The sequence below is a fragment of the Agathobaculum sp. genome (assembly GCF_034098985.1).
Lineage (GTDB): Bacteria > Bacillota > Clostridia > Oscillospirales > Butyricicoccaceae > Agathobaculum.
Window position 1 is genome coordinate 114,289 of sequence record NZ_JAXEOA010000030.1, and the last position, 57,671, is coordinate 171,959.

A 57,671-nucleotide genomic window follows, 5' to 3' on the forward strand; every position below is an offset into this window, starting at 1 on the left:
CCGCGTTTTCTCCATGTAAAACGCAAAAAGCATCGAAACAATTACGTTTCGATGCTTTTCTTTGGCGGAGAGTTAGGGATTTGAACCCTAGGTGCGCTCATCACGCACACACGATTTCCAATCGTGCGCCTTCGACCACTCAGCCAACTCTCCAAATTTATCGGCTCGCTCTCACAGCGGTCGATAAATATTATATCCTAGTTTACACTTTCCGTCAAGTTCTTTTTCAAATATTCCGTTTCTCATTCTCTGTTCGCAGCGTGCGGAATACCTTGCGATAGGCAGTTGGAGCATAGCCTGTATGCTTATTAAACATGGTACTGAAATGATTAGGGCTTTCAAAACCTGTTTTTTGCGCAATCTCAGCAATGTTTTCTTCCGAGGACAGCAGTAATGACTGCGCCTCCCCGATCCGGCGCCGCATGACGTACTGCATCGGTGAAAACCCACAATACTCCTTAAACAGGTGCGACGCGTAATATGGACTGATACCGGCCTGATCCGAAATTTTCTCCAGTGTCAATTCCTCATTGTAATGTGTGTCGATATAACCACGCATCTGGTTCGCCTGCGCCGACTCCGGACGGTCGGGGTCGCCCTCCTCCCAGCCAAGCTGCGTCACCATAAGCAGCAGCACGGGCAGCAAACGCGCCGCAATCTCATCGCTGTGGCGGCGCGGATCCGTCGCCTGCTCGTAGATTAAGCGGTACAGCGCTTCAAAGTCTCCAAAACGCGCCCCTGTGCGAAGCCGTGCAGACGCGCCGCGCGGAAGCAAACAGTTTTCCGGCAGCCCGGGCAGGTGCAGCCCGCCGACCCCGCAGCAGTAGATACGCTCCATGCCTCCAACTGGTGAATCGTCCTCATGCACCACGCCCGCGTTATATACGAGCAGATCACCGCGCGACGTGTGGCAGGTCTCGCCGTCAATGGTATGCACCCCATGTCCCTCGACGGTCAGCAGCACCTCGCAGATATCATTATGGCGATGCATTGTCCGCGGCTTTTCGTGGTTGGCAAAGGTCCACAGACTCACATATAGTAACCGAGGCTGCTTTTCTGACGAAAAGCAAGGCCGCTGTTCGGGATTCATCATAAAAAACGGCATGCCGTCCCTCTCTTCTTAATGACTCAGCGCAGCAGCAGCCCCGTCAGGCTGCGCAGCAAGGCGATATTTTGGAATACGGTCCGTGTGAAAAAATGCCCGCCGCATGCCCGCGGCGGGCGTTTTCCGTGTCAGTTGGTCTGGAATTGTGCGCGGGTCTCCAAATACCGGGCGATCGCTTCGACAGTCCCCTCGAAGCCGAGCACGGCGGAGTTGAGCGAAAGGTCGTAATTCCGCGCGTCTTTCCACTCTTGGCCGGTATAGCGGCGGTAGTAGGCCGCGCGGTATGCATCGACCTCGGCGATTTTCTTTTTCACTTCGCGCTCGGGCAGCGAATCCACCTTGAGCGCCTCCTGCAAGCAGAAATCGTCCGGCGCATGAACAAACACGCGGGCGACGTCCTTCCGCTCCCGCAGTACGAAATCAGCGCAGCGGCCGATCATGACGCACGGCCCCTCATCGGCAAGCTGGCGGATGATCTTGGCCTGGTACTCGAACAGGTTGTCCTCGTTGGTAAAGCCGCCCTCCTCGGGGCTTACCGGCTTGCCGCCGCGGCTCTGGTAGCGGCTGCGCAGGCGCGAGAGCAGGTCGGGCTTCAGGCGCTCGTCCGAAAAGAGCACGGCGTTGATGCCGCTGTCCTCGGACGCCATGGTGATGATCTCGCGGTTGTAGCAGGGGATGCCGAGGCGCCTCGCCAGCATCTGCCCGATGGTCTTGCCGCCCGAGCCGTATTGGCGGGCGATCGTGATAATAAACTTTTCGCTCATGACCTCTCCCCCTTATTCACCCAGATACGCCTGTTTGATCGCGTCGTCGTTCAGCAAATCGGCCGCGCGGCCTGATTTGACGACCTTTCCGGTTTCCAGCACATAGCCCCTGTCCGCGATCGAAAGCGCTTTCTTAGCGTTCTGTTCGACCAGCAGCACGGTCGTGCCCGCCTTGGAGACCTCCTCGATGATTGCGAAAATTTCCTTAACAAACAGCGGCGACAGACCCATAGAGGGTTCGTCGAGCAGCAACAGGCGGGGCTTGGACATTAGCGCGCGCCCCATGGCGAGCATCTGCTGTTCGCCGCCCGAAAGCGTGCCCGCGGCCTGGTTTTTGCGCTCTTCCAGCCGCGGGAATCGCCGGTAAACGTCCGCGAGCGACTCTGCCATCTCGCTTTTGGGGCGGGTGTACGCGCCCATCTTGAGGTTCTCATAAACGGTCAGCCCGGCGAACACGCGCCGCCCCTCGGGCACATGGCTCATACCGCAGCGCACAATCGCGTGCCCGGGCGTTTTGGTAATATCCTTGCCCTCGAACACCACCTGCCCGCTTTTGGCAGGCAGCAGACCGGTGACCGTGTGCAGCGTGGTCGTTTTGCCCGCGCCGTTCGCGCCGATCAGCGCGACCACTTCGCCCTCGCCGACCTCAAAGGAAACGTCGCGCAGCGCGTGGATCAGGCCGTAATACACATTGAGGCCCTTGACTTCTAACATTGCCATCGCTTCTGTTTCCCTCCTTTATTCGCCGAGATAGGCCGTGACGACCTCGGGGTTTTTCAGCACCTCGGCCGGCGTACCCTGTGCAAGCTCACGGCCGAAGTTCAGAACATATAGGTATTCGCAGATGCCGGACACCAGCTTCATGTCGTGCTCGATGAGCAGGATGGTCACGCCGAATTTCTTGCGCACAGTCTGGATGGTCTCCATCAGCTCGGCGGTCTCGTTCGGGTTCATGCCCGCCGCCGGCTCGTCAAGCAGCAGCAGCTTAGGTTCGGTCGCAAGCGCGCGGGCGATCTCCAGCTTGCGCTGCTTGCCGTACGGCAGGTTGGCCGCCTGATAGGAGGCCATGCCGTCCAGATCGAAGACCGACAGGATCTCGATCGCTTTTTCGTCCATCGCGCGTTCCTTTTTGCGGTAAGACCCCAGATGGAACAGGCTTTCCGCAAGCGAATAGGTGACCTGGTTATGCAGACCGACCTTGACGTTGTCCAGCACCGAGAGCTGCTGGAACAGGCGGATATTCTGGAACGTGCGCGCAACGCCCATGCGCGAAATTTCGTTCGGCTTTTTGCCGATCAGGTTTTGGCCGTCCAGACGAATGCCGCCGTCTGTCGGGCGGTATACGCCGGTCAGCATATTGAAGACGGTCGTCTTGCCCGCGCCGTTCGGGCCGATCAGGCCGACCAGACCGCCCGCTTCAATTTTCATGTTCAGTTCGTCCACGGCACGCAGGCCGCCAAACGAAATGCCCAGTTCGGTCACTTCCAGCATTGCCATATCACGCGCCCCCCTTTTCCGAACGTTCGAGTTTCTGCATCTGCCGCAGGCCGCGCTTTTCCATCATGCGCTGCTTGATACCCGAGTTGTTAAACAGCATCATCAAAATCAGCAGGATGGCGTACAGCAGCATACGGTAATCGTTAACCGCGCGCAACAGCTCGGGCAGCACGGTCAGCAGCGCCGCAGCGACGATCGAACCCCAGATGTTGCCCAGTCCGCCCAAAACGACGAATACCAGGATTAAAATCGAGGTGTTAAAATCAAATTTGGACGCGACGACGGTTGAATAGTTCATCGCAAACAGCGTGCCCGCCATGCCCGCGAACACCGCGGACACCACAAACGCGAGCAGCTTATACCGCGTCACCGAAACACCTACCGACTCAGCCGCGATGCGGTTGTCGCGCACGGCCATGATCGCACGGCCCGAACGGCTGCCGATCAGGTTCATAATGACGAACAGCGTGACCAGAATCAGCACGATACCCGAAATAAAGCTCGACATTTTCACATTGCCCGACACGCCCATCGGCCCGTTGATGAGCATTTTTCCGCCCTCGCCGAGCGTGAAGCGCTGCTCGAGCATGCTGAAATGCAGGCCGGACGCGTCCATGCCAATGTACAGAACGTTTACCAGATTGCGGATGATCTCCCCGAACGCCAACGTGACGATTGCAAGATAGTCCCCTTTGAGGCGCAAAACCGGCACGCCGACGATCACGCCCGCCAGCCCTGCGCACACGCCGCCGATCAGCATGGCGACCGCAAGGCGCAGCGGCGCAAACGGGATGGCGCCGCTGAGGCTGGTCGCCGCGACCACGCCCGAAAACGCGCCCACTGACATAAACCCGGCGTGCCCGAGCGATAATTCGCCCAGAATACCAACGGTCAGGTTGAGCGAGACCGCCATGACGATGTACGCGCAGATCGGCACGAGCTGTCCCTTAAAAGCGCTGCTTATGCCGCCGGTTGAGATCATGGCCTGCACGACGGCGAAAAACACCAGGACGATGCCATAGGAAATCAGGCTATCGCGCGTATGCTTGCTGAGAGTCCTCTTTTTCATTCTGCCCACCTCACACTTTCTCGCTTTTGCGCTTGCCCAGCAGGCCGTCCGGCTTTACCAGTAGCACGACGATCAGCACTGCGAACACGATAGCGTCCGAGAGCTGGGTAGAAATATAGGCTTTGGCAAAAATTTCGATCACGCCCAGCAAAATGCCGCCCAGCATCGCGCCCGGGATCGAACCGATGCCGCCGAACACTGCCGCGGTAAACGCCTTAATGCCAGGCATCGCGCCCGTGGTCGGCATGAGCTGCGGATAGGCCGAGCACAGCAGCACGCCCGCGATGGCTGCAAGGCCCGAGCCGATGGCGAACGTGACCGAGATGGTCGTATTGACGTTGATGCCCATGAGCTGCGCTGCACCCTTGTCCTCCGAGACCGCGCGCATGGCCGTGCCCATTTTGGTCTTGCCGGTGAACAGCGTCAGCGCGATCATAATAATGGCGCACGCCGCAACCGTCCAAATCGTGATCCACGAAACCGAAAGCTGACCGCCGAACAGCGGCACCGAGCCGCTGGCGACCGGCGTGAAGCTTTTCGGGTTGGGCGACCAGATCAGCAGCGCCGCGTTCTGCAAAAAGTAGGAAACGCCGATGGCCGTGATCAGCACGGCGAGCGAGGCCGCCTGCCGCAGCGGTTTGTACGCCAGCCGCTCGATCACCACGCCCAGCACCGTGCAGACTACAGCCGCCGCGACGATGCTCATCCACGTGGGCATCCCCCAGTACGCGGTCGCGCAGAAGGATATGTACGCGCCGACCATGATTACATCGCCGTGGGCGAAGTTCAGCATCTTGGCGATGCCGTACACCATGGTATAGCCAAGCGCTATGATCGCATACACGCTTCCCAGGCTGACGCCGCTGATCAGATAGGAAAGAAAGGTCATGCTTTACACCTCACAAATCTGTTGTTTCTCAATCCCCGCAATATGGAGTGGGGCGGAGGCTCGCGCAAAACAAGCCGTCGCCCCGCGCCATATTGAAAAAAGCGCAAAGGAGGGCCGTCTGGTTGAAAACGGCGCCTCCTTTGCCTTTATCCGTGTTGGTTTTCCGCGTGCTTTACATGGTCACGTAGGCGCCGTCCTTGATCACGACAACGATCGGGTCCTTGGATACCGCGCCTTCCGCGCTCCATGTTGCGCCGGTGCCGGTCAGGCCGTCGAACGTCATGGTGGTGAACTGCTCGATCATCAGGTCGCACAGCTCGGAAGCCGGCATATCGGGCGTGGCCTTTGCGGCCTCGAGCGCCTGCTTGTAAGCATAGACGCAGTCGTAGCCGTCGGCCGCAAACTGGTTGGGCAGCTCGCCCGCCGCCGCCTGGTACTGCTCGACAAAACTCTTAACGCGCTCGTCGTCCGAGTTGGCGTTAAACGGGGTCAGCAGCATAACGCCCTCGGCAAGGCTGGTGTCGAAGCCCTCGAGTGTCAGGATGCCGTCCATGCCGTCCACGCCGAAGAACGTGGGCTTATACCCCGCGGTGTTGCACTGCTGCAAAATAAGCGAAGCCGCGTCGTAGTACATCGGCAGGAAGAGCAGGTCCGCGCCCTTGGACTGCGCGTCCTGAATCTGCACGGAAAAGTCGGTCTTGCTCGATTCGGTGAACGTGGTCTCGCTTACCACGTCGAGGCCGAGCTCGGCGGCCTTAGCCTTGAAGGTCTCGTAGATGCCGGTCGAGTAGACGTCGTCGTTCTTGTAAATGACGGCAATCTTGGTGCCGAGCTTCTTCTCCGCAATGCTGCGCGCCGCCAGCTCGCCCTGCGCGGGATCGATGAAGCACATCTGGAACACGTTATCCTTGCCCTGGGTAACTGCCGGAGCCGAAGCGGACGGGGTCAGCGCGAAGATGCGGTCCTCAAAGTGCAGGGTCGAGGTAGCCTCGCCCGGCTTGGAGGTAACTGCGCCCAGCGAAAGCTGAAGACCCCAGTCCTTGAGCTGGTTGTAGGCGTTCTCCGCCTTTTCCGCGTCGCTCTCGTCATCCTGGTAGTTCAGTTCAAACTGGATATCGCCGCCGGCCGCGTTGATCTCCTTGACCGCGATCTCCGCGCCGGTTTTCGCCGCGTTGCCGTAAATCGCGTTGCCGCCGGTCAGCGGGCCGGTGCCGCCAATCTTGAATGCCGCGCCGGACGCCGTATTACCGCTGTCCGCGCCGCCGCCCTCGGCGCCGGGATCCTTTGCGCCGCCGTCGTTGCCGCAGCCGGCCAGCGTGGCAGCCAGCATCGCACCGGCAAGCAGCATGCTCAGTGTCTTTTTCATGATGATCTTCTCCTTTTGCGAAATAATCTCCCCGCCCCTGAAACTTGCATTTTTCTGAGGTCCCGGATTATTTTCTTATTATACTCCTGTTCCGCCATTTTTGTAGGATTTTTTTCTTCTTTTGAGCAAATTCAGGCAATCTACCGATTATCTTTTAGACAAACCCTACAATTTTGTGTGTTCTTACCGAAAACACTTGTCCGCGTTGCAAGGAATCATGCAGTCATTTGTCCACGTCTATGCAAAAAGCAGCTGTTCCTGCATAAAAGGAAAAGCTCCCCGTTCGGGGAGCCTTTTTAGCGCTCATTCCAGTTCGAACGCGCCGGTATAGAGCTGATAGTATTTGCCGTGCTCCGCGATGAGCTCAGCGTGATTGCCGCGCTCAATGATGCGGCCAAGCTCGAGCACCATGATCACGTCGGCATTCTGCACGGTACTCAGGCGGTGCGCAATGACGAACACCGTGCGTCCGTACATCAGGCCGTCCATTCCCTGCTGCACGATCGACTCTGTGCGCGTGTCGATGCTGCTCGTCGCTTCGTCGAGGATCATGACCGGCGGATCGGCCACTGCCGCGCGGGCGATAGACAATAGCTGCCGCTGCCCCTGCGAAAGACTGCCGCCGTCGCCGCCGATCTCGGTGTCGTACCCGTCGGGCAGGCGGCGGATGAAGTCGTCCGCGTTCGCAAGCGACGCGGCCGCTTCGACCTCCTCGTCAGTCGCGGACAGGTTGCCATAGCGTATATTGTCGCGGATCGTACCCGTGAACAGGTTGGTATCCTGCAAAACGATGCCGAGCGAGCGCCGCAGATCAGCCTTTTTGATTTTATTGATATTGATGCCGTCGTAACGGATCTTGCCGTCGGCCAGGTCGTAAAAGCGGTTAATCAGGTTGGTGATCGTTGTTTTGCCCGCGCCCGTTGCGCCGACAAACGCAACCTTCTGGCCGGGCTCGGCGTACAGCGTGATATCATGCAGCACGATTTTATCAGGGTTGTAGCCGAAGTCGACGTCGTAAAAGCGCACGTCGCCGCGCACCTTTTCATAGGTGACCGTACCGTCCTCATGCGGATGCTTCCACGCCCAGACGTTGGTCTTCTCCGGCGTTTCATATAGGCTGCCGTCGGCATTCACGCGGGCGTTGACCAACGTGACGTAACCGTCGTCCACCTCCGGTTCCTCATCCATCAGCTCGAAGATGCGCTCCGCGCCCGCCAGCGCCATGACGATCGAGTTTACCTGCTGCGAGATCTGGCTGACCGGCTGGGTGAATGTCTTGGTGAGTTGGAGAAATGAGGCGATCACGCCGAGCGTGATGCCGCCCGAAACGCCGGTCAGCGCCAGCGTACCGCCGACCACGGCAACCAGCACATATAAAAGGTTGCCGATGTTCATCATGATCGGCATGAGGATGTTGGCGAAGGTGTTCGCCTTGGTCGCATTCTGGCGCAGCTCCTCATTGAGCACGTCGAACTGCTCCTTGCATTTCTCCTCGCGGCAGAACACCTTGACGACTTTCTGCCCGCCGATCATTTCTTCAATATAGCCGTTGACCTTGCCGAGCGACTTCTGCTGTTCCAAAAAGAATTTAGCGGAATTGCCGCCGATCTTACCAGTCACCCGCAGCATGACCAACACGCCCACGAGGACGAACAGCGTCAGCCACACGTTGGTGAACAGCATGGCGGCAAGCACTGCGATGATCGTGATGGCCGAAGAAAACATCTGCGGCACCGATTGGCTGAGCATCTGCTGCAGGGTATCGGTATCATTGGTGTAATGGCTCATCACGTCGCCGTGCGTGTTGGTATCAAAATAGCGGATGGGCAGCGTCTGCATATGCGCGAACATCTGGTCGCGGATGGTCTTCAAAACGCCCTGCGAGATCGAAACCATCAGGCGGTTATACAAGAACGTCGACAAAATGCCGACCACATAGACACATGCCATCATGCCAAGCGCTTTTAGCAGGCCGCTGAACACCGGGCTCGCCTGTCCAAGCAGCGGCGTGATATAATCGTCGATCAGCACGCGCAGGAACATCGAGCCGCCGACGTTTGCCAGCGCGGAAAGCACGATGCAGACCAGCACGGCGAAGAATTTTGCGCTGTATCCTGTTTTAATATAAGAAAGAATGCGCGAAAGCGTCTTTTTCGGGCTTTTCGCTTTCCTGCCTCCGGCCATCCGGCCGCGGCGGCCTCCCATGGGTCCCGGCATTATTCCTCGCCTCCTTTCTGCTGCTGGCGATATACTTCCTGATAAATGGTGTTTGAAGCGAGAAGCTCGTCATGCGTGCCGACCGCGTTAATCTGACCATTGTCCATCACGATGATCTGGTCTGCGTCCTGCACGGACGACACGCGCTGCGCGATGATGATTTTGGTTGTGTCCGGAATCTCCTCCGCGAACGCTTTCCGGATCAGCGCGTCGGTCTTGGTGTCAACCGCCGAGGTCGAGTCGTCCAGAATCAGTATTTTAGGCTTTTTCAGCAGCGCGCGGGCGATGCACAGGCGCTGCTTCTGGCCGCCGGACACATTGGTGCCGCCCTGCTCGATATGCGTGTCGTACCCATCGGGCATCTGGGAGATGAACTCGTCGGCCTGCGCCAGTTTGCACACACGGCGAAGCTCCTCGTCCGAAGCGCTCTCATCGCCCCAGCGCAGGTTTTCTTTGATGGTGCCTGAAAACAGTACGTTCTTTTGCAGCACCATTGCAACCTCGCTGCGCAGCGTATCCAGGTGATAGGCGCGCACGTCAACGCCGCCCACCTTGACGCTGCCCTCGGTCACGTCGTATAGGCGTGGGATAAGCTGCACAAGTGATGATTTCGCCGAGCCGGTGCCGCCCAGTATGCCGACCGTCTGCCCGGCCTTGATATCCAGATTGACATCGCGCAGTGCAAACTTTTTATGGTCTCCCTTATAGCTGAAGCTGACGCGTTCAAACGACACATCGCCGTTCTTGACCTCATAGACCGGCTTCTCCGGATCGTGCAGGTCGCTCTCTTCGGTGAGCAGTTCGCTGATGCGCTGCGCGGACGCGCGGCTCATCGTGATCATTACGAAAACCATCGCGACCATCATCAGGCTCATAAGGATCTGCATAACATAGGAAAACAGACTGGTCAGTTCGCCGGTCGTCATGCTGCCGCCGACGATCAGGCGCGCGCCGAACCACGAAATCAGCAGGATGCACGCATACATGCACAGCTGCATGAGCGGCATGGCGCAGGCCATGGTTTTCTGCGCCTTGGAAAATTCCTTATAGAGCAGGCCGGAAACACCCTTGAACTTTTCCGTTTCATGCTCTTCGCGCACATACGCCTTGACCACGCGGATGCCGCTCAGGTTTTCCTGCACGACCGTGTTCATGCGGTCGTAGGTTTTGAACACGCGGGCGAACACGGGGCTGACGATCTTCATTAAAATTCCGAGGCCGATTGCCAGCACGGGCAGCACGCCCAGAAACACCCACGCAACCTGCCCGTTGATGCGGAACGCCATCACGAGCGAGAACACCAGCATGACCGGGCAGCGCACCGCGATACGCGTGATCATCTGAAAAGAATTTTGGACGTTGGTCACATCAGTCGTCAAGCGGGTAACGATCGAGCCTGTGGAAAATTTATCGATATTAGAAAACGAAAAATCCTGCACCTTATAATACATATCATGCCGCAGGTTCCGCGCAAAACCCGCCGAGGCGCGCGACGCATAGGTACCCGCCAGCGCGCCGAACACCAGCGCGAGCATGGCGCAGCCGACCAGGATCAGGCCATATTTCCAGATCTCACCGAGATCGCCCCCGTCGATGCCGCGGTCGATCAGCAGGGCCATCACCGTTGGGATGACGACCTCCATCACGACCTCCAAAATCACGAAAAACGGGGTGAGCAGCGCGTCCTTCTTGAACTCGCGCACTCGTTTCGCCAGTTGTTTGATCATATTCTGTCTCCTCCGAAGTCTTGCGTTGGTATCGTTCCAGATTCTCCCGAATCTTGCCGCACACGGCAAACCATGTGGCTATCTCCGCTTCGCTCACGCCTTCCCGCATAAGCGCCTCGGTTTTTTCAAGCCCCTTGTGTATTTCCGCGTTCAGTGCGCGCGCTTTTTCGGTCAGCACAAGGCGCTTGAGCCGCGCGTCGTGCGCTGTCTGCTCGCGGTAAAGCAACCCGTGCTGCTCCATGAGCTGCAAGATGCCGGTCGCGGTCGAGCGGCGCATGGCAAACTGTGTTTCGATATCGCGCTGAAACCGGTCTCCCTGCCCCTCGCTCTGGATCAGATAGTGCAGCACCATGCTCTGCATGCCCGTGATGCAATCGACATCCGAGCCGGCCATCATGCAGGCCATCTGCCGTTTGAGCAGATTGTTGAGCATGCCCAGTTCCGCACCGATTCGATTTTTCACAATCTGTTAGCCTCCTTACTGTTAGTATGCTAACATAGTATACGCCTTTTCCCGGTTTTGTCAATCGTTTTCACAAAATGTTCACAGACGCGCGAAATTATCAATGCTTCGACCGGAATTGCCAATTGTTTTATCGTTCCCTCCGCGCTATAATAAATGCGTGCTCGTGCACAGCATGGTTTTACAGACAATACTCTTTCCTATTCCAAAAGGCGCGGACCGGTTTATCCGGTCCGCGCCTTTTTCTCTTGATTATATGGATATCCCATCCCATTGGTATCTGGTCAAATCGACCCGACCGTCAAGCGTAAAGACAATTCCGTCTGCCTCCAGCATGGCGCGCTGCATATCTGACCCGCCAAATGCAAAGGCTTTAGAGGTACGCCCTTCGCGGTCGACCACCCGGTAACACGGAATCCCCTCCGGGTCTGGATTGACGTGCAGCGCATAGCCCACCACGCGCGACCAACGCGGGTTTCCGGCAAGCGCGGCGACCTGCCCATAGGTAGCTACCAAGCCGCGCGGAATACGCCGGACGACCCCATATATCTTCTGGTAAGAGTTTTCCATTTTTATGCTCCTTACACTGTTCGATTTTATTATACATGTCAAAATGCCGATTTCCAAGCCTTTTCGACAGGAAAAAAACGTCTATTTTTACACGTTAAATTGTTGCACGCCTGTGTATAATGCTATATAATAATAGGGCACCTTTTATCGGTATGTAAGTATTTCCGCACTTTTTCTTGCGTATCGCAAGAGAAAGCCGTAGAAACGCAAGGAGGAAAATAAACCATGGCATTGACCAACAGCTATCTCAAGCGCATCTATGAGACCGTAGAAAAGCGCAACCCGAACGAGCCCGAGTTCCAGCAGGCCGTTTTCGAGGTTCTCGAGAGCCTACAGCCGGTGATCGAGCAGCGCCCCGAGCTGGAGTCCTGCGGCATTATGGAGCGTCTCGTCGAGCCTGAGCGTATGATCACATTCCGTGTCCCGTGGGTCGACGACAACGGCAAGATCCAGGTCAACCGCGGCTACCGCGTGCAGTTTAACTCGGCCATCGGCCCCTATAAGGGTGGATTGCGTTTCCATCCGTCCGTCTGCGCGTCTGTCGTCAAATTCCTCGGCTTCGAGCAGTGCTTTAAAAACAGCCTAACCGGACTGCCTATGGGCGGCGGCAAGGGCGGCGCGGACTTTGACCCCAAGGGCAAATCCGATCACGAGGTCATGCGTTTCTGTCAGTCGTTCATCACCGAGCTGTCCAAGCATATCGGCCAGTTCACCGATGTTCCGGCCGGCGATATCGGCGTTGGCGGCCGCGAGGTCGGCTATATGTACGGCCAGTACAAGCGCCTGCAAAACGAGTTCACCGGCGTATTGACCGGCAAGGGACTGACGTTCGGCGGCTCGCTCGCCCGCACCGAGGCAACCGGCTACGGCTTGTGCTATTATATGAAAGAAATGCTCGCATATAAGGGCACCTCATTTGAGGGTAAAACAGTCGCGGTCTCGGGCAGCGGCAACGTTGCGATCTACGCCTGCGAAAAGGCCACACAGCTCGGCGCCAAGGTTGTCACCATGTCGGATTCCTCCGGCTTCATTTTCGATCCCAACGGCATCCAGCTCGATATCGTCAAGGATATCAAGGAAGTCAAGCGCGGCCGCATCAAGGAATACGCCGACCGCGTGCCGGGCAGCACATTTACCGCGGGTGAAAAGCCGTGGAGTGTCAAGTGCGACATCGCGCTTCCCTGCGCGACCCAGAACGAACTGGACGAGGCCGCCGCGAAGACGCTGATCGCAAACGGCTGCAAATTTGTCGCCGAGGGCGCGAACATGCCCTCCACGCCGGAAGCGGTCATCGCGTTCCAGCAGGGCGGCGTATTCTTCGGTCCTGCCAAGGCCGCAAACGCCGGCGGCGTCGCCACCTCTGGTCTTGAAATGAGCCAGAACTCGCTGCGCCTCTCCTGGACGTTCGAGGAGGTTGACGAGCGCTTGCACGGCATTATGAAGAACATCTTCAAGTGCTGCATCGATTCGGCCGAGCAGTTCGGCCACAAGGACGATCTCGTGATGGGCGCCAATATCGGCGGCTTCAACAAAATCGCCGACGCGATGATGGCGCAGGGCATCGTTTGATTTAAAATAGCAACCCAAAGCAAAGGCAGGCGCCCCAATGGGCAACCCTGATAAAGAAGTATTGAAAGTCGGCGTGCAACCGCATGATACGAAAGTGTCATGCGGTTGTTTTTTTTGGCGTATTCTGGCGACAGGTCGATTTCCCCGATTTTGTAATAATGATCATCGATACGCTGGACGCGGTGGCCGCTGGATTTGTCAGGTGCATGGACAATGGCTTTTCCACCAGTTCCCGGAGCATGACCGGCGCAAGCAGCGTTTAGTTCCGCCGCAATCATCCCGATAATCGCAAAATACATCTCACGGCGGAACGCATTTTCCGTTTTTTGCAGTTTCGGGTAAGAAAAAGCGGGGCGGTATCTCTACCGCCCCGCCGTGGGTCGTTTGTCTTGACATGTATCTTTTTGCGCTGCGCCCGTTTAGTTCGCAGCAGGGGAGACAAACCGTTGGAGCATGGCCGCCGCCTCCGCTCTGGTAGCGTGGCCGGTGGGGTCGAGGACGCCGCCGCCCTTGCCGTTTATCAGGCCCGCGCCGCAGGCCCACTGGAGGGCGGGGATGGCCCACTCTCCGGCCTCGCCGATGTCGGTGTAGGATAGGATGTTGGTATTTTCGCCCACGCTCACGTCCATGCCCTTATACTGCGCGTAGCGCCAGAGGATTGCCGCCAGCTCCTGCCGGGTGATGGGGTCATTGGGGCCGAAATTGCCGTTTCCGTAGCCCTTGACGATCCCCTGCTCCGCCGCCCAGAGTACGGCGTCATAGCAGTAACTGCCCGCCGCAACGTCCGCAAAGGCCATCTCCGCCTTGCTTTCCGGCTCGTTCTCCAATCGGTGCAGGATGGTGACGATCATGCCGCGGCTGGTGTCCGCGCCGGGGCTGAATTTGTCGCCGGCCGTACCCACCATCAGGCCGTTTTCGTAGACGTACTTCACGCTGTTGTAGTACCACGCGCCGTCCGCCACGTCCGTAAACGGATTCCAATGGCCCTCGGGGCGGAAACTGGCGGCGATGGTGTGGTTTTTCGTCACCTGTTCAAAGGTGTAGGTTTCCACTGCGCCCACGCTCTTGCCGTCCACCAGCACGTCGGCGATCTCGTAGCCCTTGTTGGGGGTGATGGTGAAGGTCTTGCCGCCGTTCCGGCTGACCCGCACCGCGCCGCTGGGGTCGAGTTTGCCGCCCTCGCCCGCCGTGGCGGTCAGGGTGTAATAGGTGGTCGAGCCGCCTGTGGAGGGCGCGGCGGGGGTGACGTAGGCCACGGCGTAGGTGGAGAATTTGCTGGCGAAGATGTGGATGCGGTTTTTCGCCGTGTCGAGCCGATAGGTGCCGTCGTCCCCGCTGTCATCTTGGGTCAGGGCTTTCGCCTGCCCGTCATGGACGCGGTAGATGGTAACATTCTTCTTGCCCGCCAGGTCGTAGGGCACCACCACTTCCAGCACCTTATCGCCGGTGTCGTTGATGGCGGTCGGTTCGTTGGTGTCCACCTTCTTCAGCAGGGACAGGTCGAGGTACAGCCCCACGGTCTGGCCGTCGGCCGCGCCGTCGATCTTGTCCTTGTCCTCGCTGTTCGTCTCCGGCTGCACCACGAGGGTAACCACCACCGTGCCGCCGTCCAGCTGCGCCTCGGCCACGGCCTCCACGCCGCCGGCCACCACGGGCGGGGCGCCGTTCGTGACTTCCACCACGCTGCTCTTATTGTCGGCGGGCAGCGCGATATTCTGTTCCGTGGCGTCAGCGTCTACCAGTTCCACCAGAATGGTCTTGGTCTTGCCGTCCTTTGCGGCGGCCACGTTGTAAAGGCCCGCCGCGATGCCCGCGAAGCTGTATTCGCCGTGGCTGTCCGTGGTGACGGTGCGCAGGGTGTTCGCGCCCTGCCGGAGGGTCACGGTGGCGCTCGGAACAGGCTTGTTGCTGTCGCCCTTGTCCGTCACCGTGCCGGAGATGCCGTAGAGCTTCTCCGGCTGGGCGGTTTCGGCCGCCACGCGGAGGGTGGCGTTCTGGCCCAGCTTGTCACCGGCCAGCCCTGTGGTGATTGGATTGCCGTCCGCACCGAAATAGGCGTGGTTGGGGGCCAGCAGCTCCTCCGCCGTGCCATCTAATTTGTACACCGCGTAGGCGTTCTCCCCGTCGCCGGTGAAGGTGCCGCCGGAGAGCTGGATATTGCCATACTCGTATTGGAGGCCGTATTCGCCGCCGATGAACGTGCCGCCGGTGACGGTCAGTTGGCCGCCGTATACGCACAGGCCGGATGTGTCGCCGGTAAACGTGCCGCCCTTGACCGTACAGATTCCCGCTACTGACATGCCATACTCGCCTGCGAAGGTTCCGCTTTCGATGACGGCGGAGGCTTGTTCCGCAAGGAATAGTTCGAGGCCGTCGCCGTATGCGCCGCTGCCCGTGCCGCCGGTGCAGGTGAGGCCGGAGAGGTCGCCCTTGACAGTTCCGAACAGTTTCAATCCGGCGCCGTTTTCACTGCTCCCCGCGCCGCCTTGGAACACGCCGCCGGTGACGGAGGATTCTGCGGAATTATTCGTGCGACAACCGTTTCCGCCGCTGCCCGTGCCACTGCCGCCCACAAACCGGCCCGCCGTCACGGTCAGCTTGCCGGCCACATAGCTGCCGGTGCCGCATTGCGCGCTGCCGTTGCCGCCTTGCAGGGTGGCGTTGGGGTTGGTGACGGTGAGACTGCCCCGCGTGGAAACGCCGTCGCCGCCGTCATTCGTGTTGCTCGTGTTCGCGTCGCCGCCTTGGACGAGGATGGCCCCCGTGCCGGAGATGGTGACGGTGGTATTCGCCTCGCCTGTGACGCCAATTGCGCCCTCGCCCGTGCCGTCGTCCGCCGCCGCGCCGTTGCCGCCACGGAGGGTGAAGGGCTTGTTGCCGTTGAGGGTCAGGGAGCCGCTTTCCACTTTGATGGCGGGGGTCGGGAGGTTGTCAACGTCGCCGTCCCGGCCGATTATCGAGCCGCCGCCTGTGCCGCTGGCGTCGGTGACGGTGAGCTTGGCATCGCCGTTCACGATGACGGGCGGCTGGGTGGAGATTGCTCCCGCCGTCAGGGTGTTGCCCAGCAGGTCGAGGGTGTAGCCGGTGCCGCCTTCAAAGGTCAAGGCTTGGGTCAGCTCGATATTCTGATTGAGCTTTATGGTAAGCTCCCCGGGGTTGCCGCTGACATTCGCCTTGTTCCCCAGCATGGCTGCGGCCTGCGCTTTCGTGGTCTGGGCCGTGATGGTGCCGCCGATGGACGGGCGCAGCTTGATGGCGTTTGTGTCAAAATACGCGCCCACTCCCGCCGCGCCGTTGCCGACGAGCTTGATGCTCGCAAGGTCTGCCTCTATCGCTTCGGTGGCGATGGGGCTATCCGTCAAGCTGTAGCCCTCGGGCAGTTTCACGCAGACGCTGCCCGTCAAATCCTCGCCGATGATGAAGCTCGCCACGCCCTTTGTGACAACTTCCGTGCCGCCGTTGATGGCGACACCAAGGTTCATGTCGGGGTTGCCGATTTGGGCCGCGCCGCCCACGGTGAGGGAGGAACCCCCGCCCACGGTGGCAGTGGCGTTGCTCGTTTCGTCGGCGGAGGGGTTACCGCCGCCGTAGACATAGCCGGTGACCTTGCCGCCGGTGATTGAGACCTTCGCTGCGCCGGTCACGTTGGCGGTGGCGGTTACGGAACCGATGATGCTGGAGGCGTAGGCGTCGCCGCCGCCGTAGATGTAACTGACCTCGGCCAAGTCGCTGACGGTGATCTGGGCACCGGCCACATTGGCGGTGGCGTTTTGGACACTGCTGCCGGCGTTAGCGTAGCCGCCGCCGTAGAGCCAGCTCACCTTGCCGCCGGTGACGGTGACGCTGACTTCGCCGGTAACGCTGCCGTTGTAGCCGCCGCCATAGGGGCGGATCACCTTGCCGCCGGAGATGGAAATGCTTGTATTGCCGCCGACATCGGCCGAATCGCCGCCGCCGTAGAGCCAGCCTACCTCGCCGCCGGTGACGGTGACGCTTGTGTTGCCGGTAACTGTGCCGTCCTGAAGTTGGCCGCCGCCGTAGACCGTGCCCACATCGGCCGAGCCGCTTATGGTGACAGCGGTGCCGCTCACGGTCTCACCGTAGCCGCCGCCGTAGACCGCGCCGATGACCTCGCCGCCGGTGACGGAGACGGTGGGACTGCCGGTAACCACGGCATATTTGCCGCCGCCGTAGAGCATGTTCACCGTGCCGCCGGTGACGGTGACGGTGGGACTGCCGGTGACGGTTCCATTGGTGTTGTAGCCGCCGCCGTAAATGGATCTCACATTGCCGCCTGTCATGGTGATCTTGGGGTCGGCGGTGATGGCGGTATTGTTGCCGCCGTAGATGGAGTAGTTGGACAGGTCGTAGCCCTCGGCGGTGGGGGCAACGTCGCCGATTTTCAGGTATTCGGTATCGCCGATTTCGCCGTCGTTATTGATATCATAGAGAACATTGGTGCAATTTGCCCCGGTGCCCGCCACGATTTTGATTTCTCCGCCGTTGGCAAAGATGTTTTGGCGCGAGACATCCACCGTGGGTGCGGGGGCGGGGGCGGGAATGGCCCGCACCTTGATTGCGCCGCTTTCAAAAAAGGCTTCGTTGCCCGCCGCGCCTTCGCCGACCAGTTTGATTTTCGCGAGGTCGGCCTCCACCGCGCCGGTGGCGATGGTGGGGGTGTTCGCCACGTCGTAGCCGTAGGGCAGAACGACATAGACACTGTCCGCTGCGCCGGTTAAGTTCGGGCTGATGGCGAAGCTCGCCACGCCGCTGCCGCCGTTGATGATGATGCCGGAATCCTGAGGAACACCATCGCTGTCAAGGATGGATTGGCCGATCTTCACGCTGCCGCCCACGGTGATGCGCGCCGCGCCGCCGGTCTTGCCTCGAATGCTGCGGTCCACCGTTCCGCCGGTGACGGTGATGGCGACGCTGCCGCTTACCGTTCCGCTGCCGCCAGTGACGTCTAAACCCACATCGGCGGTCCCGCTCACGGTGACGGAGACATCGCCGGTCACCGTGGTGCTGCCACGGCTGTCGCCGCAAACGGAGCCCATTACCGTGCCGCCGGTGATGGTGACGCAGATGTTGCCGTTTACCGTGTCTCCGTTTCCGTCGCCGCCGCCGCAGACGTTGAACATCAGTGTGCCGCCGGTGACGGTGACCTTGGTGCCGCCGGTGGCGGCCCCGGACCCCGCGCCGCCGCCGCAGACGTCGCCGGTCACCTCGCCGTCGGCGACGGTCACCTCGGCCGTGCCGGTCACCTCGCTGTTGTTGCCGCCGCCGTAGAGGTAGTTCACCTTGCCGCCGGTCATGGTGATTTTGGTGTCACCGGTGAGGGTGGCCGTTCCGCCGCCGTAGACGGTGTAGCCCGACAGGTCGGAGTTGTCCGCCGGTGCGCCTTGGATGCCCAAGCCGGCGAGGGACTTGTCCGTGTCCACGTCGATCACGCCGTCTCTGTCCACATCCACGTAGACGGTGGTGCTTGTTTCGCTGCTGCCGTCAATAATCAGCGCCACGCCGTTGGCGTAGATATTATTGCCATCCACCGTGGGGGCGGGGGCGGCCCCCCGCACCTTGATGCTGTTATCTTCAAAATAGGCTTCCTTGCCCAGCGCGCCCGTGCCGGACAGCGTAATCTGGTCAAGGTCGCCCGCCACCGCGCCGGTGGCGATGGTGCCGGAGGTGTAACCCTCGGGCAGCCGCACCCAGACGCTGGCGTTTGACGACAAATCCGGGGCGATGGCAAAACTGTCCACGCCGTTTGTGACGTTTTCCGTGCCGCCGTTGATGCTCACGCCTATGCCACTGACGCTGCCGATTTCGGCAGCTCCGCCCACGGTGACGGCGGAACCCTCGCCCACTGTACCGTCGCGGAAGCCGCCGCCGTTGATGCACTCCACCCCGCCGCCGGTGACGGACACGGTGGCCGCATGGGTCACCGCCGCACCTAAGCCGCCGCCGTAGAGCATCATTACCGTGCCGCCGTCAACGGTGACGGACGCGCTGTCCACCGCCCCATCGCCACCGCCGCCGTAGAGCATGTTCACCGTGCCGCCGGTGACGGACACAGCGGCCGCGCCGGTTACCTCCCCGCTGCTGCCGCCGCCGTAGAGTTCTTCCACAGAGCCGCCGTCAACGGTGACGGATGCGCTGCCCACCGCCGCGCGGTTGCCGCCGCCGTAGAGACCGCTCACCGCGCCGCCCCGCATGGTGATTTTGGTGCCGCCGGTGAGGTCGGAGATGCCGCCGCCGTAGACGGTGTGAGACGATAGGTCGTTACCGACTTCGTTATCGACCATGGCGCCGTCCCCGTCGGGGTCGAAAATGGTGTCGCCGCTGTCAACCGCTCCGTCGTCATTATTGTCGATGTAAATGACGGTTTTGCTCGTGTCCGTGCTGCCCGCCGCCAAAACCAGCGGCACGCCGTTGGCGTAGATATTATAGCCATCCACCGTGGGGGTGGGAGTGCCGCCGCCCGTGGCCAGCGCCGCCGTGGGCAGCAGGCTCAAGAGCATACACAGGGACAAAAGCAGGGAAAGCCCCCGCCGCAGGCCCGTTCGTCTTTTCGGTTCGTTCATATTCCAGTCCTCCTTTTTATGGTTCAAACAGCCGTTTCGGCCTATATTTTTTTGGGTATAGGCAGATACCCGCCTCCAGCGCCACCTTCTTAATAGATGGTTTCGTTGGCAGAAAGAAGATTTGACGGCAAATGGGACATTTGCCGTCAAGAGGGGGTCACCCCCTCTTGAATTTCCCTGCCGGCGCTTTGTTTCCACCGGCGTTTGTCCTCATACATCCGGGCGTCGGCGTCGGCGATGAAGGCGTCGAGCGTGGGGTAGCCGTTCTCCCACCGGGCGCAGCCCGCGCTGATGGACAGGTTGTATGGGGCTGTGCCGCGCCCGGAAAAAAGCGACATCTCCCTTCGGATATGTTCAATGAGCGCGGGCACGTCGGAGGGGATTTCCCGCTCCGCCACTAGGATGAACTCGTCCCCGCCGTATCGAGCCAGAAAGTCCTCGCGCCCACAGATCCGGCGAAGCAGCTCCGCCGTCTGGCGCAGGGCGTGGTCGCCCACCTGATGGCCGAAGCTGTCGTTGATCTGCTTGAAGCCGTTGACATCCATCAGCACCACGTAGAGCCCCTGCCCGCCGTCCCGCCGCCGGGTCTTCCCCTCCAGATATGGCATGAGCTGCCAGCGGTTAAAAAGGCCGGTCAGCGCGTCGGTGGTGATCTCCGCGTTTTGCAGGTTGATGAAGATAATGAGCATGGAGATCACTGTGCTGGCCCACACCACGCTCACCTCCGGGGTGGCCATCTGGAGCGCCCCGCCGATCAGCGGCGGCACGGGGAACAGCAGCAGCGAGCGGTAGAAACGGCTGTCCGCGCCGCCGCCCTTCTTCGCCTGCCGCATGGAAAAGAGCACCTCGAAAACCGAGTAGAACACCGGCAGGTAGGAGAGCACCATGGACAGAGGAAACAGCGGCCCCCGCGTGTAGCTGTTGTCCGCCGAGAGGGAAAAGAGCACCGGGCGGAAGACGCTCGCAATGACGAGTATCAGGTGCGCCGCGAAGGGGAGACAATATAGGGGAAGCCGCCTATATAGGCACTCCCGCTCCACGCCCAGCTTCGTTTCGCAGTAGACGAGATAGACAAGGCCCATCACCGGGTTCATGGCGTAGTAACCGACGGTGGCGGCCATGCCCAACGCGGGCGCGCCGGGGAAAACCTGCCCGTCCAGCAGGCAGGTGGCGCTGTCCAGCAGCAGGGTGACAAGGTTCGAGAGCAGCAGCCACTTGAATATCCGCTGGTCCGTCAGGAAGCGGTTCCCCTGCCGCCGCCGCAGACCCCGCAGCATGACGCACAGCAGGATCATCGCGAACAGGTTCACTTGAATGTAAATCAAACGGTGAAACATAGGCGGCGCCTCCTTTCCTCCAGTTCTCCCGCCGCGTCAAATCTTAACGCTGGGGTACTCGCATACGCCCACTTCCAGCGCTTTTTTCCGGTCCAGATGAAAGTCGGCGTACCGGCAATTCCAGCACTCCCGGAACGCGGCCATCATCACCGTGGTGCGGGGCTGCCAGCGGGGGCAGACCTGCTCGGGCAAAATATTCTGCCCCACGGGCGGGGCGTCCAGTTCGGGGGGCTTGCCCCGTATCGTTGTCATAGTCTCAAGCATGACATTCCTCACTCCTCCTTTTCCTCTGGGGTTTCATGCTGCCCGGTTTGACTTGCGGCGACCTTTTCTCTATAATATTGACAAAAGCAAATTAACGTATCGCTCAACTACATTATAGGAATTTGAATTGCCATTTGGTAGACCTATGACGGAATTTGCGTCTCCCATCACGTTTTTTGCAGATTTCCGCCGTTGACAGACCCGAAAAGGAGGGAACGCCATGCTGCAAATCGCCATCTGCGACGATGAGGTAGCCGAATTGGAACACACCCGCAAGCTGACGGCGGCCTACTTCGCCCGCCACCCCGAGGTGGACGCCCATATCCGGCACTTTCAATCGTCCTACGACCTGATGGAGTGTATCAAGGACCGAGGGCGCTTCGACCTCTACCTGCTGGACTGTATCATGCCGGTGATGGACGGGATTGGGCTGGGTCGGTTTATCCGGGAGACGGACCCGAACGCCGTCCTCGTCTATCTCACCAGCTCGAAAGACTTTGCCGCCAGCTCCTACCGGGTCAAGGCGCTGGATTATCTCTTGAAGCCCGTGTCGGCGGGGGAGCTGGAGCCGGTGCTGGCGGAAGCGGTGCGCCGGATGAAGCGGGAAGCGGCCCAGGCCCTGCCCGTGCGGACGAGGGACGGCGTGGCGGCGGTGCCGCCCAGCACGCTCATGTACGTGGAAGCGATGAAGCGGGTCTACTCCTACCACATGGCGGACGGGCGGGTGGTGGAGAGCGTCATGCTGCGGGAGAACTTTGATACCGTCCTCGCGCCCCTGCTCTCGGACGGGCGGTTTTACCGGGCGGCGGCGTCCTTTCTCGTCAATCTGCTCTACACCGTCAAAATCTCGGCAGAGGGCTTTCTCATGCGGGACGGCCGCACGGTCCCCCTCTCCCGGGGCAGCTACGCGCAGGCGCAGGGGGTCTATGTGGATTTCCTGCTGAAGCATGGGCGCGGGTGATGCAAAAAAATACTGCTGCAATGGAAAGGAGACGGAACACATGAGCGAAACGCTGCAAGTCCTGCTGCGCACATTGGTCGCTTGCGTCTGCCCGGTGGGGCTGCTGTTCGTCATGTCGGGGTTCAAATGCAGGCAGAAAACTGTGTGGATGGTGTTTGCCGGGATCGTGCTCTTCAGCACGGCAGCCTGCTCCGCACTGTTTTTCACGGTGGGGCTGGAACGTATGCGCCAGGTGTACTTTTTGATCCTGCTGACCCCCAGCCTGTTATTTCTGCTGTTCGCCACGACGGACAGGCCCTCGCAGATTTTCTTTAACTCCTTCACAGCGGTGAACGTTTTTTACCTCACCTCCATCCTCTCCCATTTCGCCCTGGGCGCAAAGGATGAACCGATTTGGGCGGACGCCTTGATCCGGCTAGGGATTTTTGCCGTCATTCTCTTTCTGTTCGCCCGGTATCTGCGGGACGCTTATCAATTTATCGCGGCCAACATGAAGCGGGGGTGGCGGGTCATGGCCGTTCTGCCGTTCCTCTTTTTCGGGCTGGTCATGTTTTTGGGGCTGTACCCACACACGCGCACGGATAATCTGGTGGGAGTCGTGTTCCTCTATGGAATCCTCTGCGTGGTGTACTACGTCATTTACTGGGTATTTCACAACACCTATCATCTGCTGAAAACGATGGGCGAAAACGACACCCTGAAAAGCCAGGTGCTGGCGTTCCAGAATCAAGCGGAATTACTCAAAAGCTCGGAAAAGAAGCTGGGGACGCTGCGCCATGATATGCGGCACTACTTCTCCAATATCGCCGCCCTGCTCCAAAACGGGGAGACCGAGGAAGCATTGCACTTCTTGGGCAAGTTCGACGAGGTTGCGGCGGGGACGAAGCTGGCCCACTACTGCGAAAACGCCACGCTGAACATCATTCTTTCATTCTACATCGAAAAGGCGGAGCGGGCGGGGATCAAGGTGAACGCCAATCTGGATATTCCCGAAACGCTGCCGGTGGACACCATCGCCCTGTCCACGGTGTTTGCCAACGCCATTGAAAACGCCATCACAGCCTGCGGGAAAATTCCCGAGGGCCGGGAGCGGCGCATTGAGCTGACGTGCTTTAGTTCGCCCCACTTTGTTCTGGAAGTTGCCAACACCTGCGAAGGAAACGTGGTATTCGGGCCGGACGGCCTGCCCGTATCGGACCGACCGGGCCACGGGATCGGGACGCGGAGTATTGCCGCCTTCGCCCGCGAAAACGGGGCCGTGTGCGACTGTCAGGCCGGAGACGGCCTGTTCCGGCTGAGGATACTGATTCAGTAGTGAAAACGTCGGTCGGGTGTACAGCCCTAATCGGACTTAAGGGATGGGTCAGCTCGTGCAGGCGCTTGTGCTTTTTCGTCAGATAGAGGACGCTGGTCAGCGGTGGGATGGCTTCGTTTGTTTCCATCAGGCGATCTACCAGCCGGGTCTTGTCGTAAGCGTCCGGCTCATGCTCCCAGAGGTGGCGGGAGAAATAGATCGCCCCGCGCCTGAAAAGTCAAGCGCGGGGCGATTGAAAATGTGTCTCACGACGGGATTTATTTTGAGCCGCTTGGGTAGGCGGACAGGCCGTAGCCGTAAATCTCGTGGTAGCCCACGGGATAGCTGTTCTGGCGCACCTGATCGCCGTGGTTTCCCTCAATGGTGTAGACGCACTCATTGGCGCACCAGGAGACAAAGCAGGCGCACCATTCCTCCCGTTAAGAAAAGCCGTATTCGGCGGCCATATCCTCCGCTGTCTTGGGCGTAATGGTGATATGCAGGATACGCTCTGCCCAGCCGGGGGCATCCTCCCCATCGCCGGGGTGGTGGATAGTCTCGGCGGAGGACGTGATGACGGTGGAGGGGGCGACGGCCCCCTCCGCCTTTTCCTCATCGGAAAAGAAGATACCGAACGGCGGCGACACCACGGAAGCCACCACAGAATGACCACGCACAGGGCCACCATCAGCACGGTCCCGCCCGCGAACGCGGTTTTGCGGTGACTACCAATAAATTTGTGGTTTTTGGTCTTGGTCTTTATCAGTAGCTATCTAAAGGGCGCCTGCCTTTTTGCCGTTTACCGGGCTTCCTCGATGTGTCCGGACTGGATCTGGTAGACCACCATCCCGGTAATGCCGGTGCTTGGGTTCCTGCTGTAATCGTACGGCTGCACAATCCCATCGATTCGGCCGCAGCGCAGAAGCGTGCCCAGCGGCGGGTCGCCCTCCCGCTGCGCACGGAGCATCTGCTCCAGAATCAGCGCCTGATCGGCGCCGTAGTAGCTTTCTGCAAACAGCGGTTCTTCCCCAAAATAGGCGGTGTATTCCCGGATAAACTGCTGCTGCCGCCGCGTGAGCACCTCCGCATTGTGGCGCGGGTCGGTATACTGCGCGGCAAAGCGCAGGCCGGTGGCCTGACCCGCGTTGATGCCGAGCGATTCATAGCCCGCCAGAAAGGACGGCCCCAGAATCGCGCCCGTGTAGCCCGCGTGCCGCAGGCCGGAGATCATGCGCGGCACTTCGGCCGTATCGCCCCAGACCAGCACGCCGTCCGCCTGCTGGGCGACGATGCTGTCAAGCGCCGCCGTGATGCCGCCGTCCTGATCGGTATAGGCGTACAAGTTGCTTTCCAGATGCGTGCACAGCCATCCCAGCAGTTCGCCCCAGGCTGCCGTACCATCTGGCAGCAGGATCGCGAGCGACTCCATGCCCGTCTCCCCGGCATAGGACAGCAGCGCCGCCACCTCGTCGTCCCGCCCGGCCGTTGTCCGAATAGCCTGCGCGGGCGTGCCCGTGGTCAGCACCGGTATTTCCCGCCCGTCCGCAAGCAGCGCCGCCTGACCGACGTTGGTCAGCACGCCGCAATACTGCTCCTGCGCGAGCCGGGCGGCAGTCTTCCGCAGAGAGGGCAGCGAACCGTCTGTTTCAAACAGGCGCATCTCCAGCCCGTCCGCCTGCGACAGCATGAGTTCCGCTCCGTTTGCAAACGCCGCCGCGCGCAGCGGATCGCCGCCCGGCGCGACCACGACCGCAACCCGCTGCACCGGCCCGGCGCAGGTTTTCGCCGCAAGCAGGATCAGTATAGTCGCCGCCAGCAGGCAGGCAGCGGCGCGCAGACGGCCCGCGCGCCCGGCCGTCACGGGTTTTCCGCGCCGCCGCTGTGCGCCGCGCGGTACTCAGATGGGGACATGCCGATATGCCGCTTAAAGATCGTGCTGAAATAGGTCGGATTTTCATAGCCGCATTGGTAGCTGACCTCATAGGAGCGGTGGTCTCCCGCGCCGAGCAGCCGTTTCGCGTGATCGAGCCGCACCCCGGTCAGGTAGCTGATAAAGGACTGCCCCTCGTTTTGCTTAAAAAGCGCGCTGAAATAGTTGGGCGACATGCCGACCGCGCCGGCAACCTCGTCGAGCGTCAAGCCGGACTCGGAGAAATGCCCCTCGATGTACAGCTTGGCGCGCTCGACCACCGTCTTGCTCGCGTCGTGGCTGTCGTCCAGAAAATCGCAGATCTCCGCGATGAACTCGTAAAGCTGGTTCATCATGCCGCTGAGTGTCTGGCACGCGAGAATGCGCTTGTACGCGCCGGTCGAATCCTCCATGATCTCCTGAAGCGGGCAGTGGATATCGGCCAGCAGCTTCATGATCTCGCCGTAGACAAAGCTGACCATCATGCGGGTATATAAAAACGAGTTGTGCCGCGTTTTCCGGATATCCTGCTCGATGGCGTCAAATTCCCGGCGGATAGCCTCTTTGTCAAAGGTCGCTATCGTGCGCACCACGCGGCCCACGTCGAACGTATCGGGCAGCCCCGCCGCCTCCTGTTTGTCGGCCTCAGGCTCGACATCCTGATTGACTCCTACGAGAAACGCGCGCTCCAATGTCTGCATTGCCATGTCATAAGCTTCGGGACAGCGGTCGATGGACGGGAACACGGCGGAAACCGCGGTCGTATAATCATGCCCGGTGATCGACATGCGCAGCCTGCGGATATAGGAGCGCGCGGCAAAGGCGACGTCCGCCTCCGCTTTGCCGTAAAACAGCAGCAGGTACCGCCCGTTGCTCTCCTCAATGACCTGCATCCCGCTTTCGTCGGCCTGCTCGAGCATGACCGCCTCCAGTTCCTGCGTCAACCGGAATATTTCTTCTTCCGGCATGCCGCCGGTGAGATGGTCGAACCGGTCGAGCTGCAACAGCCCGCACAGGCAGAACGCGCTTTCCGCAAGCGTCTGCGGCAGTTCCTCCAAAAACCGCCGGCTGCTGATGCGGCGGCGCACATAGCGCAGGATCTTGCCGTGCAGCGCGAGCTGGCTATCCTCCTGGATGCGGCGGCGCAGCTCCTCGACCTCGTTTTCCCGGTGAAACTGGGCGTCCAGCTCGTCCTTAATGCCGCGCAGCGTGCGGCACATCGCGGGAACGTCGACCGGCTTCATCACATAATCGGATACGCCGAGCTTGACTGCGGTCTGCGCGTATTCAAACTCGCTGTAGCCCGACAGGATGACGACGCGCGTTTGCAGCCCGCTGCCGCGTATCCTGCGGATCAGCTCGATGCCGTCCAGATACGGCATGCGGATATCGGTGAGCACGATTTCGGGACGGCACCGCTCGATGAGCGTCCACGCCTCGGCGCCGTTTGCCGCCTGTCCGGCGAGCGAAAGGCCAAGCGTATCCCACGGGATAGCCTTGCACAGTCCCACACGGATGATCTGTTCATCGTCTGCTACCACTACCTGATACATCGGTCATTCCTCCAAAAAACGGTTGATGCGGATGGTGATCGACGTGCCGATCCCCTCTTCGCTTTGTATACGGAAGCTGAACCTGCCGCGCGTCAGCGCCCGGATGCGGTCGTAAACGTTGAGCATGCCGAAGCTCTCAGCGCGCTTGCCGCCCGTCCGCTCGAGCGCGTTTTGCAGCGCGCGGAGCTTGTCCGGCGGCATGCCCACGCCGTTGTCCAGAATTTCAAACAGCACGCCGTCCTCCACGCCCAGCACGTTGACGAACAGCATGCATTTGTGCTGGCAGGTTTTAATGCCGTGGTACAGCGCGTTTTCGACCAGCGGCTGCAAAATCAGCTTGGGCACCGCGCACGACTCGACCGCCGGATCGACATACAGCATATAATCGAACTGCTGGGCATAGCGCATCTTCTGGATGGTCAGGTAGCTGCGCACGTGCCGCGCCTCCTCGGCGACCGTGATGATATCGCGCCCACGGCTGAGACCGGTGCGGAAAAAGGTGGTCAGCGCCTGCACCATTTCAACGACAGACTGGTTTTTGCCGTCGCGCGACAGCCATGCGATCGAGTCGAGCGTGTTATATAGGAAATGCGGGTTGATCTGCGCCTGCATCGCCTTAAATTCCGCCATGCGGAGCTGTTCCTGCTCCTCCTTGACCGCTTCCATCAGGCTGCCGATGCGCTCGGACATGCTCTGCATGTTTTTGGATAGCTCGCCGATCTCGTCATCCCGCACGGCTTCGAGCGGCTCGCCGAAGCGGCCGTCCCGCACCGAGCGGACATAGGCGATCATCTCGCGGATGGGGCGCAGCTCATAATCGCGAAGCCGCCCCGAAACCGCGATGTTGCACAGCAGCGCAAACCCCGCAATGAGCAAAATGCTCATCAGGATCAGCTTGCCGTTCTGCCGCAGAAAGCTTTTGGGCACCACGCCCGCGATCACCCAGTTGCTGCCCGGCATGCGCTGGAACAGCAGGATGTCCCGCTTGTTGTCCACCACGCGCAGGTCGGTGCCGATCGCCGTGCGGCCGGATACTTCAAGCGTCGAGCGCACGGCCTCGCTTTCCCCATCGACCACCGCGCTCATCAGCTCGTTCTGCGCGTTGAGGAGCAGCACGCTGCCCTCGCGCCCGATGTTGACGTCGAGCATCGAGCGCAGCGTGTCCTGCCGCACTTCGACCAGCACCGCGCCGTTCGGCCGCCCGGTCGCGGCGTCATTGAGCGCCGCGGCGACTGCCAGCACGCCTCCATCCCGGTTGTCGAGCACGAGCGAACCGTGCTCCGAGACGAACCACTCGTCATACGTGCGGTTTTTGATGCGCTCGTAGTCCTCATCCGACAATAGCGGCTCGTTCCGCAGGGGATAATAGCGTGATTTTGCCCGCACGCCGCTGTCCGTGCGCACATAAATCGCCTCGATGTCGGTGCGGAACTCATTGATCGCGCGAAGGCGGTCCTCGATCGTCTGCACCGCCTGTTCGGAGGAAAAAGCGGCGTTTTGCTGCGTTGCCTGCTCGATAAACTTGTCGTTATCCACCAGGCGCGAGATATAGACCATATCGGTCAGTAGGCTGTCCATATCGCCGGACACTTTTTCGACGATCTGCGTGCTCGATTGCAGCGCCATATCGCTGATATGCGCCACTGAGATCGCGTAAACGGAAAAACCTACCAGAGTCAGCGGCACGGCCATCAGCAGCGTGAAGTATAAAAACAGACGGTTGCCCAGCGAATGCAAAAACATACCCTTGATCTTTTCCTTCATACTTCCACCTGCCCGCATCCTGTTTGGGTTTTATTATCGCATGATGTGTGATCTTCCGTCAATGTCAATAAGCGGAAGCCCTGCAGACTGGCACGTCGGCAGGGCTTCCGCTCCGTAGAGAGAAGAGAAAAAAATTTATTTGACCGCCTTGAGGAACATGCGCTGATAGGTCAGCACGCCCGAGGCGCTCGCGAAACGCGAAAGGTAGCTGGGCGGCGCGGTGACGACCACGCGGTGGATCATATCCTCAAACTCGGGTTCCATCAGCATTTTGTCGATGTGGGGATAGATCAGCTCGCCGCCCATTGAGCAGATGATCAGGCGGCTCGTCGGCAGGTTGGAATTTCGCAGCACGCGCAGCGCGTGGCGGGTGGCATCCAGGCCGTCCGCGCCCTCTTCGTTCAGCGCGTTGCGGTAGGTGAGCGTCCAGCGTGCCTTGTCCACCACCTTGCCAAGCGGCCCCGCCGCCTCGGCGGGCGACAGCATATCCTCGGCTGTCATCAGCTCACGCATCTTTTCTGCAAGCGCGATATCGCCCGTGGCTTCGTAATCGGCCATCAAGCCGCGCAGGGCGTAGGTGACGTTGAAGCGCTGCTTGATAAAGGTATTGATGAAATAGGGCTTGGCCTGCAAAGCGAGCGCGATCTGGTGCGGCTCGAACATCAGGGTGAAGTTGGTGCGATAGCCTTTCTGCCACAGATGGTACGCCAGATTGTGCCCATAGAAATTGGTTTCTACCGTGCCGTCCTCAAAGCCCTTCTGGAAGCTGCCGCCGACCAGCGCGGGCGCGTCCTCCTTGGCGAGCGGCCCGGTGTGCGGCACTTTGACAACCAGGCGGTACGGCGTCAAAATCTCCTCAAAGCGGGCGATCTCCTCGAGGATCTCGCTTTCGGAGGCAAACGGGTTATCAACCTCGACGCTGATATCCACGCCCGGCCCGAGGATCTTACAAAGCTCCTCCATGACCTCGTATCGATCCTTAAACTTATTTCCCACATTGGCCTTGGGGTTATTGATGAAGCTGTCGTAAATGATTGCGGGGTTGCAGGTCAGGTTGGCGATAAAGTCCTTGATGGGCGCAACCTCGTAGGGGTTCGCGCTGTCCGCCGAATACAGCACCCGCGTCGGGCGTTTCACGCCGTTTTCGCCATAAGAAATATCGCGCGTGAGATCGACCTGCGCCGAGCCGTCCGCGCCGTAGCGGAACTCCGGCCGGAAACCCGCGGGCAGTACGCCCTCCGGCACCTTGAACGTGTCGATAACCTTGGAAAACTCATCCGTCACGCCGAGCGCGGACACGCTCCCGGTCAGCAGCGAAACGTCCCCCGCCGGCACCTCGAGCTGGCGGATGCGCTTCCACGCGTCCTCGCCGAGTCCGCTTTGCATCTGCAGCTTGCCCGCTGCGTGCAGCGCGTCCAATGTCACTTTCATGTCTTTCACAGAAATCATACTGTTCTCTCCTTTTGCCGGTTTCTCCGTGTTTCTATACTTTGATGATACCGGATGTCCCGCGCTGTCTCAATTCAAATTGTTTTCACTTTTTCACGAATCCGTTTCACATTTTAACGTTTCTGATCGCGGATGGTCGACAGGATGACCGCCACGACGATGATCGCGCCTTTAAGCATGAGCTGCGGGTAGTTGGGCACGTTCATCAGGTCGAGGATGTTGTTGATAATGCCCAAAATGAACACGCCGATGACCACGCCGGACACATTGCCCGAGCCGCCCGAAAAGCTCACGCCGCCGATGACCACCGAGGCGATCGCATCCATGTCGAGCCCCTCGCCGCTGTTCGGCGCGCCCACGCCGAGGCGGGCGGTCAGCAGGATGCCGCCGAGCGCGCAGCAGAACGCCGAGAACGCGTAAGGGAACACCTTCCATTTGGCGACGTTGATGCCGCTGAGCTTTACCGCCTCTTCATTGCCGCCGAGCGAATATAGGATGCGGCCGACCACGGTAAAGCGCATCAGCAGAAACGTTACGGCGATCATCAGCAGCCAGACAAGGCAGATGACCGGCACCGGGCCGAGCGTTCCCGAGCCCAACCAGAACATGAAGTCCGCGCCCGGCGTCGCTTTCCACGAGATCGGCACGGCCTGCGTGTACCAGTAGGCCACGCCGCGCGCGAAGCTCATCATGCCGAGTGTGACGATAAAGGGCGCGATGCGCAGACGCGCCACGATCAGGCCGTTAAAGCAGCCGATCAGCGTGCAGATCAGCATGGTCGCCAAAATGGCGATGCCAACCGGCAGATTCTGCATGAAGCCCGCCACCAGCACGCCTGACACCGCGACGACCGAGCCAACGCCCAGATCGATGCCGCCTGTCAGGATGACGACGAACATACCCATGGCGACGACCATGTTGAGCGCGACCTGCACCACTAGGTTGGACGCGTTCGGTTTGGACAGGAACACCGGCGAAATGCAGGACGCGATCACGATCATCAGCAGCAAAACGACGAGCGGGATGGCCTGTTCCTTAAAATATCTCTTGACGCCCTGAAAAGCCGTATTCTTCTTTGGCGCCGCCTGCACTGTTTTTTCACTCATGCCGTTTCACTCCTATACATCAGACTGAGGATATGCTCGCTGTCCTCCAAATGGTCCTTGACCTCGCCGACGATGCGGCCGCCGCGCATGACGAGCAGGCGGCTGCAAATGCCCTGCACCTCTTCAATTTCGGACGAAATGACCAGAATGGACATGCCCGCCTTACGCAGGTTTTCGAGCAGCGCATAGATCTCGGATTTTGCGCCCACATCGATGCCCTGCGTCGGCTCATCAAATATCAAAATTTCCGGATGCGCGGCGATCGCCTTGGCAACCACCACCTTTTGCTGGTTGCCGCCCGACAGCGTATTCACCGGGCTTTCGATCGTGTCCGCCTTGATGCGCAGCTCTTCGCGGAGCGTCTCGATATAGTCCCGCTCCTGCTGCCCGCGGATAATGCCGCCCCTCGCCATGCGGCCGAAATTTGACAGTGTCACGTTTTCGCGGATTGAACGGATGAGCACAAGCGCTTCGCCCTTGCGGTCCTCAGGCGCAAGAAACATGCCGTGCCGGACCGCGTCGACCGGCGAGCGCATTTTGACCGGCTTGCCGCCGACCTCGATCACACCGCTTTTCAGCTTATCGAGCCCATACAGCGCGCGCACCATCTCAGTGCGGCCGCTGCCAACCAGCCCGGCCACGCCCAAGATCTCGCCCTTGTGCAGCTGGAAGGAGATATCGGAGACCTTGTCGGTCGTCACGCCCTTGGCTTCGAGCACAACCTCGTCGGAGCGCTCAAGCGTCTTTTCGGGGAACATCGCGTCCACCCGCCGCCCCAGCATATGTACGATCAGGTCGGCCTTGGTCAGATGCACGTTGTCCAGAACGGTGATCATCGCGCCGTCACGCATGACCGCGATGCGGTCGCACAAACGGAACAGCTCCTCCAGCCGGTGCGAAATATAAATCATCGTGGTGCCCTTTTTCTTCAGTACCTCGATCAGGTGGAACAGGATGGTGACCTCCTGGTCGCTCAGCACGGCGGTCGGCTCGTCCAGAATGAGCAGCTTGGGCTCGCGCTGCAGCACCTTGGCAACCGCGACCAACTGCCGGTTGGCGACGTTGAGCGTCCCCACCTTGGCGCGCGCGTCGATCGGGATGCCGTATTCGGAGAGCAGCGCCTCCGTGCGGGCGAAAAGCTGTCCCCATTTGACTACGCCGTTCATGAGCTTCTCACCCAGATAAATGTTTTCGGCCACGGTCAGATCGGGCACCAGCTCAGCCTGCTGGTACACCTGCGCGATGCCCAGCCTTTTGGCCGTGATCGTGTCGCGGTAGTCCTCCTTCCGGCCCTCGAACCAGACCTCGCCGCTGTCCTTCGCGTAAGCGCCGGTCAGTATTTTCATCAGCGTGGATTTGCCCGCGCCGTTTTCACCGGCCAGCGCGATCATTTCACCCTCGCGGATGGACAGCGACACCTCTTTGAGCGCGTGCACCGCGCCAAACCGTTTGTCAATGTTTTTCAGTTCCAATATCGGCTTCATAGGCGTTTATCCTTTCTGTTTTCTCCCCGGATGCCGGGAGCACCCTGCCGGGAAACCCGGCAAGGTGCTCCAAAACAGGTGTTTCACGGGATCAGAAACCTTCAAATCCTTCACAGTTTTCCGGGGTGAGCAGCTCGGGCTGCATAGCCATCAGTTTGGAAGCAGGTACCTGCGAGGGGTCGTTGAGCAGGTTGACGATGGTGCGCGCAGCGACCTCGCCGACTACGATCGGGCTGTTGACGCCGAGCGCCTTGATCGAGCCGCCGGCCTGCATGATCTCGACCGCGGCCTTGGAGCCGTCAACCGCGCCCATGATGACGCTGTCATCACGGCCCTGCCGCTTGGCGGCGGCGTAAGCGCCGACAACATGCGCGTCACAGGTGCCGATAATGCATTTCAGGTTCGGGTTTGCGACCAGCATGTTTTCCGCGGTCTCCATGCCGGACTGTTCGGAATAATCGCCCGCATATAGGAAGGATACTTCCTTGAGGCGACCCTCGGTGTCGACCGCGGCGATCGCGTCGCGCGCGCCCTTGTTGCGGTTGGAGGCAATATAGTTGCCCTCGGTGCCGCCGATGATGCCGAACTCTACTTCGCCCTCATTGTTCGCGAGCATCTGCTTGGCCAGCTCCTCGCCAACCAGATAGCCGAGCTGGTACGCGTCGGTGATGCAGGCGGACAGGTACTGCGCGCCCTCATCAGGCGGCAGGTCGACCGAGATGACCGGGATGCCCGCGTCGAACGCCTTGTTCAGCGCGATGTTGACGGCTTCTTGCGGGTCGGCCGGGTTAACGATGATCGCGTCCACGCCCTGCGCAATAAAGTTTTCAATCTGGGAGACCTGCTTGGTCGCGTCGCTCTCGCAGTCGGCCAGCAGCGCCTTGCCGCCCATGGCTTCGACCTCCGCCTTGCAGGTGTCGGCCAGTGATTTAAAGAAGCCGGTGTTCACATTCAGCATCGCAAGGCCGATGGTGTATTCCTTATTCGCCTTGGGCTGGGGCAGCGCGTTGATATCGATGTAGGTCTGGTCGGTCGGGATGCTTTTATAGATCGCGCCGAGGTCCATGTCTGTGGACGCACCCGCGTCCGGCTGTTGGGCGTCGCCGCCCTGTGGCTGCTGCTGTCCGCTGTCGCCGCAGCCCGCGAGCATCGCGGTCATCAAAGCGCCCGCCGTCAATGCGGCAAAGAACCGTTTCATGCTGTTTTTCATAATGCTATCCTCCACTCTTTCCATTTCTGCGTTTTTCTCATACGATGATCGCCGTCGGGCGGATCGGGGAGCCGGAACCGTTTTTGATCTTGAGCGGCAGCGCGGCGAAATAGCACCGCGTCGGCAGCTGATCGAGGTTATGCAGCATCTCCATAATGAAGATCTCGTTCGGCAGCCAGTAGTTCTGGTGCCCAAAGGACTTCATCTCGTAGCCGTCCTGCACCGGCGTGTCGCAGGCGATGGTGTCCGAACCCACTGCTCTCACCTTGCGGTCGGCAAAGAGTTTTACCGCGTCTTCATCAAACCCGGGTTCGTTCGTCGCATAGTATTTCCACTCTTTGTCGAGTTTCCAATACTGCTGCCAGCCAAAGTTCAAAAGGACGATATCGCCCTCTGCCGCGCGGTCTCCCATCTGTTCCTCGATCTGCAAAATCTGCGCCGCCGTGATGCGCTGGCCGGGCTTCGCGTCCAGCGTCCGGAGGTCGTAAACAATAGCCGGCGCGAACAGCATGTTCACCGGATACGTGTCGACCGTGCGGTCCATCATGGAAGAAATGATGTGCGCCGGCACATCGACGTGCGCGCCCGAGTGCTCGCCAAGCACCAGGGTCTGGCAATAATAATGGTCGTGCTCGTGCGTGACCGTTGGGTCGACGATCACCGGCGGATGCGTCGGCCACTTGGGCATATTGTGCTCGATCGTCGGGGACAGGTCGATAAACCGCGCCTCCGCGAGCAGCCGGGTGAGCTGCCCCAAGCGTTCCTCCATAAAAAATCCTCCTTTGCGGGTAATACGCTTCTCTTGAAGTGTCTCCATTGTACCAACCGCGCAGGAGGATGCAAATTAAATTTTCTATCGCGCCATTTAAGATTTCTACGATTGCCCGTTTTCCTGTTTGCGGTATTCGGAGGGGGAAACGCCCACGTAGCGTTTAAAAATGGTACTGAAATAGGTGGAGTTGTCATAGCCGCACATATAGGCCACCTCGTAGGAGCGGTAGTCCCCCGAGCGGAGCAGGCGCTGGGCGTGGGTCAGGCGGGTTTCGGTCAGGTAGCCGACGAACGACTGGTTTGCGTTCTGCTTGAACAGCGCGCTCAAATAGGTCGGCGAAATGCCGACCGCTGCGGCCACCAGATCGAGCGAAAGCTTGGAATTTCCATAGTGCTCCCCGATATAGACCTTGGCCCGCTCGACCGCGTCCTGATTGCCTCCCGCGTTTTCCTCCAGAAAATCGCACACCAGATCGAGCACGCGCATCAGCTCCCGCATCATGCTGTCGAGCGACTGGCAGGCCATCAGCCGCCGGTATGCGGCCATGGGTTCGGGCAAAATGCTCTGCACCGGGCAGCGCATCTCACCCAAAAGCCTGATGGTTTCGCCATATACAAAGCTGACCAGCATGCTGGTATACAGATAGGAATTGTGCGAGGTTTTGCGGATGTTTTCCGCGATCCCGGTCAGCGCGTGATGGATCTCCTCCTTGTGGAAGCCGGACAGCGTCTGGATGATGTTCCGCATATCGATCCCCTCGGGCAGCGGCGAGGCGAACGCCTGCCCCAGCGCCTCTCCCGCTTGAATGTCCTGCCCGGTGCCGAGCAGGAACACCCGGTCCATACAGCGGCGCGTTTCCTCATACGCCTGCCGGCACAGCGCAACGCCGCCCCGCAGGATCGAGGAGGCGATCGTCGTATAGGCGGCCTGCACGCCCGCCGCACGCAGGCGGCGGACATAGGAGCGGATATGGAAGCGCAGCTCTTCCTCCAGCTCGCTGACGAACAGGACAAAATAACGCCCGTTGTCGTTTTCCACGATGCGCATATCCTCGTTGCTCTGCGCAATCAGCGCGGTTTCCAGCTCCTGTGTGAACGCGAAAATCGTCTCCTCGTCCATGTCGCCGGTCAGGCGGTCAAAATCGTCCATCTGCACGAGCACGCCCGCGCAGAACGGCGCGCCCCGCCAGCGGGAGGGCAGGTTTTCCGCCAGCTCGCCCACGCTCGCGCGCCCCGCGAGGAAGCGCCCCAGCAGGCGCTGCTGCTGCAAGACCCGTTCTTCCTGCACCTGCTGCTGTAATTGGTCGATCTCATCCTGCCGGCTGCGCTCCGTATCCAGCTCCTGCCGCAGGCGGGTAAGCACGCCGCACAGCGGCGGCAGCTCGACCGGCTTGAGCAGATAATCGCTGACGCCGAGCTGCAAAGCCGTGCGCGCATAAGTAAACTCGCCGTGCCCGGTCAGGATCAGCAGCTTGCAGTCCGGGTTCTGCTCGCGCAGGGCGCGGATGAGGTCCAGCCCGTCCATGCGCGGCATACGGATATCGGTGATGACGATGTCCGGCTGCTCTTTCTTCGCCAGCGCGAGCGCTTGCACGCCGTCCTCCGCCACCGCGGCCAGCGTAAGCCCGAGCGTGTCCCACGGCACCGCGCGCCGCACGCCCTCCCGGATAATCTCTTCATCATCTGCCAGCAGAACTCGGTACATCGCTCATCCCTCCCAATGTTTTTGGCAGCCGCAGCCGGACCGAGGTGCCGAACCCCGGCTCGCTGACCACCGAAATGCCGTATTCCCCGCCCGCCAGAATGTGGATGCGGTCGTTCACATTGCACATGCCGTAGCTCTCCGCGCGGATGTCCCCGCAATGCGCCAGCGCTTTGCCAAGCGCCTGAAGCTTGCTCTCGGACATGCCCACGCCGTCGTCCCGCACCTCCATCACCAGATCGCCGCCCTCCGAAAGGACGTTTACGAACAGCCTGCATTTGCGCGCGGCCGGCTTAATGCCGTGGTACAGCGCGTTTTCCACGATCGGCTGAAGCAGCAGCTTAGGCACCATGCAGCCGCGCACGCCGCCGTCCAGATATACCGAATAGTCAAAGATCTTGCTGTACCGGATTTTCTGGATGGTCAGATAGCTCTGCACATGCTGCACCTCGTTTTCAACCGGGATCAGATCGTCCCCGCGGCTCAGGCCGATGCGGAAAAAGCTGGTCAGCGCGGCGACCATCTCGCTTGCCCGGTCGTTTTCCCCCGCCCAGATCAGCCAGTTCAGGGAATCGAGCGTATTATAGAGGAAATGCGGGTTAATTTGCGCCTGCAGCGCCTTATATTCGGCCCATCGCAGCCGCTCCTGCTCCTGCTGCACGGTCACGAGCAGGTTTTGGATGTGTCCGGTCATATTTTTCATGCTGACCGCGAGCGCGCCGACCTCATCCTCCCGCACAATATCCAGCCCGGCGGAGAAATCCCCGGTCTCCACCTTTTTCACATACTGCATCATCGCCTTGATCGGCCGCAGTTCATAGGCGCGCAGCCAGCGCGACACCGCGATATTGATGAGAAACGCGAACAGGCCGATCCACAAAACGGTTTGCAGGATGTGCCGGCTGTCCTCGCGCAGAAAGTCCTTGTAGACCAGCCCCGCCACCGTCCACCCGCTCGCGGGCAGGCGGCTACACAGCACAAAAAAGTCCTTTTTATCGCGTACCTCAAGCTTGCTGCCGATCACTTCCCCCTGCACGAGTTCTGTCACAAGCGACTGCTGCTCGCTGTCTTCCGTGAGCGCGGAGAGCACGCCGCCGTCCCGCCCGAGCAGGAACACATTGCTGTTTTCGCCCAGATCGACCCGCATCATGCGCTTGATGGCCGCGAGCTTAATCTCGACCACGATAACGCCGCACGGCTGCCCGGTCTGCGGATGGCTGATGGAGGAGACCGCGCTCAAAACGCCGTCTCCCATGTTGTCCACAATCATCGAGCCGTCCGGGCAGTTGACCCACTGGGTCGCCGCGTGGTTTCGCGCCAGCTGGTACAGCTCCTCCGACATGCCCGAGGTTTCACGCACCGAATAGTAGCGCGATTTGGCGGTCACGCCGTTATCCAGCACCAGATAGGCGCCGCTCGTCATATCGTAGTACGCGCCGAGCCGCTTGAGCTGCATGCCAAGCGCTGTTTGAAGCTGCTCCCGCTCCTCTTCGTTCGACGGCTGGCGCATCAGGCACTCCCGCACCGCGGAATCCGCCGCGATCATTGAGGAAAGATCGTCCGCGTCCGCGATCATCTGGTCCAGGTCGAGCGAGACATTGTTCATGATCTGCGTGGACAAACGCAGCGCGCCGCTGCTCATGCGTGTGTCGGACACATGGTAGATCACCCAGCCGGCGGCCGCCAGCGGGATCATCATAAGCAGCGTGAAATAGAGCAGCAGCCTTCGCCCCAGCGAGTGCCGGAAAAAGCACCGAAGTCGTCCCATGTAGGCCTCCCATCTAAAACGACACAAGACCGGACCGCAAGAACGCGGTTCGGTCTGTAGTCTTTTCTTGCTTTATTATTCTTCGCCCAGGTACATTTTCCGCACCTTATCGTTGCCGAGCAAAGCCTCGCCCGTGCCCGTCAGCGTAATTTTTCCGGTCTCCATCACATAGCCGCGGTCGGCCACCGCAAGCGCCATGCTCGCGTTCTGCTCAACGAGCAGGATGGTCGAGCCCATCTGCTGCAAACGCGGGATGATGTTGAAGATCTCGTCGATAAAGATCGGCGCGAGGCCGAGCGACGGCTCATCCAAAATAAGCAGCTTGGGGTTTGAGATCATCGCCCGCACCATGACCAGCATCTGCTGTTCGCCGCCGGACAGCGTGCCCGCCGTCTGCCAGACGCGCTCCTTGAGGCGCGGGAATATCTCAAACAGCCCCTCTATCTCGCCCGGGATATTCTGCTTGTCTTTGCGCAGGAACGCGCCCATCTGGATATTCTCCATCACAGTAAGCTTGGGGAACACATGGCGGGATTCCAGCACCTGTGCAATGCCCCGTTTGGCGACCTTGTGAGAGGGAAAGCCGTAGATGCTCTCATCCTCAAAGGTAATGCTGCCGCCGCAGGGCTTCAATATGCCCGAGATGCAGCGCAGGAGCGTCGTTTTGCCCGCGCCGTTCGCGCCGATCAGCGCGACGACCTCGTTTTCATGCACCTCCAGGCTCACGCCTTTCAGCGACTGGATCGCGCCGTATTTATGCTCAAGATCCTTGACGATCAGCGTGCTTTGCACGTTCGACACCTCCCTTGCCCAGATAGGCCTCGATGACCTGTTCGTTTTTCTGAATATCCGCCGGCAGGCCCTCGGCGATCTTGGAGCCGTGGTCGAGCACGGTGATCTGGTCGGACAGGCTCATGGCGAGCTTCATGTCGTGCTCGATCATCAGGATCGTGATGCCCTGCCCGCTGATCGCGCGGATAATGCGGATGAGATTGTCCTTTTCCACCGAGTTCATGCCCGCCGACGCTTCGTCCAGCATCATCAGCTTGGGGCGGCTCGCAAGCCCGCGCACGATCTCGAGCAGGCGCTGCTCTCCGTAGGGCAGGTTGCAGGCAAGCTCGCCCGCGCGGTTTGTCAGGCCGACAAAGTCCAGAAGCTCATAGGCACGCTCAACCATCGCCTGTTCCTCAGCGCGCTCGGCCTTGGTCCGCAGGATGGCCGAGGCGATGCCGGACTTGGTGCGGCAATGCTGGCCGACAATGACGTTTTCCAGCACGTTCATTGTGGAAAACAGGCTGATGTGCTGAAAGGTGCGCGCGATGCCGAGCTGGTTGATCTCATATTTTTCGTTGCCGTTGATCTTCTGCCCCTCGAGATAAACGTTGCCGGCAGTCGGCTGGTAGACGCCTGAAATAACGTTGAAGCAGGTGGTCTTTCCAGAACCGTTTGGGCCGAGCAGCCCGTGGATCTCGCCCTTTTCCACGCTCATATCCAGCTCATTGATCGCTTTCAGGCCGCCGAACTGCATGGTCACATTTTGAACTTTGAGTAATTCCATGTCATTTCGCCTCCTGTTTTCCGGCACGGCCCGGCAGCTTGTTGAGCAGATGGTAGTATTTGTTCCGCAGCGTGCCCGCGATGCCGTTCGGCATAAAGAACAGCACGAAGATGATAAGCGCGCCGTAAATCAGCATTTGATAGGTTCCAAACTGCTGCAAAAATTCGGTCACGACGATGATGAGCAGCGAGCCGATCAGCGGGCCGCAGAATGTGCCCATGCCGCCAACCAAAATCATCACAAGGAACATGCTTGACTGGTCAGCCGAGAACGACTCCGGGCTGATGAAGCGCACCAGATGCGCGTACAGCGCGCCGCCGACGCCCGCATAAAACGCCGCGATAGTGAACGCCATGGATTTATAGCGCGAAAGCTTCATGCCGAACGCCTCGCTCGCGTCCGGATTGCACTTGATCGCCTGCATCGCGCGTCCGACGCGCGAATCGACAATGCGGTGCTTGATGACCAGAAAAAGCAGCACGAGTGCAAGCACAAAATATAGGTACGCCGCCTTGCTTGTCAGCTGGAAGCCGAACAGGCTCACCGGCGGAATACCGCCGATACCGTTCGCACCGCCCGTCAGCTTTGTCGGGCCGTTGAGCGCGAGCAGGCGGACGATTTCGCCGAAGCCAATCGTGACGATCGCAAGAAAATGGTGCACCAGTTTGGAGCAGGGAATGGCAAGCACATAGCCGACAATGGCCGCAATGGTTGCCGCAAACAGCATGGCGAGCACCACGGGCACGCCCGCCTTGCTCAAAATAGCGCTGAAATACGCGCCGATGGCGTAAAAGCCCGCCTGCCCGAGCGAGATCTGTCCGGAATAGCCGAACAGGATGTCGAACCCGGTGTTTACGATCATGTAAATGCCCAGCGTGCAGATGATGAGGTGGATATAGGTCGATTCGCGGAACAGGATGGGATACAGCACGGTCACCGCGACCAGCACGAGCGCAATCAGCCGCTGCACCTTGGTCTTGGACAGGGTCTTCATAATCTGATTCATTCGATTCCCCTCCCCCTTAATCCGCTTTTACTTTGAGAATGCCGTGCGGCATCACAAAGAGGACGACGATCAGCACGCCGAACGAGATGATATCCTTAAACGAGGATGAAAGATAGCCCGCGGCCATTGTTTCGACCACGCCAAAAATTAGGCCGCCGATGATCGCGCCGTACATGTTGCCATAGCCGCCGAGCACTGCCGCGGCAAACCCCTTGGTGGACAGGATGGCGCCCATCTTGGGATATACGCCGTAGATCGGGGCAAGCAGGATGCCCGCCACCGCTGAGAGCGCAGCCGCGAGCGCCCACGCCATGCCGACAGTCAGAGGCACGTTGATGCCGACAACGCCCGCTGCCATCGGGTCCTGCGCGGCGGCGCGCAGGCTGGTGCCCAGCTTGGTGCGGCTCATGAACAGGTGCAGCAGCACCATGCACGCGAGCGTCACCACAACAATGGCGATCTGCTGCGGCGAAATGGATACCGGCCCCATCTTGATCGGGTTTTCCCCAAACGAGGAGGGGAAATTTTTCACATCCGAGCCCCACAGGATCATGGCAAAATTCTTGAGGAAGATGGACAGGCCGATCGTGGCTAAAACGATGTGGATCTGCTGGCTACCGCGCCGCAAAAGCGGGCTGATCATGCTGCGTTCGAGCAGCATCCCGAAAGTGAACATAAAGCCGATGGCGATCAGCACGGCCAGCAGAAACGGGATGCCGAGGCCGACGTAGATCGTGAAAGCGACATAGGCGCCGAGCATGAAGATCTCGCCCTGCACGAAGCTCATCAGGCCGGACGCGCTGTAAATCAGGCTGTATCCCAGGCCGATCAGCGCGTAGATGCAGCCAACGGCGATGCCGCCAACGAGTAACTGCAAAAACATAGCACTTCTCCTTTGTTTTGTTTGAAACAGCCGGTCCGGATTGGCGGGCCGGCTGTTTGTACCGCATGGTAGTTTCGGATTTATTCGGCTTCGATGTACTTGCCGTCCTGGATCTGGAAGATACGCATGGACTCGATGCCCTCGCCGTTCTTGCCCTTGTAGGAGAACGTACCCGCGAGGCCTACATAGCCGTCAATATCGTTATATGCCTGCCGCAGCTCGGGGCCGTGGTCAGCGCCCGAGGCCTCCATGGCTTCCGCGATCATCATGACACCGTCATATGCGCGGAACGCGTTGTCAGACGCAGGAGCCGAGCCGAACTCTTCCATATAAGCTTCGAGGAACTTCTTCATGTTGTCGTCCTCTGCGTCTTCCGGATTCTCATAAACCAGATACTGCGCCGCGAAACGCACGCCGTTGGTCGCCGCGCCCGCGTTTTCAAGGATCTCGGGCAGCGTGTAGCTCTCCGAGCCGAGGATCGGGCCGTCAAACCCGGACTGGCGGAGCTGCTTGGTGACCGCGCCGAGGTCATCGCCCAGGCACCAGATGAATACCGCGTCCGGGGCTGCCGCGTTGATCTTGGCAAACTGTCCGGTAAAGTCGCGGTCGCCGTTGGTCATGGTCTCGCTCGCGACAAACTCGATGTCATACGGCTCGCATTCGGCCTTGAAGCCGTCCGATCCCGAGGTGCCGTATTCGTCGTTGCTGGTGAACAGCGCAATCTTTTTGTAGCCCTGGTCGGCCGCATATTTGGCGAGCTGCTTTGCCGATACGGTCGAGTTGGAGATTGAGCGGAACAAATAGGTATAGCCCTGCTCGAGCCAGGCCGGCGAGGTGCCGCCCGCGACGCAGATCGTCTGCGCTTCCTCGATTACCGGGCCCGCAGCCTGCACGTTCGCGCTATGTAAGGAGCCGAAGATCGCGTTTACCTTATCCACCTGCACCAGCTTGGTCGCCGCCTTGACTGCCTCCTCCGGCGAGGATTTATCGTCATAGGATACGATCTCGAGCTGGCGGCCGAGCACGCCGCCGCCCGCGTTGAGCTCATCCACCGCGATCTGCACGCCGTTGAGCGCCGCTTGTCCGGCCTGCGCGGTGCCGCCGGTCAGCGGGCCGAAATAGCCGATCTTGATCGCCTCGCCGTCCGAGGAGGACGCGCCGGGCTCTCCGGCGGGCGCGTTTCCGGAGCCGTCACCGCCTCCGCAGCCTGCGAGCAGGCTTGCCAGCATCGTACCGCACAGGAACCAGCTGAGTTTTCGTTTCATAATGATTCTCCTTTTCTCTTTTCGTTTAGGGCCTCGCTTTTATTGTCTGTATCATACCGCGGCGCAGAAAATCTCTGAATCAAATATCTTATAATTACCTTTCGCTTTTCTATAAAATCATAAAAATACCGTTTTTACATCGTCCGCCTTTTTGTCCAAATGAATTCAGCCGCCGGAACAGAACGTCCGGCGGCTGAACCCTATATAAGAGAAGAGAAGAGAGGTTTTCAGAATCAGTCGTCAAAGGTCAGAATGACCTTGAGCGCTATTTTCTCCCGCACCAGCCGGAGGACTTCGTCCAAATCGTTATAGGAGACCACATGCGAATAAAAATCCTTTGGATCGACCTTGCCGCTTTCGATCAGCGCGATCGTTTCATCCATAATGGCGTATTCGCCGTAAGGGAAGTTTAGCATATGGAGCGAGGTGTTGCATTGCAGCCGCGAGGTGTCGATCATCAGGTCGTTGGTTCTCAGCACGCCGAGCGAGCACACCTTGCCGCCCGGTTTCAGCCGGCCGCTGCCCTCATACAGAATGCTGGTAAAGCCGACCGCGTCCATAACCAGATCGAACTTCCGCCCGGCGAGCACCTCATCGACGTTTTCAGCGGCGAAGTTGATGGTTTGATCGACCTTTGCCACACGCTTTGCCTGCTCGAGCCGATCGGGCACGCTGTCGATCTGCACGACCGTGTCCGCGCCGCGCAGCTTGCAGAACATGGCGAGCGCAATGCCCATCGGCCCTGCGCCGTAGATCAGGATATCCATACCCGGCGCCGCGCCGAAATTCTTGGCCGCGCTGTGGCACTCGGCCAGCGAAAGGAGCACGCCCGCGTCGACAAAGCTGATGCTGTCCGGGAATTTATGCTGTTTCGGGAAAGGGATATCGGCTTCCGCGAAGCCGTCCTCGAGCATGGCCTCGCGGTCGCACACCAGACCGAACTGCGCCATCGAGCCATGCGTTTTGGAATAGCCGTTGCCCACATCCGGATGCAGGTTTGGATGGATGAACCGCTCGCCCACCTTGATATGGCGCACCTTTTTGCCGACCGCGACAACCTCGCCCGCGCCCTCGTGCCCCAGTACGGTCGGATAGCCGCCAAAGCCGTTTTCCAGCGTGCCGCCGATGATCTGCGAATCCGTGCCGCTGCAAAAGCCGCAGGCGTGCACGCGGATGAGCGCCTCATAATCGCCGGGCACGGGCTTCGGCACATTGTCTACCACGCGCACATCGCCCGCCGCCAGAACGGCGACCGCTTTCATCAGTTCCATCACGAAATCCTCCTCGTTTATTTTCTGTTTTCACTTTACCATGCGCGCCGTACCGCAGCAATTGCAACTTGCTTCACAATTCAAACAAAACCTTTCACATTTTTACGAAGCGGAAAACGCGCCGGGAAACGGAAAACCGTTTCCCGGCGCGCAGCTTTTTCAACATAAGGGCAAAATATTTTCCGGGGCGACGGAGAGCGTCAGCGTTTCCCGCGCGGGCAGTGCGGCGTAGGCGGCTTTGTCCAGCATCCAGCACAGCGGCTGCGCCGCGCCTTCCGGGCGCACGAACACCAGCACATCGAACGGGCTTTCGATGACCTGCTCGATTTGGCAACGAAATGCGTTTTCCCCTCCGCCCCGGTGCAGGAAATGTGCCCGGATGCCGACCGCCGACAGCGCATCCGGCAGTTCCCCTTTTGCCCGCAGCGTCAGGTTCCATTCGGGGACGGACAAGCGTCCATCCTCCGTTTTGCAGGCCTGCGCAATGTTTTTGCAGCCGGTCAGCAGCGCGGCTGCACGTGTTTTCGGGCTGCGGAACAGCTCCCACTTCTCTCCGAACGCGTCGATGCATCCGTGGTCGTAGACCGCGATGCGGTCGCACAGGCGGTATATCTCATCGCGGCTGTGCGAGACCAACAGCGCCGGCCCGTCAAACTGCTCGATCACGCGCAGCACCTCGCGTTCGGTCTGCCAGCGCAGGAAGCTGTCGAGCGCGGAAAAGGGTTCGTCCAGCAGCAAAATGCGCGGGTCGGACACTAAAATTCGCGCGAGCGCCACGCGCTGCTGCTGCCCGCCAGAAAGCTGGTGCGGGCGGCGGCAATCCAGTCCGTTCAGCTGCAACAGCCCTATAGTCTCCCCGAGCCGCTCCCGCTGCGTCCGTTGGTCCAGTCCGCTGCGCCGCAAGCCGGCGAGGATGTTCTGTTCGACCGTCATATTGGGGAACAGCGCGTAGTTTTGGAACAGCAGCCCGACGCGCCGTTTCTGCGGCGGCAGGTCGATCTTTTTTTCCGAATCGAACAGAGTCTCCCCATCGAGCACAATCCTGCCGCGATCGGGCCTTACCACGCCTGCAATGCACCGCAGCGTCATGCTCTTGCCGCAGCCCGAAGCGCCCAACAAGCCGACTGTTTCGCGTTTCTCCGTTTCAAAGGAAACGTTGAGCTGAAAGCTGCCGAAATCCTTTTGAATATCTACCAAAAGCCCCATGTGCCTCACTCCTCCGCGCGCCGCGCCGGACGGTCGCGCTGCTCCAGCAGGTTGACAGCCAGCAGCACGGCCGCCGAAATCGCCAGATTGACCAGAACCCAGCGAAGCGCCAGCGCCTCGTTGTCCGTGCGCCAAAGCTGATAGACCGTGGTAGAGATGGTGGCGGTCTTGCCCGGCGTGTAGCCCGCGATCATGCTGGTCGCGCCGTATTCGCCCAGCGCGCGCGCAAACGCGAGCACCGTACCGGCCAAAATGCCCTGCCGGCAGGCGGGCATGGTCACGCGCCAAAAAATGTAGCGGTCGGATAGCCCCAGCGTCTGCGCCGAGTATCGCAGCGTCTGGTCGAAAGATTCAAACGCGCCGCGCGCCGTGCGGTACATCAGCGGAAACGCGACGACCGCCGCCGCGAAAATACCGCCGACCCACGTCATCGGCACCTTTAGGCCGAACGTGTCCAGCAGCCACATGCCGAACGGCCGCTTGACGCCGAATATGCATAAAAGGAAATAGCCCACCACCGTCGGCGGCAGCACGAGCGGCAGTGTCAGCACCACATCGAGCGCGCCTTTGATAAGCCGCGGCAGCTTGGCGACATACCACGCCGCGAAAATGCCGCTGAAAAAAACGAGCGCCGTTGAAATCAGCGCGATGCGCAGCGAATTAAAAAGCGGATACCAATCCACGTACCGCGCCCCCTTTCCCCTTTAAGCCGGTTTGGCAAAACCGGCCGCTTCAAAAATTTTCATGCTGTCGTCCGTTTGCAGATATGCAAGAAATGCCCCCGCCTCTTCGGGATGCGCCGTATCCTTGGTCACCGCCGCGGGATAGACCACCTGCCGGCACATGTCCGGCGTGGCCTCATCGACCACGGCCAGCCCCGCGGAATAAGCGTCCGTCGCATAGACGATGCCGCAGTCGACCGCGCCCTCGGCCACCTGCGTCGTGACCTCCTTGACATTCGAGCCATAGGTGATCTTGTTTTCGCTCTTGAGCGTTTCCAGCAGGCCGAGGCCGGTCAAAATCTCCTCGGAATACTGTCCGACCGGAACATCGTCGTTGCCCAGCGCGATCAGGCCGCACTTCTCACCGATATCGGCAAAGGAGCCGATGCCCGCCGGATTGCCCTCGGGCACGACAAGCGCCACCTTGTTTTCCAGCAGGTCGACACGCGTCGATGGATCGATAAAATCCAGTTTGTCTGGATTTGCTTCCGCATCCTTGGAAGCGTCAAGCTGATCCATCTGCTTTTGGGCCGCCGAAATGAAAAGGTCGCACGCCGCTCCCTCCTCGATCTGCGTTTTGAGCGTGCCGGAGGAGTCAAAGTTGAATATCAGCGTCACCCCGGGCGCAGCGGTTTTATATTGCTCCGCGATCTCAGTCAGCGTCTCGGTCAGCGAAGCCGCCGCGAACACGGTCAGCGAGGCCGGAGCCGTTTCTTCCTGCGAAACAGTTTTAGGCGCACAGCCCGCAAGCATTGCAGCCGGCAGCACGGCCGCAAACAGCGCACACAGCATTCGTTTGCCTATGAGTCTCATAATGTCTTCCTCCTGCCGCTTCGTTGTTCTGATGAAAGGATAACGCATTCCCGGAAAAGGGGCTTCTTTCAGCCCCTTTTTCTATGCCGCTATGCCTGCGGCAGGTTCCAGTTGAAATACTGCCAATACGGCTCGGCGGCACGCGCCTTGAAATCTGCCTTGGCCGCGTCGTCCCACGCATAGGTTCCCTGCCCGGTCTTTTGGCCGAGATCGCCGCGCGCGACGCGCTCCCGCACAAACGCGGGCGCTTCTTTTGCGTCGCTCAGGTCGCGCAGCAGATAATCCTCAATGTTCTGCACCATATCAAGCCCCGCCGCGTCCTGATGCTCAAACAGGCCGACCGAGGTATAGCGCGGCATAAAGCTGTACATAAGCGCCTTGTCGATGTCGCGCGGGTCGGCAAGCCCCTGTTCGACCATATAGATGGCCTCGCGCAGCAGCGCGTGCTGCAGGCGGTTGGCGATAAAGCCGGGCGCGCTTTTTTTCATCACGCACACCTTGCGCCCACAGCTTTCAAGGATATCATAGGCTGCCTGCGCCGCCGCGTCGTCCGTGCACGCACACTTGACCATCTCAACAAACGGCACCAGATGCGGCGGGTTGAACGGATGCGCGACCACCAGCTTGCCCGGTTCGCGCTTTAGGCCCTCGCACAGCGTTTCGGGCGCCATGGCAGAGGTGGTCGACGCGATGACGCGGAATTTCTCGCAGTGCTTTTCTATCTGCTCGTAAATTGCGAATTTAACCGCCTTATCCTCGAGCGCACATTCAAAAATTGCATCCACGTCCTTGAGGTCGTCATAGGAAAGCGTGAAATGCAGGTTTTTTTCGCAGGCCTCGGCCTGCGCGTCAGTCATCAGCCCGCGGCTCTTGAGCACGGCGTACATGTCGTCATAGCTGCGCTTGCCGCGTTCGGCGGAGGATGTTTTTGTGGCGAGCACGGTCGTGTGGTAGCCGTTGCCCGTGAACAACGCGGCCAGGCTCATGCCCATCATGCCTGTGCCGATCACGGCAATTTTTTGTTTTTCAGTGGTCATTCGTCAGGAATCCCCTTTCGTCTTATCATCTGTTTTTGGAATTTTCCAGCATGATTAGGAGCAACTGCTCCAAATGATCCTGCACCGCCAATTCCAGCCCCTGCGTATCCCGCTCTCGCAGGCGCTCGAAGATCTTCCGGTGCCGGCTTGCCAAAAAGCCGATATCGCACTGCGTCAGCGCGGTGCCAACAAACAGCCACGATTTAATATTGCACTGTTCCCAGAGCTTGCACAGCAGATCGTTGCCGGAAGAGGCGATGATTTTATCGTGAAACAGCGCGTCCATCTGCACATACCGCTCGTTGTCGGCCTGTGCGCCCGCGCGCTCCATCTCCTGCATGATCTTCTCGATCTCATCGAGCTGCTCCGCGGTGATATGGCCGCACGCCTGCTGCGCGCCCAGCTTTTCCAACGCGCCACGCACCCTATAAAAATTTTGCATGTCCTGCATGGTGATCTGCTTGACATAGGTGCCGAGATACGGCTTCTGCTCGACAAGGCCGCTGAACTCCAGCTCCCGAATAGCTTCGCGCACCGGCGCCTGCGACACGCCGAGCAGCTGCGCCAATTTGGTTTCCACGATCCGGTCACCCGGCTTGAGTTCGCCCAGCAGGATTGCCTGCCGGATATAGCGGCTGACCTCCTGGTGCAGCAGCCTCCGCTTGGGCAGCTTCCTCGCTTCCGTTTCCATCTGTCTCCCCCTTTGTTGTCTCAATGCCGAAATACTGCATGAACAGCCGGTCGGCCTCGCCGGCGAGCGCTGTCTCGAACGCTTGGTAGCGCGCGGTCAGGTCGAGGCCGCGCGCGGTGACCTCACTGCCGCCGCCGTCCACCCCGCCGACCTTGCGTTCCAGCAGCGGAAAGCCCAGCTCGCCCTCCGCGATCTTGATAATGCGCCACGCCTTGCTGTACGCCATGCCCATTTCATGCGCGGCGACGTTGAGCGAATGGCTTTCATCAACGCGCAGCAGCAGCTCCGCGATACCCGGGCCGAAAAAGGTCTGGCTCGCCCGCAGGCGAAGCTTGAGCGAATAGCGCACGTCTTCCGCCGCGCCTTTCATAAGCGTTCGCCCCCTTTTACATCTGCGCGGCGCATTCGCCCGCCCTGCCCCGCAGGATATCGACGCCGTGCGGCAGCGCGGGCAGCAGGACATCCAGGCATTCGCGCACCGCTTTCGGGCTGCCCGGCAGGTTGACGATCAGCGTTTTCCCCCGCGTTACCGCAACGCCGCGCGAAAGCATACCCCGCGGCGTGACGCGCAGGCTTTCCGCCCGCATGGCTTCAGCCATGCCGGGCACCTGCCGTTCGGCAATATCGAGCGTGGCCTCGGGCGTCACGTCGCGCGGGGAAAGGCCGGTGCCGCCCGTCGTCAGGATCAGGTCGGCGGCATCCGTGTCCGCCAGCTCCCGCAATACCCCGGCGATCTGCGCCCGCTCGTCCGGCATGACGCCTGTCCAGACGATCTCAGCCAGTTCACCTAGCGTTTCCACAATGGCGGGGCCGCTTTTGTCCTCGCGCAGGCCGCGGCTTCCCTGATCGCTCACCGTCAGCACGGCTGTGCGGATCTTCATATGCCCGCCTCCTCCCGCGTGACCACGCGGATGGAGTCGCCCGCGCGCACCGTGCCTTCGGTGAGCACTTTGACGAAGATGCCCTCGGTCGGCATGATGCACATGCCGACCTTTTGATAGATCTCACAGTGCTGGTGGCACTTTTTCCCGATCTGCGTCACCTCGGTCAGGCACGGGCCGATCTGAAGAAGCGTTCCGACCGGAAGCGTGTGCAGCTCGATGCCCTCGGTCGTCAAATTTTCGGCGAACTTGCCCGGTGTCAGCCCGGGCACGCCGAGCGCGGTCATTTTATCAATGCTTTCCTGCGAGAGCAGGCTGATCTGGCGGTGCCAGTTGCCCGCGTGCGAGTCGCCGACGATGCCGTGGTCGACGCGAAACTCGCCCTCGGGCACCGGGTGCTTGATCGTGCCCTTTTTCTCACTGATGTTGACTGCCGTAACGGTTGCCATATTGCGTCACCCTCCTATCCGGTTCATCGCGCGCAGCGAATGAAACAGCGTTTCAAAATGATGCCCCCGCGGCTTTTTCCAAACTGCCTCGCGGATGGTCTCGAAAAGCATTTCGTCCGAACGTTCCAGCGCTGGGCGCAGGTCGGTCTCGGCGTTATCGCCCAGGCACATGCGCAGATGCCCGTCGCTCGTCAGCCGCACGCGGTTGCACACGCCGCAGAATTTATGCGATACCGGGCTGATAAAGCCGACCCGTCCGCGAAAGCCTTCGCCCGCGAAGTCCTCGCTCGGCTGGCAGGGACTGCGCGGCGCGACCGGCCGCAGCTCCGGATACGCTTCCAGCACCTCGGCGCTCGGGATGCGGCGCGTACCGTCCTCGCCCAGCCGGCCGATCGGCATGAGCTCGATAAAGCGCACATCGATGGGGTATTCCTTGGCAAGACGGATAAAATCCCCGATCTCGCTGTCGTTCTCACCGCGCACGAGCACGGTGTTCACCTTGATCAGTCCCATGCCGCAGGCGAGCGCCGCGTCGATGCCGCCGAGTACGTCGCCCAGATGGCCGCCGCGGGTCATCTTGCTGTACCGCTCCTTGCAGAGCGAATCAAGGCTGATATTGAGCCGCCCGAGCCCTGCGCACCGCAGATCCGCCACGCGGTTTTCCAGCCCCTGCGCGTTGGTTGTCATGCACAGGTCGGCCACCTCGGGGTGGCGCGCGATATCCGCGACGATCTGCTCCAAATCGCTTCGCACGAGCGGCTCGCCGCCCGTCACGCGCACCTTGCGCACGCCGAGTGCGACCATCTGCTCTACGATACGAGAAATCTCCTTTGCCGAAAGCTCGTTTTCCGCCGTGAAGCAGTCGTTCCCTTCGCGGCAGTAGATGCAGCGCAGGTTGCACCGCTCGGTCACAGAAAGGCGCAGATAATCGATCTCGCGCCCAAATTGGTCGAGCACCGCTCTCCCTCCTTTCCTCAGCCCTTGCCGAACCCGCAGTTCGGATAGGTGCAAGTCTCACAATTCCGGCACAGGCCGCCATGGCTCAGCTTTTTCACGTCTTTCCGGGTCACATGCTCGCCCGCGAGCAGCCGCGGCACGATCAGGTCGAACACGCTCACCTGATGGTACATCACACAGCCCGGCAGGCCGACCACCGGGATCTCGCCCAGATAACCGAGCAGAAACATCGCCCCCGGCAGGATGGGCGCGCCGTAGGTCTCGATCTGCACGCCCGCGCGGCGGATGCCCGCCGGTGTGCGGTCGTCCGGGTCGACCGACATGCCGCCCGTCACCGCGATTAGGTCGGCTCCCTCGGCAGCCAACTTGCCGATGCAGTCCGCGATCATCTGGTCGTCGTCATCCGCAAACAGCTGCTCGAACACGGTGCTGCCCAGCGCGGCGAACTTGCCGCGCAGAATACCGCCGAATTTATCCTCGATCAGATGATGATAGATCTCACTGCCCGTCGTCACCAGTCCGATCCGGCACGCCCGCAACGACTTTACCGAAACAAACGGCCCGACCGCTTCCGCGCGCCGCACAGTCTGCTCCTTGACGTACAGCGGGATGACCCGCGTGCCAGCCAGCTTTTCGCCCGCCCGCACCACGATGTTTTCGTGGAGCGCCGCAAACATGACTTCGTCGTCGTCAATGAGCGTTTCCAGCTTGGAAACATCGATCTTCAATAAGCCTCCGCAGGCCGCGTGCAGCTCGACCTTGCCCTCGCCCTTTGGCACGAGCGCGATATTTTCGCCCGCCGCTGCTTTTGCGATCCGCGCTGCCGCGTCGTCCTCGTGCACATCGTCCGCGCCGAGTTCGAGCACAAATAAGTGCTGTTTGCCCATCGAGCGCAGCACCGGGATATCCTGCTGCTCGATGATATGCCCTTTTTTAAACCGGCTGCCCTTAAATTGCCCCGGGATGATCTGCGTCAGGTCGTGCGCGAGCACCGAGCCGACCGCATCTTCCACCAATACTGTTTTCATCATTTCACCTCGCCAATCCGGTCGAGCACGCTCTGCGCGGCCCGTTTGCGCCTTTCTATCGCCGCGCGCGCCGCCGGGTCTGGTCCGCATTTGGAAAACGCGCGCGAAAAACGTTCAGAAAGCGTCGCTTTCCGGTCTCCGATCACCAGTTTATCCGCCAGGTACAGCAGCGTAGTCTCGGATACCGTACCCCACAGCGCGTCCGGCAGCTCCATATGCGCCGCCGTGATCTCGGCCATGCGGTGGTATCCCAAGCCGAGCAGCGCCTGCGCGATGCGCGCCGCGTGCTGCGGCTTTGTCCGCGCCGCGTCGTGTACGAGCGCGGCGGCGGCGAGCAGCCGCCCGTCCACACCCGCGCATGCTGAGACTCGAGCTAGCTCCAACGCCTTTTCCGCGACCGCGCGGCAGTGCGCGCGGATCGCGTCCGTTGAGCCAAAGCGCCGGTGAAGCGCTTCGATCTCGCCGTCCGTCGGCGCGCTGCCCGCCCGAAAAGCAAGCAGCCTCTCATAATCTTCTTTCGTGTCCGCGTCGAGCAGGCAGCCCGGATCGTCCACCGCGCACGTCTCCAGCCGCAAAAGCCGCAGCGCGCCTTTCAGCCCGCCGGTTCCGTCGTACGCCAGCACGGCGGCCGCCGCCTTGGAGGAAAGCAGCAGCGGGTGCCCATGCGCGCCGCCCATGCCGGGGCGTACAGCGTCCGCTCCCGTGTGTTCCCGCGCCTTTTGCAGCGCATCCAGCGTTTCCGGGTGGAACATCGGGATGTCCGCCGGCAGGACAAGTGTTGCTTCGCAGTCCCCCAGCGCGCGCAGGCCGATCTTTGCAGAATCCAGCATCTGCGTCTGCTCGTAGGCCGCGTTATGTGCAAACCGCACGGGCAGTCCCACAAGCGCACGCTCAACATCCCGCGCGCGGCTCCCGGTGACAACCACAACGCGCTCCGCGCCGCCCTCGATGAGCCGCCGCACCGTGCTTTCCATCAGCGTGCCTTCGCCGAGCGGCAGCAGCGGCTTAAACGCGCCCATGCGGCTCGACAGCCCGGCCGCCAGCACCACCGCCCCGGTCATGCTTCGGCGTTGCGGAACGCCACGATCTCGGCCGCGATGGACACCGCGATCTCCTCCGGCGTCTGCGCGCCAATCGGCAGGCCGATGGGGCTGTGTACGCGCGAAAGCTGCTTGGGGTCGAGCCCATCGGCTACCATCTTTTCATACATCAAATCGCGCTTGCGCTTGGAACCGATCATGCCGATGTAACCGGCCTGCGTCCCCAGCGCCCAGAGAAGCGCCTCGCGGTCGCCCAGATGCCCGCGCGTGACAATGACCACCATGTCCCGCGCGCCAAGCTGCATGGGCGGGATGTGCCCGTAATCCGGCACGACCATCCGCTCATCCTCCGGGAAACGCTCGGGCGAGCAGTATTCTTCGCGGTCCTCCACGACCGTGACCGGGATCTCCAGCAGCCCCGCGAGGCGCGAGAGCTGCCGCGCGATATGGCCGCCGCCGAAAATGACCATGCGGCCGTCGTCGATCTCGCGCAGCTCGTCCTGCGGCTCGGCCGTGCCGTCGTAAAACCGGACGGACAGCACGCCTTTACCGCCGCAGATCATATCCGACTCGGCCGCGTCCGCCGAGGACAGATCGAACGGCATTTCGCCGCCCCGCCGCTCGCGGATCGCCATTTGGGCGCGCTCGATGGCCTTTGCCTCGAGCACGCCGCCGCCGACCGAACCCTCGATGCTGCCATCCTCACGCACCAGCATGGACGCGCCCTGATGGCGCGGCATCGAACCCGTGCCCTCCCGGATGGAGACCAGCGCGAACGGCTGCCCCGCAGCGCACAGCGCGCGGATCGCCTGTTTGAGTCTTTTCATCTTGCTTCACTCCTGCCGTTTGACGGCAAATACCGTATCGGAAAAGGCTTCCGCGTCCCTTCCGGGCGCGATACGCACTTTTGTATTCTCATTCAGCGCGCATTTCGCCGCTTGGTACAGCTCGCGGTCGGCAAAGACCAGCCGGCCGGCCGTATTGGCAAAATGCGCGAAAGTCCGTGTGTCAATCGGGCTGAGCTCGGTGACGGAAAGCACCGCGGTCGACACGCCGCACACGCCGCAGACCTTGGCCGCGGCAAGCGCCGCGTCTGCGTCCGCCGGGCGGACGGCAAGCGCCACATCCACCCCTTTGTTCAGCACCTTCGTTGTTCCCTCAAAAGATAACGCTTCTAGCATAATCTGCTCCTTTGCAGTTTTGGGAAAATGCTTTCCCGCCGCGCCGCAAGCGGCGGGAAAGCCTTGGTATCACTTGGTGTTCGTCAGATATTTGTAGCAGCGGATGACGTTGGTGCGCTGGATGTATTCCATCATCTCGTCCTGTCCGATGTCGACCGGGAAACGGTCGGCAAAGCTGATGTTTTTGACGCAGGTGTCCACGTCCCAGCCGCGGGCGATGCCCTTGCCCACCGCGTCGATCCATTCATAGATGAACGAACGCTGCTTGGCGACATACGACTTGTCGACCACCGGGCCGTGTCCGGGCACAAAGTAGTCCACATCGAGCGTTTCGAGGAAGTCCAGCGTTTTGAGCAGCGCGGCGATGTCGGCCGAGTGGAGCCAGGTCTGGCACTCGGAAAACAGCGTGTCGCCCACGAACGCCACGCGTTCTTTCGGCACATGCACGCAGAGCTGCGAGGTCGAGTGGCCGGGCGTATAGTAAAGCTCAAACACTGTGTCGCCGAGGTTCAGCGTCATATGCTCGCGGAACGTGATCTGCGGCCGGTTGACGATGAAATCCTCACGTTTGGGCATGAGCGGGAGCGCGGCCTTATCCTGCCGTTCGAGCACGTCGACGCTGTAATCATAGCAGTCGCTGATATCGCCCGCGACAGTCCAGAATATCTCGTTGAGCTTTTCATGGCCGATGACCAGGCTCTCCCCGGCAAACCAGTGGTTGCCGAAGATATGGTCGATATGGCCCTCGGTGTTGATCAGATATTTGATCGGGCCGCGCTTTTTGGCGAACTCGCGCATTTCCAGCAGCGTGGACAGCCACTGTGCGGTGTCGATGAACACCGAGCCCTCGCTCGTGAACACGATCGACGGGTTGCAGCCGCGGATCTTGGTTTCGGTGTATACGTTAGGGGTCAGCATTTCCATATTGCAAATCCTCATTTCCGGTCAGGTATTTCCGTTCGGAGGGGCATTTTGAGAAGAGAAAGAAATGGAAGGAGAGAGGTGAGATAGATTGCGCGCCCCTCCCGAACCGGAAAGCAGTATTTAGTTCGCCTGCGCGCGGGAAAGCGCTTCTTCAAGCGCGTGGCGGATCCAGACGCGCACCATTTCCAATCGGTATTCCTTGGTGGCGCGGGGATCGGAGATCGGCGTAGCCTTGGCGGCGCACGCCTCAGCGGCCTCGCGGATGAGCGCTTCGTCCGGCTTTTTGCCCACAAGCAGCGCTTCGGCCTCGCGGCAGCGCAGCGGCGTCGGGGCGACAGAGGCCAGCGTCAGCCGCGCCTCGGCTACCGTGCCGTCGTCCTTGAGCGTCAGCCGCGCGCCCGCGCCGACGATCGAAATATCCGAGTCACCCCGGATGGCGTATTTTTTGTAGGAAGCGCCCGTGTGTGCCCCCGGTTTGGCGATCTCGAACCGGACGACCATTTCGGCCTCGCCCAGATCGGTCTTGCCCGGGCCCTTGAAGAAGTCGCACAGCGGCATTTCGCGCGTGCCGTCCGCGCCGGCGATGACAACCGCCGCGTCGTGCAGCAGCAGGCCGTGTATCGCGTCCGCCGAGGGCGAAGCGTTGCAGGCGTTGCCGCCGATGGTCGCCATATTGCGCACCTGCATGGACGAGACGTGCCCGCACGCTTCCTTGACGACCTTATACTCCGCCTCGAGCGCGGGGGACAGCGAGATCTCCCTGAGGTTTGCCAGCGCGCCCAGCGTCAGACCCTTGTCGGAAACGGTGATCTCGTCCAGCCCTTTTACGTCCATCAGGCCGATGACCGCCTTGGGCTGCCACATTTTCATCTTGATGCGCGGCACCACGTCGGTGCCGCCCGCGAGCAGGCGCGCGTCCTTGCCGTATTCCTTCAAAAGGCTCTGGCATTCCTCGACGCTTTTCGGCTGGAAGTATTTTTCAAACCGCATGCTCATCGTACTTCCCTCCATTCAGAGGCGTAATCGCCGTAGTCGCCATCGCGCACGGCCTCGATCGCCTCGACGATTTTTTTATAGCCCGTGCAGCGGCACAGGTTGCCGTGCAGCCCCTCGCGGATGTCGTCCTCAGTTGCGTTCGGGTTTTCGTCGAGGATGGCCTTGGCGGTCAGGATCATGCCGGGCGTACAGTAGCCGCACTGCACGGCGAAATGGTCGATAAACGCCTGCTGCAAGGGGTGCAGGCCGTTTTCGCCCTCCAGCCCTTCAATGGTCGTTACTTCGTGTCCCGCCGCCTGCGGAATAAACATGGTGCAGCTCTTGACCGCCTTGCCGTCCAGCAGCACGGTGCACACGCCGCAGTTGGAATCATCGCAGCCGCGCTTGGTGCCGGTCAGGTTCAGCTCGTCGCGCAGCACTTCCAGCAGCGTCATCGACGGATGGGCGTATACCACGCGCTTTCTGCCGTTGACCGAGAGCTCAAACCGCATTTTTTCTTCAAACATTACTGGTTCGCCTCCTTAGCCTTCTTCTCCTTGATCAGCGCAAGGATGCGCTCCGCCGTCATCGGGTAGCCTGTGACGCGCACGCCGACCGCCTGATAAATGGCCTCTGCGATCGCCGGGCCGACCGGGATCGTGATCGATTCGGCCATGCCCTTGGCGCCGAACGGGCCGTCCGGCAGCGGATCGGGATTGATAAAGGCATAAACGTCGTCGTTCTTCGGCATATCAAGCACGCCGGGCAGACGGTAATCGCTGAAATTACAGTTGGCGATCTCGCCGTTTTCGTTATAGAGGTGCTCCTCCATGGTCGAGAAGCCGATCGCCATATGCACGCCGCCCTCGATCTGGCCTTCGACCAGCTTGGGGTTGATCGGATTGCCGGTGTCTGCGGAGGAGGCGATTTTCAGCACCTTGACCTGCCCGGTTTCCTCATTGACCGCCACTTCAACGCCCGCCGCCGAATACTGGAACCAGTTCCAGACGCGGTCGGACAGGCCGTTTTTATCCCACTGGTGGATGGGAGCCGGGCAGTACAAGCCATGGCCCTTGACGGGCGAACCCTTTTGCAGGCCCCAGTTGCCCTGCGTGAACATGCCGACCGGCACGAACAGCGAGGGGATGTCGACTTCCTGCACATAGCTGCCCTTGAGGAACGCCTTTTTGCCCTGGATCTCCACCTTGGAAACGTGCAGGCCGAAATGGCGCGCGATCTCTTCCTTGAGCTTATCGATGCAGTCGTGGCAGGCGGCGAGTACCGCGTTGCCGGTGTTGTAGGTCGTGCGGGAGGAGGCGGAATAGTTGTCATACGGGGTGATGGCGGTGTCGCCCTTGGTCGTCTTGACGTCGGTGATCGGCACGCCGAACTCGT

The 57,671-nt window shown here is 60.4% G+C and carries 51 protein-coding genes and 1 tRNA gene (1 of these 52 running past the window's edge); 3 read left to right on the forward strand and 49 right to left on the reverse strand.

Annotated features, from left to right (window positions below):
- Positions 1–62 precede the first annotated feature (62 nt).
- From SO058_RS10755 to SO058_RS10810, 12 genes are all read right to left on the reverse strand, one after another.
- Positions 63–153 (reverse strand) — tRNA-Ser (locus SO058_RS10755).
- Positions 154–226: 73 nt separating this feature from the next.
- Entirely contained in the window at positions 227–1,105 is an 879-nt protein-coding gene (locus SO058_RS10760; RefSeq protein WP_320843000.1) for a helix-turn-helix transcriptional regulator, read from the reverse strand.
- A 128-nt stretch (positions 1,106–1,233) separates the two neighbouring features.
- A complete protein-coding gene (locus tag SO058_RS10765) occupies positions 1,234–1,869 on the reverse strand; it encodes a cytidylate kinase-like family protein (RefSeq protein WP_320843001.1) in 636 nt (211 codons plus the stop codon).
- A 12-nt stretch (positions 1,870–1,881) separates the two neighbouring features.
- On the reverse strand, positions 1,882–2,589 hold the full coding sequence (locus tag SO058_RS10770) for an ABC transporter ATP-binding protein (RefSeq protein ID WP_320843002.1): 708 nt from the start codon (positions 2,587–2,589) through the stop codon (positions 1,882–1,884).
- Positions 2,590–2,607: 18 nt separating this feature from the next.
- Positions 2,608–3,366, reverse strand: a complete 759-nt coding sequence (locus SO058_RS10775; RefSeq protein ID WP_320843003.1) for an ABC transporter ATP-binding protein — start codon at positions 3,364–3,366, stop codon at positions 2,608–2,610.
- Between the two features lies 1 nt (position 3,367).
- Complete coding sequence (locus tag SO058_RS10780) at positions 3,368–4,435, reverse strand: branched-chain amino acid ABC transporter permease (RefSeq protein ID WP_320843004.1); 1,068 nt, start codon at positions 4,433–4,435, stop codon at positions 3,368–3,370.
- A 10-nt stretch (positions 4,436–4,445) separates the two neighbouring features.
- The gene (locus SO058_RS10785; protein WP_320843005.1) at positions 4,446–5,324 is read right to left on the reverse strand and encodes a branched-chain amino acid ABC transporter permease; all 879 of its coding nucleotides are present in this window, start codon (positions 5,322–5,324) and stop codon (positions 4,446–4,448) included.
- Between the two features lie 172 nt (positions 5,325–5,496).
- Positions 5,497–6,690: an ABC transporter substrate-binding protein gene (locus tag SO058_RS10790; RefSeq protein ID WP_320843006.1), complete on the reverse strand. Its 1,194-nt coding sequence runs from the start codon at positions 6,688–6,690 to the stop codon at positions 5,497–5,499.
- 303 nt (positions 6,691–6,993) lie between these two features.
- Positions 6,994–8,907, reverse strand: a complete 1,914-nt coding sequence (locus tag SO058_RS10795; protein ID WP_442872246.1) for an ABC transporter ATP-binding protein — start codon at positions 8,905–8,907, stop codon at positions 6,994–6,996.
- Positions 8,907–10,586: an ABC transporter ATP-binding protein gene (locus SO058_RS10800; protein WP_320843062.1), complete on the reverse strand. Its 1,680-nt coding sequence runs from the start codon at positions 10,584–10,586 to the stop codon at positions 8,907–8,909. The genes SO058_RS10795 and SO058_RS10800 overlap by 1 nt, the downstream gene beginning before the upstream one ends.
- The gene (locus SO058_RS10805; protein ID WP_320843007.1) at positions 10,480–11,097 is read right to left on the reverse strand and encodes a MarR family winged helix-turn-helix transcriptional regulator; all 618 of its coding nucleotides are present in this window, start codon (positions 11,095–11,097) and stop codon (positions 10,480–10,482) included. The genes SO058_RS10800 and SO058_RS10805 overlap by 107 nt, the downstream gene beginning before the upstream one ends.
- A gap of 252 nt (positions 11,098–11,349) precedes the next feature.
- Positions 11,350–11,667, reverse strand: coding sequence for an MGMT family protein (locus SO058_RS10810; RefSeq protein WP_320843008.1), 318 nt, complete (start codon positions 11,665–11,667; stop codon positions 11,350–11,352).
- Between the two features lie 225 nt (positions 11,668–11,892).
- Between SO058_RS10810 and gdhA the strand changes: the two genes are divergently transcribed.
- The gene (gene gdhA, locus SO058_RS10815) at positions 11,893–13,236 is read left to right on the forward strand and encodes an NADP-specific glutamate dehydrogenase (protein ID WP_320843009.1); all 1,344 of its coding nucleotides are present in this window, start codon (positions 11,893–11,895) and stop codon (positions 13,234–13,236) included.
- A 419-nt stretch (positions 13,237–13,655) separates the two neighbouring features.
- Here gdhA and SO058_RS10820 read toward each other — a convergent pair whose 3' ends face one another.
- The 3 genes from SO058_RS10820 to SO058_RS10830 all read right to left on the reverse strand — a co-directional run bounded on the left by SO058_RS10820 (position 13,656) and on the right by SO058_RS10830 (position 21,418).
- Positions 13,656–19,817, reverse strand: a complete 6,162-nt coding sequence (locus tag SO058_RS10820; protein WP_320843010.1) for an S-layer homology domain-containing protein — start codon at positions 19,815–19,817, stop codon at positions 13,656–13,658.
- A 146-nt stretch (positions 19,818–19,963) separates the two neighbouring features.
- Positions 19,964–21,154 (reverse strand): GGDEF domain-containing protein, encoded by a 1,191-nt coding sequence (locus SO058_RS10825; protein WP_320843011.1) that lies wholly within the window; start codon positions 21,152–21,154, stop codon positions 19,964–19,966.
- Positions 21,155–21,190: 36 nt separating this feature from the next.
- Positions 21,191–21,418 (reverse strand): hypothetical protein, encoded by a 228-nt coding sequence (locus tag SO058_RS10830; RefSeq protein ID WP_320843012.1) that lies wholly within the window; start codon positions 21,416–21,418, stop codon positions 21,191–21,193.
- Positions 21,419–21,638: 220 nt separating this feature from the next.
- Here SO058_RS10830 and SO058_RS10835 point away from each other — a divergent pair, with 220 nt between their 5' ends.
- Both SO058_RS10835 and SO058_RS10840 read left to right on the forward strand, forming a co-directional pair.
- Positions 21,639–22,379 (forward strand): LytR/AlgR family response regulator transcription factor, encoded by a 741-nt coding sequence (locus tag SO058_RS10835; RefSeq protein WP_320843013.1) that lies wholly within the window; start codon positions 21,639–21,641, stop codon positions 22,377–22,379.
- A 40-nt stretch (positions 22,380–22,419) separates the two neighbouring features.
- Entirely contained in the window at positions 22,420–23,694 is a 1,275-nt protein-coding gene (locus SO058_RS10840) for an ATP-binding protein (protein ID WP_320843014.1), read from the forward strand.
- 419 nt (positions 23,695–24,113) lie between these two features.
- Here SO058_RS10840 and SO058_RS10850 read toward each other — a convergent pair whose 3' ends face one another.
- The 34 genes from SO058_RS10850 to SO058_RS11015 form a co-directional block, all read right to left on the reverse strand.
- Positions 24,114–24,350 carry a hypothetical protein gene (locus SO058_RS10850; protein WP_320843065.1) on the reverse strand — a complete coding sequence of 79 codons (237 nt, stop codon included), beginning with the start codon at positions 24,348–24,350 and terminating at the stop codon, positions 24,114–24,116.
- Positions 24,351–24,472: 122 nt separating this feature from the next.
- Positions 24,473–25,534, reverse strand: coding sequence for an ABC transporter substrate-binding protein (locus SO058_RS10855; protein WP_320843015.1), 1,062 nt, complete (start codon positions 25,532–25,534; stop codon positions 24,473–24,475).
- Positions 25,531–27,135, reverse strand: a complete 1,605-nt coding sequence (locus SO058_RS10860; protein ID WP_320843016.1) for a response regulator transcription factor — start codon at positions 27,133–27,135, stop codon at positions 25,531–25,533. The genes SO058_RS10855 and SO058_RS10860 overlap by 4 nt, the downstream gene beginning before the upstream one ends.
- Positions 27,136–27,138: 3 nt before the next feature.
- A complete protein-coding gene (locus SO058_RS10865) occupies positions 27,139–28,899 on the reverse strand; it encodes a sensor histidine kinase (protein WP_320843017.1) in 1,761 nt (586 codons plus the stop codon).
- A gap of 135 nt (positions 28,900–29,034) precedes the next feature.
- On the reverse strand, positions 29,035–30,348 hold the full coding sequence (locus tag SO058_RS10870) for a transaldolase family protein (protein WP_320843018.1): 1,314 nt from the start codon (positions 30,346–30,348) through the stop codon (positions 29,035–29,037).
- Between the two features lie 113 nt (positions 30,349–30,461).
- Positions 30,462–31,454 carry an ABC transporter permease gene (locus tag SO058_RS10875; RefSeq protein ID WP_320843019.1) on the reverse strand — a complete coding sequence of 331 codons (993 nt, stop codon included), beginning with the start codon at positions 31,452–31,454 and terminating at the stop codon, positions 30,462–30,464.
- Positions 31,451–32,938, reverse strand: coding sequence for a sugar ABC transporter ATP-binding protein (locus SO058_RS10880; protein ID WP_320843020.1), 1,488 nt, complete (start codon positions 32,936–32,938; stop codon positions 31,451–31,453). The genes SO058_RS10875 and SO058_RS10880 overlap by 4 nt, the downstream gene beginning before the upstream one ends.
- 91 nt (positions 32,939–33,029) lie before the next feature.
- Complete coding sequence (locus SO058_RS10885; RefSeq protein ID WP_320843021.1) at positions 33,030–34,148, reverse strand: sugar ABC transporter substrate-binding protein; 1,119 nt, start codon at positions 34,146–34,148, stop codon at positions 33,030–33,032.
- 37 nt (positions 34,149–34,185) lie between these two features.
- A complete protein-coding gene (locus SO058_RS10890) occupies positions 34,186–34,917 on the reverse strand; it encodes a cyclase family protein (protein WP_320843022.1) in 732 nt (243 codons plus the stop codon).
- A gap of 105 nt (positions 34,918–35,022) precedes the next feature.
- The gene (locus SO058_RS10895; protein ID WP_320843023.1) at positions 35,023–36,624 is read right to left on the reverse strand and encodes a response regulator transcription factor; all 1,602 of its coding nucleotides are present in this window, start codon (positions 36,622–36,624) and stop codon (positions 35,023–35,025) included.
- Positions 36,599–38,389, reverse strand: a complete 1,791-nt coding sequence (locus SO058_RS10900) for a cache domain-containing sensor histidine kinase (RefSeq protein WP_320843024.1) — start codon at positions 38,387–38,389, stop codon at positions 36,599–36,601. The genes SO058_RS10895 and SO058_RS10900 overlap by 26 nt, the downstream gene beginning before the upstream one ends.
- 75 nt (positions 38,390–38,464) lie before the next feature.
- On the reverse strand, positions 38,465–39,181 hold the full coding sequence (locus tag SO058_RS10905) for an ABC transporter ATP-binding protein (protein ID WP_199855231.1): 717 nt from the start codon (positions 39,179–39,181) through the stop codon (positions 38,465–38,467).
- On the reverse strand, positions 39,150–39,947 hold the full coding sequence (locus tag SO058_RS10910) for an ABC transporter ATP-binding protein (protein ID WP_320843025.1): 798 nt from the start codon (positions 39,945–39,947) through the stop codon (positions 39,150–39,152). Before SO058_RS10910 ends, SO058_RS10905 begins: the two co-directional genes overlap by 32 nt.
- 1 nt (position 39,948) lies before the next feature.
- Positions 39,949–40,953 (reverse strand): branched-chain amino acid ABC transporter permease, encoded by a 1,005-nt coding sequence (locus tag SO058_RS10915; RefSeq protein ID WP_320843026.1) that lies wholly within the window; start codon positions 40,951–40,953, stop codon positions 39,949–39,951.
- Positions 40,954–40,969: 16 nt separating this feature from the next.
- On the reverse strand, positions 40,970–41,836 hold the full coding sequence (locus SO058_RS10920; RefSeq protein ID WP_320843027.1) for a branched-chain amino acid ABC transporter permease: 867 nt from the start codon (positions 41,834–41,836) through the stop codon (positions 40,970–40,972).
- An 80-nt stretch (positions 41,837–41,916) separates the two neighbouring features.
- Complete coding sequence (locus SO058_RS10925; protein WP_320843028.1) at positions 41,917–43,101, reverse strand: ABC transporter substrate-binding protein; 1,185 nt, start codon at positions 43,099–43,101, stop codon at positions 41,917–41,919.
- Between the two features lie 233 nt (positions 43,102–43,334).
- Positions 43,335–44,372, reverse strand: a complete 1,038-nt coding sequence (locus tag SO058_RS10930) for a zinc-dependent alcohol dehydrogenase (protein ID WP_320843029.1) — start codon at positions 44,370–44,372, stop codon at positions 43,335–43,337.
- Positions 44,373–44,531: 159 nt separating this feature from the next.
- Entirely contained in the window at positions 44,532–45,578 is a 1,047-nt protein-coding gene (locus SO058_RS10935; protein ID WP_320843030.1) for a sulfate/molybdate ABC transporter ATP-binding protein, read from the reverse strand.
- A 5-nt stretch (positions 45,579–45,583) separates the two neighbouring features.
- Complete coding sequence (gene modB / locus SO058_RS10940) at positions 45,584–46,261, reverse strand: molybdate ABC transporter permease subunit (protein ID WP_320843031.1); 678 nt, start codon at positions 46,259–46,261, stop codon at positions 45,584–45,586.
- Positions 46,262–46,282: 21 nt separating this feature from the next.
- Positions 46,283–47,113 (reverse strand): molybdate ABC transporter substrate-binding protein, encoded by an 831-nt coding sequence (gene modA / locus SO058_RS10945; RefSeq protein WP_320843032.1) that lies wholly within the window; start codon positions 47,111–47,113, stop codon positions 46,283–46,285.
- A gap of 89 nt (positions 47,114–47,202) precedes the next feature.
- Entirely contained in the window at positions 47,203–48,150 is a 948-nt protein-coding gene (locus SO058_RS10950; protein WP_320843033.1) for a 3-hydroxyacyl-CoA dehydrogenase family protein, read from the reverse strand.
- A gap of 25 nt (positions 48,151–48,175) precedes the next feature.
- Entirely contained in the window at positions 48,176–48,841 is a 666-nt protein-coding gene (locus SO058_RS10955; RefSeq protein ID WP_320843034.1) for a GntR family transcriptional regulator, read from the reverse strand.
- Entirely contained in the window at positions 48,738–49,211 is a 474-nt protein-coding gene (locus tag SO058_RS10960) for a winged helix-turn-helix domain-containing protein (RefSeq protein WP_320843035.1), read from the reverse strand. The genes SO058_RS10955 and SO058_RS10960 overlap by 104 nt, the downstream gene beginning before the upstream one ends.
- A 16-nt stretch (positions 49,212–49,227) precedes the next feature.
- Positions 49,228–49,722, reverse strand: a complete 495-nt coding sequence (locus tag SO058_RS10965; RefSeq protein WP_320843036.1) for a MogA/MoaB family molybdenum cofactor biosynthesis protein — start codon at positions 49,720–49,722, stop codon at positions 49,228–49,230.
- The gene (locus SO058_RS10970) at positions 49,719–50,171 is read right to left on the reverse strand and encodes an MOSC domain-containing protein (RefSeq protein ID WP_320843037.1); all 453 of its coding nucleotides are present in this window, start codon (positions 50,169–50,171) and stop codon (positions 49,719–49,721) included. The genes SO058_RS10965 and SO058_RS10970 overlap by 4 nt, the downstream gene beginning before the upstream one ends.
- 6 nt (positions 50,172–50,177) lie before the next feature.
- Entirely contained in the window at positions 50,178–51,128 is a 951-nt protein-coding gene (gene moaA / locus SO058_RS10975) for a GTP 3',8-cyclase MoaA (RefSeq protein WP_320843038.1), read from the reverse strand.
- Positions 51,129–51,145: 17 nt separating this feature from the next.
- Positions 51,146–52,156, reverse strand: coding sequence for a molybdopterin-binding protein (locus SO058_RS10980; protein ID WP_320843039.1), 1,011 nt, complete (start codon positions 52,154–52,156; stop codon positions 51,146–51,148).
- Positions 52,156–53,217 carry a DVU_1551 family NTP transferase gene (locus tag SO058_RS10985; RefSeq protein ID WP_320843040.1) on the reverse strand — a complete coding sequence of 354 codons (1,062 nt, stop codon included), beginning with the start codon at positions 53,215–53,217 and terminating at the stop codon, positions 52,156–52,158. Before SO058_RS10985 ends, SO058_RS10980 begins: the two co-directional genes overlap by 1 nt.
- Positions 53,214–54,023 carry an XdhC family protein gene (locus tag SO058_RS10990; RefSeq protein WP_320843041.1) on the reverse strand — a complete coding sequence of 270 codons (810 nt, stop codon included), beginning with the start codon at positions 54,021–54,023 and terminating at the stop codon, positions 53,214–53,216. The genes SO058_RS10985 and SO058_RS10990 overlap by 4 nt, the downstream gene beginning before the upstream one ends.
- Before the next feature lie 6 nt (positions 54,024–54,029).
- A complete protein-coding gene (locus SO058_RS10995; RefSeq protein WP_320843042.1) occupies positions 54,030–54,377 on the reverse strand; it encodes a hypothetical protein in 348 nt (115 codons plus the stop codon).
- Between the two features lie 69 nt (positions 54,378–54,446).
- Positions 54,447–55,301: an MBL fold metallo-hydrolase gene (locus SO058_RS11000; RefSeq protein WP_320843043.1), complete on the reverse strand. Its 855-nt coding sequence runs from the start codon at positions 55,299–55,301 to the stop codon at positions 54,447–54,449.
- 120 nt (positions 55,302–55,421) lie between these two features.
- On the reverse strand, positions 55,422–56,297 hold the full coding sequence (locus SO058_RS11005) for an FAD binding domain-containing protein (protein ID WP_320843044.1): 876 nt from the start codon (positions 56,295–56,297) through the stop codon (positions 55,422–55,424).
- The gene (locus SO058_RS11010; protein ID WP_442872247.1) at positions 56,294–56,803 is read right to left on the reverse strand and encodes a (2Fe-2S)-binding protein; all 510 of its coding nucleotides are present in this window, start codon (positions 56,801–56,803) and stop codon (positions 56,294–56,296) included. The genes SO058_RS11005 and SO058_RS11010 overlap by 4 nt, the downstream gene beginning before the upstream one ends.
- Positions 56,803–57,671, reverse strand: partial view of a xanthine dehydrogenase family protein molybdopterin-binding subunit gene (locus tag SO058_RS11015; RefSeq protein WP_320843045.1) — the final stretch only. Its footprint extends 1,516 nt past the window's final position; the window shows 869 of its 2,385 coding nt (coding positions 1,517–2,385); its start codon lies off the right edge, out of view — the gene reads right to left on this strand; the stop codon is at positions 56,803–56,805. Before SO058_RS11015 ends, SO058_RS11010 begins: the two co-directional genes overlap by 1 nt.

What these genes read in the sequence shown, in the direction of transcription:
- SO058_RS10765 (WP_320843001.1), bottom strand. Translation starts at nt 1,869, where the DNA reads ATGAGCGAAAAGTTTATTATCACGATCGCCCGCCAATACGGCTCGGGC.
- SO058_RS10790 (WP_320843006.1), bottom strand. Translation starts at nt 6,690, where the DNA reads ATGAAAAAGACACTGAGCATGCTGCTTGCCGGTGCGATGCTGGCTGCC.
- SO058_RS10980 (WP_320843039.1), bottom strand. Translation starts at nt 52,156, where the DNA reads ATGAAAACAGTATTGGTGGAAGATGCGGTCGGCTCGGTGCTCGCGCAC.
- SO058_RS10960 (WP_320843035.1), bottom strand. Translation starts at nt 49,211, where the DNA reads ATGAAAGGCGCGGCGGAAGACGTGCGCTATTCGCTCAAGCTTCGCCTG.
- SO058_RS10830 (WP_320843012.1), bottom strand. Translation starts at nt 21,418, where the DNA reads ATGCTTGAGACTATGACAACGATACGGGGCAAGCCCCCCGAACTGGAC.
- SO058_RS10820 (WP_320843010.1), bottom strand. Translation starts at nt 19,817, where the DNA reads ATGAACGAACCGAAAAGACGAACGGGCCTGCGGCGGGGGCTTTCCCTG.
- SO058_RS11005 (WP_320843044.1), bottom strand. Translation starts at nt 56,297, where the DNA reads ATGAGCATGCGGTTTGAAAAATACTTCCAGCCGAAAAGCGTCGAGGAA.
- gdhA (WP_320843009.1), top strand. Translation starts at nt 11,893, where the DNA reads ATGGCATTGACCAACAGCTATCTCAAGCGCATCTATGAGACCGTAGAA.
- SO058_RS10885 (WP_320843021.1), bottom strand. Translation starts at nt 34,148, where the DNA reads ATGAAAAACAGCATGAAACGGTTCTTTGCCGCATTGACGGCGGGCGCT.
- SO058_RS10990 (WP_320843041.1), bottom strand. Translation starts at nt 54,023, where the DNA reads ATGAAAAGACTCAAACAGGCGATCCGCGCGCTGTGCGCTGCGGGGCAG.
- SO058_RS10935 (WP_320843030.1), bottom strand. Translation starts at nt 45,578, where the DNA reads ATGGGGCTTTTGGTAGATATTCAAAAGGATTTCGGCAGCTTTCAGCTC.
- SO058_RS10835 (WP_320843013.1), top strand. Translation starts at nt 21,639, where the DNA reads ATGCTGCAAATCGCCATCTGCGACGATGAGGTAGCCGAATTGGAACAC.
- SO058_RS10920 (WP_320843027.1), bottom strand. Translation starts at nt 41,836, where the DNA reads ATGTTTTTGCAGTTACTCGTTGGCGGCATCGCCGTTGGCTGCATCTAC.
- SO058_RS10900 (WP_320843024.1), bottom strand. Translation starts at nt 38,389, where the DNA reads ATGGGACGACTTCGGTGCTTTTTCCGGCACTCGCTGGGGCGAAGGCTG.
- SO058_RS10915 (WP_320843026.1), bottom strand. Translation starts at nt 40,953, where the DNA reads ATGAATCAGATTATGAAGACCCTGTCCAAGACCAAGGTGCAGCGGCTG.
- SO058_RS10795 (WP_442872246.1), bottom strand. Translation starts at nt 8,907, where the DNA reads ATGCCGGGACCCATGGGAGGCCGCCGCGGCCGGATGGCCGGAGGCAGG.
- SO058_RS10770 (WP_320843002.1), bottom strand. Translation starts at nt 2,589, where the DNA reads ATGGCAATGTTAGAAGTCAAGGGCCTCAATGTGTATTACGGCCTGATC.
- SO058_RS10860 (WP_320843016.1), bottom strand. Translation starts at nt 27,135, where the DNA reads ATGTATCAGGTAGTGGTAGCAGACGATGAACAGATCATCCGTGTGGGA.
- SO058_RS10870 (WP_320843018.1), bottom strand. Translation starts at nt 30,348, where the DNA reads ATGATTTCTGTGAAAGACATGAAAGTGACATTGGACGCGCTGCACGCA.
- SO058_RS11000 (WP_320843043.1), bottom strand. Translation starts at nt 55,301, where the DNA reads ATGGAAATGCTGACCCCTAACGTATACACCGAAACCAAGATCCGCGGC.
- SO058_RS10785 (WP_320843005.1), bottom strand. Translation starts at nt 5,324, where the DNA reads ATGACCTTTCTTTCCTATCTGATCAGCGGCGTCAGCCTGGGAAGCGTG.
- SO058_RS10950 (WP_320843033.1), bottom strand. Translation starts at nt 48,150, where the DNA reads ATGACCACTGAAAAACAAAAAATTGCCGTGATCGGCACAGGCATGATG.
- SO058_RS10995 (WP_320843042.1), bottom strand. Translation starts at nt 54,377, where the DNA reads ATGCTAGAAGCGTTATCTTTTGAGGGAACAACGAAGGTGCTGAACAAA.
- SO058_RS10780 (WP_320843004.1), bottom strand. Translation starts at nt 4,435, where the DNA reads ATGAAAAAGAGGACTCTCAGCAAGCATACGCGCGATAGCCTGATTTCC.
- SO058_RS10810 (WP_320843008.1), bottom strand. Translation starts at nt 11,667, where the DNA reads ATGGAAAACTCTTACCAGAAGATATATGGGGTCGTCCGGCGTATTCCG.
- SO058_RS10930 (WP_320843029.1), bottom strand. Translation starts at nt 44,372, where the DNA reads ATGGAACTGATGAAAGCGGTCGCCGTTCTGGCGGCGGGCGATGTGCGC.
- SO058_RS10925 (WP_320843028.1), bottom strand. Translation starts at nt 43,101, where the DNA reads ATGAAACGAAAACTCAGCTGGTTCCTGTGCGGTACGATGCTGGCAAGC.
- SO058_RS10985 (WP_320843040.1), bottom strand. Translation starts at nt 53,217, where the DNA reads ATGACCGGGGCGGTGGTGCTGGCGGCCGGGCTGTCGAGCCGCATGGGC.
- SO058_RS10910 (WP_320843025.1), bottom strand. Translation starts at nt 39,947, where the DNA reads ATGGAATTACTCAAAGTTCAAAATGTGACCATGCAGTTCGGCGGCCTG.
- SO058_RS10965 (WP_320843036.1), bottom strand. Translation starts at nt 49,722, where the DNA reads ATGAAGATCCGCACAGCCGTGCTGACGGTGAGCGATCAGGGAAGCCGC.
- SO058_RS10865 (WP_320843017.1), bottom strand. Translation starts at nt 28,899, where the DNA reads ATGAAGGAAAAGATCAAGGGTATGTTTTTGCATTCGCTGGGCAACCGT.
- SO058_RS10840 (WP_320843014.1), top strand. Translation starts at nt 22,420, where the DNA reads ATGAGCGAAACGCTGCAAGTCCTGCTGCGCACATTGGTCGCTTGCGTC.
- modA (WP_320843032.1), bottom strand. Translation starts at nt 47,113, where the DNA reads ATGAGACTCATAGGCAAACGAATGCTGTGTGCGCTGTTTGCGGCCGTG.
- SO058_RS11010 (WP_442872247.1), bottom strand. Translation starts at nt 56,803, where the DNA reads ATGTTTGAAGAAAAAATGCGGTTTGAGCTCTCGGTCAACGGCAGAAAG.
- SO058_RS10775 (WP_320843003.1), bottom strand. Translation starts at nt 3,366, where the DNA reads ATGGCAATGCTGGAAGTGACCGAACTGGGCATTTCGTTTGGCGGCCTG.
- SO058_RS10970 (WP_320843037.1), bottom strand. Translation starts at nt 50,171, where the DNA reads ATGGCAACCGTTACGGCAGTCAACATCAGTGAGAAAAAGGGCACGATC.
- SO058_RS10895 (WP_320843023.1), bottom strand. Translation starts at nt 36,624, where the DNA reads ATGTACCGAGTTCTGCTGGCAGATGATGAAGAGATTATCCGGGAGGGC.
- SO058_RS10890 (WP_320843022.1), bottom strand. Translation starts at nt 34,917, where the DNA reads ATGGAGGAACGCTTGGGGCAGCTCACCCGGCTGCTCGCGGAGGCGCGG.
- SO058_RS10955 (WP_320843034.1), bottom strand. Translation starts at nt 48,841, where the DNA reads ATGGAAACGGAAGCGAGGAAGCTGCCCAAGCGGAGGCTGCTGCACCAG.
- SO058_RS10880 (WP_320843020.1), bottom strand. Translation starts at nt 32,938, where the DNA reads ATGAAGCCGATATTGGAACTGAAAAACATTGACAAACGGTTTGGCGCG.
- SO058_RS10875 (WP_320843019.1), bottom strand. Translation starts at nt 31,454, where the DNA reads ATGAGTGAAAAAACAGTGCAGGCGGCGCCAAAGAAGAATACGGCTTTT.
- SO058_RS10825 (WP_320843011.1), bottom strand. Translation starts at nt 21,154, where the DNA reads ATGTTTCACCGTTTGATTTACATTCAAGTGAACCTGTTCGCGATGATC.
- SO058_RS10760 (WP_320843000.1), bottom strand. Translation starts at nt 1,105, where the DNA reads ATGCCGTTTTTTATGATGAATCCCGAACAGCGGCCTTGCTTTTCGTCA.